The sequence below is a fragment of the candidate division WOR-3 bacterium genome (assembly GCA_039802205.1).
In the GTDB taxonomy this organism is placed as follows: Bacteria; Hydrothermota; Tepidihabitantia; order SM23-42; family JAOAFX01; genus JAOAFX01.
In genome coordinates, this window is the sequence record JBDRWD010000014.1 from 1 (window position 1) to 46,449 (window position 46,449).

A 46,449-nucleotide genomic window follows, 5' to 3' on the forward strand; every position below is an offset into this window, starting at 1 on the left:
TTCATTGCAATGGTAAGCAGTAGTTGACATGAGAAAAGAATTAAATATCATAAGGGGACATCTCGCTTTGAAATTAAGGGGACATTTTACCTTTGGAATAACAGAAAAAAATGCAGGGTACAATTAAGGCACATGGAACGAAGCTTTATCCTTATTTATGTGCACTTTCCCCTGATTGATGATTCAGATTAATTTGCTCAAATTTTTGGATAAATGAGGTTATCACACTAATTCGCACCTAAATAAGTGCGGAAAGTTTATTTTATCCGCCAAGGTATGCTTCCTTTACTCGGGGATTCTCATGTAGTGATTTTCCAGTACCTTCCATTATAACTCTCCCCGTCTCTAAAACATATGCATAGTGACTAATCGATAACGCCTTGTGGGCATTTTGTTCCACGAGTAATATGCTTGTGCCTTGAGCATTTATTTCCTTTATGATGTTAAAAATTTCATTTACTAAAATGGGCGATAAACCCATAGATGGTTCATCAAGCATCAAAAGTTTAGGACGGGACATTAAAGCGCGGGCAATCGCCAGCATCTGAAGTTCTCCTCCCGAAAGCGTCCCGGCAGATTGTGAAAGTCTTTCCTTCAGCCGGGGAAAGGAATTAAATATTCTTTCCATTGTATTTCGGATGATTTGGGAATCATTTATTAAATAGGCGCCCAAGCGTAAATTTTCATAGACAGTCAAATTTGCAAAAGGTTTTCTTCCCTCAGGAACATGAGCAATCCCCAATCTAGCAATCTTGTGTCCGGGGAGATAATGGATGGGTTTATTTTCAAATATGATCACTCCGGATTTGGGCTTTAACAATCCGGAAATCGTTCTTAAGGTAGTACTTTTACCAGCACCGTTGGCACCAATCAATGCTACAATCTCACCCTGGCATACTTTGAAGGAAACATCGTGCAAGGCTTGTATTTCACCATAAAATACATTTAAATTCCTTATTTCTAAAATTGGTTTAGTCCGCTCCATGATTACTCCTTACCAAGATAGGCTTCAATCACCCTCGGATCATGCTGGATTTCTTGCGGTGTTCCTTCAGCAATCTTTTCGCCATAATCCATCACATTCACTCTTTGGCATATTGACATTACGACCCGCATCTGATGTTCAATCAACAGAATAGTCAGGTTGAATCGTTCATGGACGAAATTAATCAGTTCCATAAGTTTTATGGTTTCCTGGGGGTTCATCCCAGCAGCAGGTTCATCAAGAAGAAGCAATTCTGGATTTGTGGCTAAAGCCCGCACTATCTCTAATTTTCTTTGCTCTCCGTAGGGCAAATTTTTTGCCAATTCATGGGCTTTTTTTGTCAAACCAAAGATGTCAAGAATCGCGTAGGCTTTATCTTCAATTTCCTTTTCTTGCTCTTTAAATCTTCGATCCCTTAATAGAGCTGAGAAAAGACCATACCTAACATCTTTATGACAGGCAATTTTAACGTTCTCAATGACCGTCAAATTATTAAATAACCGGATATTCTGGAAAGTCCGGGCAATGCCCAATCGCACGATCTGATAGGGTCTTAAACCATTAATCTTTAAACCCTTGAACCTAATCGTGCCAGCATCAGGAATATAAAGCCCAGTTATAAGGTTGAAGACCGTGGTCTTGCCAGCACCGTTAGGACCAATCAATCCTACAAGTTCATTTCTTCTTACTATTAAGTTCAAATTGGAAACTGCCTTCAAACCTCCAAAGTATTTGGTCAATCCATCAAGGACCAATAATGAGTTATCTTTCTCTTTTATCATTTGAAGTCCTTAAAAATTTAAATTCCATGCCGCTTCCTAATCCCATGGGCCTTAAAACCATAATGATTATCAAAAGAAGCGGATAGATCACCAATCGCCAATCAAGAATCTGCGGTGGAAGGACCACCCTCAATCCCTCAAGAAGAAATGTCCAGATTATCGCCGCAATGACTGTCCCAGAAATGCTTCCTAATCCACCTAAAACAACAATCAAAAGAACATCAATTGATTTCAAAAAATCAAAATTAGAAGGATGCAAAAAAGAGTAGAGATGGGCATAAAGAACACCTGCAACACCAGCGAAGACCGATCCAAAAACAAATCCCAGTGTTTTGTATTTGGTGGTGTTGACTCCGACGCAATCCGCCGCAATATCATCTTCTCTAATTGAAATACATGCCCTACCAACATTAGAAAAAACAAAATTTCGTATCACAATGATTGCGATAACAAAAAATAGATAGGTCAACGGAAAACTCGTAAACTTGGGTATGCCCAACATACCTCGAGAACCGCCGAGGGGTGGAATTAGGGCGTCAGCGTTGTCCAACAAGACCTTCACGATAATCCCAAATCCGAGCGTTGCAATGCCCAAATAATCAGATTTCAACCTCAGAATAGGGAGCCCGATCAAAAATGAAACCACTACCACAAGACTTATCGCAGACAGAAGACCAATAATAAAAGAGAAATATCCCCAATGAAGATTTTTTGTGATAAAAGCGGAGCAATAAGCACCTAATCCATAAAATGCAGCATGTCCCAGGGAAAATTGACCTGTATATCCGTAAATAAGATTCAAACCAAGGGACGAGATTGTAATAATCAAAGCAAATTGTATTATCTGAGTCCAGTAGGGATTGAGAATACCCAATGAGATAAGCACCATTATGACTGCAAAAGGTCCCAATATTAATCCCATAAGATGATAATTTTTTTTATCCATTTATACCTTTTCCACTTCCCTTTTTCCCAATAAACCACTGGGTTTTACCAATAACACCACAATCAAAATTGCAAAAGCAAAGGCATCACGCATTGTGGAAGAAATATATGCCGAACACATCGTCTCTATGATACCCATGATTACCGCACCCAGCATCGCTCCTGGAATTGAACCAATGCCGCCCAAAACTGCAGCAACAAATGCCTTTAAACCAGGCATGATGCCCATGAAGGGATGAATTTGAGGATAGGCGATGCCATAAAGGATACCACCTGCACCCGCCAGTGCCGAGCCGATGCCAAATGTGATAGAAATAATGTAATCTACATTTATCCCCATCAATTTTGCGGTATCCTTGTCATAGGAGACTGCCCTCATCGCCATCCCTGTTTTTGTCTTTTTGACAATAAGCTGCAAAAACAATAACAAAAAGAGTGCAACACCTATGACCAAAATTTGAATATTGGAAATACATACCGATCCCAATTGATAAATGCACACTTCAAAAGGCCGGGGATAGGCAAGATAATTAGGCCCAAAGACAAATTTTAAACTGGAAAAATATTCCAGGAAGAGGGAAACACCAATCGCGGTTATCAAAGCGGAAATGCGAGGTGCATTTCTCAAGGGTCGATAAGCAAGCCTTTCAATTATCACACCCAGTAATGCGCAACCGGCCATGGCGAATAGAATCGCTAAGGGGAAAGGGTAATGATAAACTGCCAGTGCAAAAAAGCCGAGATATGCACCTACCATAAAGACATCGCCATGAGCAAAATTAATTAATCGGACAATTCCATAAACCATCGTATAACCCAGCGCAATCAAAGCATAGACAAAGCCCAATTGCAAACCGTTGAGCAATTGTTGCAGGAAGTAAACCATAGGGATATTATATAGAAAAAAGCATTTTAATCAATATTCTCCTTAACTTGACAATTTTAAAATTTTGGATATATTTAGGTGTGATAATAAAAACTGATTTCAATCACTTTTCCACGATTATCCTTGCCGCCGGCATAAGCAAGAGAATGCATAGTACGATCCCCAAGGTGTTATATAAAATCTTGGGCAAACCTATGATTCAATATGTTGTTGAAATTGCGCAGGGGCTAAATTGCGAAGAAATAATTGTTGTTGCCGGTAAGAATTTAAAAGAGATGAAACAAGTATTAGGCGATAAAATTAAATATGCAATTCAAGAAATTCCCAGAGGGACCGGTGATGCAGCTAAAAAAGGTATCATCTTTGCGCAAAAACCGAATCTACTTATTCTCTATGGTGATGTTCCATTATTAAACAAGACAACGGTGCGTGAAATGATAATAAACCACTACCGTCAAGGGGCGGATTTATCTGTACTTACCTGCGAAGTTAATAATCCTGTTGGATATGGACGAATCGTAAGAAATAAAAGCGGTAAAATATTAAAAATCGTCGAACATATAGATGCCCATGCGGAAGAGTTGAAAATAAAAGAGATAAATAGTGGTATTTATTTTGGAAATCGAGAGCTTATTGACGAAGCGCTTAACCATGTCCGCACCAATAACAAACAAAAAGAGTTTTATTTAACCGATATTGTTCACTATTTGATTAGCAAAAAGAAAAAGGTTGTTAGTTTCAAAATCAAAAACGAAGAGGAAATTTTGGGTGTAAATACCAAATCTGACCTTGCGCGGGTCCGTGAGATAATTAAAAAGCGCTGGTTTGAAGAATTGATGTTAAGGGGTGTCTATATTGAAGACCCCAATTCCACCACCATCGATGTCACGGTTCAGATCGGTTATAATGTGCAGATAAGACCCTATACTCTGATTGAAGGGAATACGATAATTGAGGACAATGCAGTTGTGGGACCATTTGTTTGGATCAAAGATGGTAAGAAAAAAAGCTTGCTCTATGAAGACAGGTAAGGTTGGATTGATAATTCTAATATTGTTATTATTTCTGTTTGGCGTATCAATTATCTACATGTCCACACGGGAGGATCCGGAAGAAATATATAAAAAAAATAGCAATCTCCGGATCGAAGTTCTTAATGGCTGTGGAGTGAATCGTTTGGCTATAAGGGTAAGCGATATCTTGCGCGAAAAAGGGTTTAATGTAGTAAAAATTGGTGACGCAAGAAATTATTATCGTGAAAGCGTGGTTATTGAACGGTCTGACGAAAATATGGCCAATGGGAAATACTTTGCCCGAAGGATTAATTGCAAAAATATTGGCAAGGATGTAGATCCGGACCTCTATGTTGATGTTACATTGATTATTGGAGAGGATTATAAAAAGTTGTTCCCGGATGTCGAAAAAAGATTCTAACTTAACTCCCCTCCGCTTAGCCAAAGAACTTGCCCGCATAATTGAGGATAAGAAGGGCGAAGATATAATTATCTTTGATCTACGCGATATTTCCCCCATCACTGATTTCTTTGTCATCGCAACCGGTCTTTCGGATATACATAACCGGACAATTGCGGAATACTTAAGCGATTTTGCCGCTCCCGATCATATTGAAGGTTTAGAAGGAGGAGGTTGGATTCTTCTTGATTACATTGATGTCATCGTCCATCTTTTTTCCAAAGAAGCCCGTGAATTCTACGGGTTGGAAAGACTCTGGGGAGATGCTCCCCGGATAAAACTCTGAAATGATCCGCACCGAAATTAAAAATCTTCTCCAGGCACTGTATCCCGAAGAAACCATCATTATTGACAATGTCCCACCCGACAAAGAAGGTGATTATTCCACAAATCTCGCAATGCGGATTGGAGCGAAGCGAGCACTCCCTCCATTAAAGATTGCCGAAGAAATTGCCGGCAAAATAAAATCTTCAATTATTAGTAAAACGGTGATTTATCCTCCAGGGTTTGTAAATTTCATACTTGATCCTGCCTATGTGAAAGAAAAATTCAAAAAGACCGAAAAGTATAATATTGGTAATGGGCTTAGAGTAAATGTGGAATTTGTTAGCGTCAACCCTACCGGACCCATTAATATTGTCAATGGTCGAGCCGCGGCTTTCGGCGACGCTTTGGTGCATTTATTGAACTACGCTGGCTACCACGCGGATGCAGAATACTATGTGAATGACTGTGGGCGTCAGATTGACCTTTTGGCAGAAAGCATTATACAGAGGATGAATCAACTTGCAGGAAAGGAATATCATATTCCAGAGGACGGATACCACGGCACATACCTCATCCCGCTTGCTCAAAAGTTTCTTGACGCGAATATCGTTGACCCTGAAACTATCAAGACGGAAGCTGTAAATTACTTTTTACACCAACATCAGGAAATGCTTGCTCAGTTTAGGGTCAAATTCAAGAATTGGATACGGGAATCTGAAGTACGCAAAAAAGGTTATGTGGACAGGGTGATGACGACCTTTAAAGAAAAAAATCTTACTTTTGAACAAGATGGGGCGTTATATCTTAAAACCACCTCCTTCGGCGATACCCGTGACCGGGTCATAATTACCAGTGACGGTCGGTATACCTATTTATTGCCCGATATTGCCTACCACCTTTATAAAATTGAACGTGACTATCAATTTTTAATCACCATCCTTGGTCCCGACCACCTCGGTCAAGTCCGCAGTCTATATGCTGGCTTAAAAGCCCTTGACTATTCAGAAAATATGCTTAAAATTATTATTGTGCAGGAAGTAAAGTTAAAAAAAGATGACCAATATATATCCATGTCAAAACGTGCAGGTACCTTCATTACCCTTGACGACCTACTCTGTGAAATACCGGTAGATGTATGCAGATTTTTCTTCCTGATGCGTTCGAGCTCGCAACACCTTGATTTTGACCTCACTCTCGCCCGTAATGTCTCTGAAGAAAACCCAGTCTACTATGTGCAGTATGCCTATGCCCGAATTATGAGCATAATAAAATTCGCCCGGGAACAAAACATCGTTTTGACACCTGATGCGAATTTGGATTTACTAAACGAGAAAGAAGAACTGGCTTTGATGAAATACGTCTTGCGCTTTGATGAGACTGTGGAAGACGCAGTAAAAAACTTTGAGCCTTTTATACTAACATATTACTTAATTGGTTTAGCCCGAATCTTTCATCATTTTTATCAAAAACATCGTGTAGTCACCGAGAATAAAGATTTGACTAAGGCGCGGCTGTTTTTAATCAACCGGACCGCACAGGTCTTAAGAACCGGTATGGAACTGATTGGTTGTTCCTGCCCTGAGAAGATGTAAAAAATTTAAGGAGGTTAAATGAACCTTGCAAGTCTTTTATCCCGAGAGCGAATAAATTTGGAATTAAAATCGACAAAAAAAGAGGAAGTATTGCGAGATTTGGTATATATGATAAAAAGTAAGACCGATGCTGAATTGATCTACAACACCCTCTTAAAACGGGAAGAACTGGGTTCCACCGGCATCGGGAAGGGCATTGCTATTCCCCATTGTCGCTCGTTAGCGGTAAGTAAGTTAGAAATTGCTGTGGGACGAACTCTGAAGCCCATCAATTTTAATGCGATTGATAAAAAACCCGTTTCATTGTTCTTTCTAATCATTGCCCCACCCCAAGATCCAGGAAATCAATATCTGATTACTTTGGGTAAAATCGTCCAGATTTGCCGTGAATTAAGCAAGGGAAACTTAATAAACAAACCTCAAACACCGGATGAATTTATTGCCCTGATAAATGAAATAGAGAAAAAATTGACAAAAAAGAGGTAATTTATGAAAAAAGAGATAGACATAATGCGATTATTAAAGCGACTTTTTGATCTTGATAATTTAATTGCCGACAAAGAAGCAGATAAAAAGATCGGTTTCAAAATTGATGAAGAAGTGGGGCTATTGAGTCTCAAAAGAGAACGGGCCAACCTTCTAAAAGAAATTCCTAAAGAGTATGCCGATACTTACGAACGGGTGAAAAAACGTTACACTTTAGCCCTTGCTGAAGTAAAAAATGGATTTTGCTTTGGCTGTTTTCAACAGTTACCTACCGAGATGCTTGTGCGGAGCAATGAAATTGTAACCTGCCCTAATTGTGGGAGAATTCTATTTTGGCGTGAAGAATAAAGTTTAATTCCCTATTAAATTTTTTTGTGCCTCAATATGAAAAAATACCATGTACTTATTTATTTGGTCATCACATTCTTTTGGGTTTTAAACTTTGCAAATTTAAAAAAACTACATCTCATTGATTGGGATGAGGGGGTCTTTGCCCTTCAGGCAAAATGGCTGGCAACAATGGGCGCCAATGGTAAACCTTTCAATTTCCAGACGCCGCCACTATTTCAAGGCTTAATTGCGTTATCCTTTTTGCTTGGAGGCAGTAAACCCTGGATTTTACCTATGCTCTCAGTTATCTTTTCGGGCTTGAGTATATATGTGCTTTTTCACCTAGCGCGGAATTTGTATAATGAAAAAGTTGGCTTTATTGCAGTGCTTCTTTTCGCGACTTCAGAATTTTTCCTTTTTTTCTCCAAATCTGGTCTTAGTGATGCAACTTTTGTTTTCTTCTTTTTAAGTGCAATATATTTTTTTCACCAAAGTCTCACTCATGAAAGTAGCATTAATTATTTGGGTTGCAGTTTCTTTACTTTTCTTGCTTGTTATACCAAATACACAGGTCCAATCTTATTTCTGATTTATCTCCTTGTTAGTCTTTGGTATCGAAGAAAAAAAAAGTTCAACTTTTATTTCTTAATAATTGTTCTTCCCCTGCTGTTGCTTATCCCGTATTATTTCATTTTTTTAAAATTTATTTCAATGCAAAATATTTTCCAGCGCCATGGGCACCTTCTGGGTATCAACCACTTAAAATTTCTATATTATCTATTCCGGTTTGCACCAACGATTTTTCTTACTAGTCTCTTTTACCCCCTAAAAGAAAAACACGATTATTTTATTTTGATTATTCTTACAACATTTTTTGTGCCTTTAGGGTTTTATTATCCTTACTTCCGACTTGCCTATCCTTTAATACCAATTCTCACAATAATATCCAGCCGCTTTATCTATCAATTTAAAAAATCACAATTTCTTTTAACGGCGATGGTTGTTATATTTAATCTGTTTTTAGGCTGGAATACAATTCTTTTCCATTCTGACTTCCCAGTTTTTCTTACACACCGCATTGACAAAATCTGCGAATCCTACGGTGTTAATTATGTAATAGCCGCTGTCCCTCCCAACATTCTGTTTTACATTCCCGGCAATATTATTTTAATTGAAGAAAATCTCCCTAAAATAGCACAAAATAGTCAAAAATTTGGTTTGAGCAAAAGAAGGATAATAAAAAGAGAAGAAAATTTCCTTCAAAATGAAGAGTCAGTTCTATTCCTCCATTCTTCGATTTTTGACGAGATAGAAAAAGAACTAAAAAGTCTAAAAAATCCCCCGAAATTAGAAGAGGCATACGAATTTATTGATGCGCCAGTTTACTATAAAGACATTTTCAATAAATTAAAAGAAGTAAAACAAATTTATAAAATCTCTCTATTTACCCTTTCAACCTTGCCACAGGCTGAGCGTAAAATTTTAGAAAAAATAGCTTTTAAGTCCGGCGTTACCGTGATTCAGAGATGAACTATTTCCCGATGCAAAATTCTTCAAATATTCTGTCCAATATATCTGCCCGCAGAACCTTACCGGTCAGTTCACCAATTATCTCCAAAGCATTATGTAACTCATACGCGATTAATTCAGGTGTGGTGTTTTTCTGGACCGCCTCCAGGCAAGAAGAAAATCTCTTTAATGCATCAATTTGTCGTTGTCTGAGGATAAGTTTATCTTCGGATACCGTGTAAGAAAGGAGACGTTTTTTAATAACTTGTTTCAACAATTCGATATTTTCACCATGTTTTGCCGAAATTTTTACGGCGTCTGATAATATATTACTTTCTTTCAAAACCAAGTTAAGGTCAATTTTGTTTATTACATATATCTTATTTAAATTTTGGGTTAATCGAAAAAGTAAAGTATCCTGGGAATTCATCGGTTCTGAACCATCAAAAATTAGCAAAACCAGGTCTGCACTATTTAAAATCTCTCGACTTCTTTGACTGGTAAGGCGTTCAAGTTCACCATTTGAGGAACAAATGCCGGCAGTGTCAACCAATCTGATCAAAATGCCGTCCAGTTCTATTTTCTCTTCAATGAAATCACGTGTTGTCCCTGGTGTTTCATGAACAAGTGCCCGATCGTAACCAAGGAGCCGATTAAAAAGCGTGGACTTGCCTACATTAGGTCGTCCCGCAATAACCACTAAATAACCCTGTTTAATCTTTATTCCTTGCTCAGCGTTTTTTAATATCTCCAAAACTTCCCGATGCATCTCTGCAACCTCATTCACTATTTTTTCATAGTCTACGACACTTTCTTCCTCTTCTGGAAAATCGATTGTCAGTTCTAACTTGGTTAAAAGGTCAATAATCTTTTCCCTTTTTGCCTCAAGATATTTTGAAAGTCTGCCTTCCAGGTGATAGAGAGCAGTGCGGCGTGCCAAATCGCAGGATGCATAGATTGTTTCCAAGACGGCTTCTGCTTGTAGGAGATCATATTTGTTGTTTAAAAAAGCGCGTTTTGTAAACTCGCCTGGTTGAGCCAGACGGGCACCTAAATGTGTTAAGATTTTAATTATTCTGTCAACGATTAAAGGATTTCCATGGCAGGAAATTTCCACCACATCTTCGCCTGTATAAGAATTGGGGGCAAAATAAACCGTCGCCACCACATAGTCAATTGTTTCTTGGGTCTGTGGTTCAATGATTTTGCCGTAATACGCATGACTTGTTTGAAAGATCGATATGTTTTGGGCAGAAATAAATATTTTTCTAAAAAGGTCAATTGCCTCGTCGCCGCTCACACGAATTACGGCAATACTTGAATAACCTACGGGTGTGGCACAGGCAACGATAGTTTCACTCACATTTTTATTCCCCTTTTTCCGAAGTTTCTTCGGTAGCCGGGGCAATTATGACTGTCCGGCTACTACCGCGACCAATGGTATATAATTTAACACCCTTTAATTCGTTTATACGATTGGCAACAATCCTTTCCTCCCGAGGTGTAAGAGGATCAAGTGCCATTTCTCTGCCGGTTTGAATAACAATGCGAGCAATGGCTTCAGCTTTTTTACGTAAAAGGTTAGTCCGTCGCTGGCGGTAACCGTTGACATCAACGAGTAATTTTATATTAGAGTAAAACCGCTTAACAAGGCGGGAAATTAAATATTGGAGAGCCCACAAATTTTCTCCGTTTTTTCCTATAAGGAGTGTATCGCCGTGACGGGTTTTGATGTTGATCGTGTAACCCTGTTCATCCTTATTGACGCTGACATTAACCTTGAAACCCATATTGGTTAAAATATAATTGGTGAGAATCTGGAGATATTGACGAGGCTCTTTAATTGATATTTTGACCTTGGTTTCAGTTTCAGTCTGAGCAAGAATTTCATAGGTTACCTCATCCAGGGTAACCCCTAAAGTTTTTATTCCCTGCGTGAGCGCATCATTCAGGTCTTTTCCTGTAGCCTCAATCATCTTCATTTATGCCTCCTCTTTTTTCATTTTTTTAATTCATCTGACTCCCATCGGATAACCCGAGGGTCTTAATATCTAACCCAAAACTTTTCTCTTTATCAAAAAATTTTCTAACAGTGAAAGAAGGTTATAGCCAAACCAATATAACTGCAATCCAGAAGGAAAATTTAGAAAAATAATTATCATTATCAAGGGCATCATAATCACCATAAACCGTTGTCGGGGATCAACAGTTGTTATTAGTGATTGCAAAAGCATTAAAACCCCCATTGCGATGGGTAGAACATAATAGGGATCCTTAATTGATAGATCACTAATCCAAAGGATAAAAGGTGCCCGGCGAAATTCAATCGCCGTGGTCAAAACTTGATAAAGAGCAATAAAAATTGGAAACTGGATGAGCAAAGGTAGACAACCGGAAAAGGGATTAACCCGATAGACCTTGTAAAGGTGCATCATCTCACGATTCAATGTCTGGGGATCGTTCTTAAACTTCTCCTGGAGCTTTTTCAGTTCCGGTTGGAGCAGCTGCATCTGTCGCTGGGAAATTATCATCTGCCGCGAAAGGGGGAAGAAAATTATCTTAAGAAGGAAAGCAAAGATAACTATTGCCCATCCATAGTTTTTAACGAATGAATAAAAAACATTTAGAATCAAGATAATCAGACGTGCAATCGGTCCCCAAATTCCGCCGTGCTCAATCTGTTCGTACCCCTTTTGATACTTGGCAAGAATGCTAAATTTTATCGGTAACACTAATACTGAAACACAAAAAGAAGAGTTGGCTAAAACTTCAATACCGTAGCGATTAACATTGCCGCCAGCTGCGCAACTCACGAATGCACTATAGATTTCACTATTTAATTTGGTAAGGCGGTAAAAATCAGCTGACCCGGCGTTTGCCAAGTTATTTACAATCAGCACAAAGTATTTGGTGCGCAGAGCAATCCACTTCCAATCGGAAGACAATCGATATTGGTTTTGGATTTCTCCAACAATGCTCCGGAACTTTTTGTCTTGCACATAAACATTAAAATATTTCAGGTCGTCCCGCTGATTTTTTTCTTCGGTTATTTTTAATCCCGCTTTCAAACTAAGAATATGGTGTATGGTATCAGGAAAGTTGACTTTAAGTACAAAACCATCTTCATGGAAGTAATAAACCTTCTCATATTTTTTGCCTCTTACATACGTCCAAAATATAAGGGAATCACCAAGTAGTGAATATTCAAAGAATGTCTTGATATCGCCAATTTTAGTATCAAATAATAAACATCTTTCCGGCACCAACTCCGCCTCGTAACGCTTTATGTAAAGGCTTTTTATACCCCCCCCTTTGGTGGTAAATGTCAAGCGATAATTATCGCGTTCAATAAGAATTGTATCACCTGCTGATAGTTCATCAGTAGTATTAGAAACAGTTTCCTTTAGAGAATCCTTTGCCTTCGCTTTTTGCATTTCAACATTAGAACCTCGCGGGCTGGTAACAAAACTCCAGAACAGAAGAATTATTATTATCAAAATAAAAGCCACAATTAATCGCTGCTGCTCATTCTCCATCTCTTTCTCCCTTTTCAAAAAAGAGAACTGGATCATAACCACCGGGGCAGAAAGGATTACACCTAATTATCCGATAGAGGCTCAATAAACCACCTTTCAAGATTCCAAATCTTTTTATTGCTTCGATCGCATAATGCGAGCAAGAGGGTGTAAATCTGCAAGAAATAGGTAGCAAAATTCCTAGTGTCCTTTGGTAGAGTTTTATTAACCAAATAAAAAGTTCATTAAGGTACTCGCTAAATTTCATGGTCGTGCCGTTCCTTTTTAAAAGCTTTGAATGCATCTAAAATACGCTTGGTGTCAAGCAATCCTTTGGCATAAAAAATAACCGTTAAACCCATAAAAATCTCCTTATTCATTCGATACGCCTCCCTTAGCAGCCTCTTCATCCGATTCCGATTAACCGCGCCTTTGATTTTCCCGGAGGCGAAAAAGCCGATTTTCGACTGCGGACTGGGTTTATATATAATCACTAAATCATCAAACAAAAATCTTTTGCCCGTCAAAAAAAGTTCATCTATTTCTCTCTTATGCCGAATAATCGCATTTTTATTTATTCCAAATTTAGCTTCAATTTTCGGCAATCTTCTAATTTATTTAAACCACCAGACGTTTCCGGCCCTTCTTTCTTCTTCGACTTAAAACCTTTCTGCCGGCTTTGGTTTTCATACGCGCACGGAAACCGTGTGTTTTTTTTCTTTTTCTGCGACTGGGCTGATATGTTCGCTTCATAAGGTTATTATATGCAAATTTATCAAAAAGTCAAGAGAGCCTTAAATCTTTAAATATTGACTTTTCTCACAATTTGATTATAATCCTATTATGCCGATTGATAGTGGTTGGCGAAGATTAATTCCCGAACAACTGAAAAATGCCCCGGATTATCCCGGGGTGTTTGAACTTTCCGATATCCTACAAGATATTGTTTACATAGGCTATACACAAAGTCTGGCACAAACTATCCAGTTAATATATGAGCGACGCGACCCCGATTTTAATGTTGCAGCATTTTTTAGATTTCAGACTACTGATGAACCCGAAATTATGTATCGGAAACTCATTGAAGAATTTAAACAAAAATATAATAAACTGCCTCCAATAAATCAAAAAAAATCTCCCGGGGATGGATAAAGAAAATTATTTCACTTCTAAAAACATTTGTATTAAATCAAAAAAATTCTTACAAAAACTTAAAGCATTTTACCGGTTTCCCAGAATACGATTTAGCCCCGATGCCTCTGCCTTGCTCATTATTGATATGCAGCGTTATTTTCTGGAGAAAGATTCCCATGCATTTTTACCAGCGGCGCTGGCCATAATCCCCAATATTAAAAAACTTATCTCTATTTTTAGTAAAAAAAAAGACCGATTATTTTTACACAGCATATCAATACAAGAAGAAACGCCGGAATGCTTAAAAAATGGTGGAATGATATCATCACCCGGGATAATAAGAATTACCAATTAAGCCCAGCCTTGTATGTTTCCGGGGCACCCGTAATCATAAAAACGCAATACGATGCATTTTATAAAACAAACTTAGCAAAGCTTTTAGAAACACAAAAGATAAAACAACTGGTGATAACCGGGGTGATGACTAACCTCTGTTGTGAGACAACGGCACGGAATGCTTTTGTTCGTGGTTTTGAAATATTTTTTGTTGTTGATGGGACCGCTACGCAGAATGAACTGATGCATTGGGCAACCCTTGTCAACCTTAGCTATGGTTTTGCTATTCCAGTTCTTACTGAAGAAATAATAAATTGTTTCAAAAGAAAATGTTAAAAACCCGCGTCGCTATCATCGGTGCTGGCCCGGCGGGAATTGCCTGTGCAATACAGCTGAAGAGAAGCAAAATTGCCTTTTTGATATTTGAAAGAGAAAAACCAGGAGGACTGTTGCGCAATGCCAATTTCGTTGAAAACTATCCAGGATTTCCAGATGGCATAAAAGGTGAAAAACTCGTCGCTCTTTTCCAACAGCAGTTGCAAAATAATAAAATAAATATCATCAAGGAAAGTGTGGAAAGAGTAAAGTATGAAAAGACTTTTCTAATTGAGACCTCAAAAAATATTTACCAATCAGAATTTTTGGTTGTAGCCTCAGGGACTAAGCCACGCATGTTAGACCTTGAGATCCCCCAGGCAGCAAACTTCCGAATATTCTATGAAATAATCAAGATTAAAAAATTGAAGAATTCCCGTATTGCGATCATTGGGGCTGGGGATGCAGGTTTTGATTATGCCCTCAGCCTTAGCAAAAAAAACAAAGTCTGGATTTTAGACCGTGCAGAGAAACCAAAATGCTTACCATCATTGTTTGATAAATGTATGAAAAACCAAAGAATAGTTTATCTTAAGAATTTTGCAGTGACTGGAGTTCGATTTATTGACAACAATCTTATTTTATCGTCTGATAACAGAACCTTGAGTGTCGATTATATGGTAGTAGCTATCGGCCGCGAGCCGAATCTTGATTTTCTCGAGCAGTATACAATTAAAAGTTTAGAAGGAAATAAAAAGCTTTATATGATCGGCGATGTAAAAAATGGACCATTTCGTCAGACAGCCATCGCTGTTGGAGATGGAATTAAAGCTGCTATGGAAATAAGCAGAATGTCTTTAAATTATGAAGGTAATCAGTAAGATAGGCCGCGAAGATATCGCAATCGTTTACATTGCACAAACCATCAGAGGAATACCAACGGAATTTGTTGAATCAGTCCAACCACCCCTCCCGCGCACCGATAAGTGGGTTTTGATTGTATCCACCCTTTACGGTTGTCCAGTAAGGTGCAAAATTTGCGATGCTGGAGGATTCTATAAAGGTAAATTATCAACTCAGGAAATAATAGACCAGATTGATTTCATGGTAAGAAACCGCTTTCCTGACCGAAAAGTTCCAGTCAAAAAATTCAAGATTCAGTTCGCCCGCATTGGTGAACCGGCTTTTAACGATTCGGTTCTTGAAGTCCTTGAACTACTACCTACACTATATGATGCCCCTGGACTCATGGTCTGTATCTCTACCATCGCTCCGTTGGGCAAAGAAAGATTTTTTAAGGATATGTTGAAAATAAAAAAGGACCAATATTTTGGCAGGTTTCAATTACAATTCTCTATCCACACTACCAATGAACAATTGAGAGATTGGCTTATTCCTACAAAGAAGTGGAATTTCAAGCAAATAGCCGATTATGGTGAAGTATTTTATCAAGATGGTGAAAGAAAGATTGTGTTAAATTTTGCCCTTGCCAAAGGTATGGTAGTGGATGAAAATATCCTTTTGAGATATTTTAATCCTGAGAAATTTATCATAAAAATTACACCGGTAAATCCTACCATTAATGCCCGTAAAAATAATATCTTATCCCAGATTATCACGGAAGACGAAAAAAATGAAACCATTGATCGCCTAAGAACAGCCGGATATGAAGTTGTTTTAAGTATAGGAGAACTAGAGGAAAATAAAATCGGTTCAAATTGTGGGCAGCATATTTTAAAATTCTTAAACGAAAGACCAACGATGATTGAGAGTTATACCTATCCTGTGAGAATCGTGTGATTGCCTTATCCCTATCCCCTTAAAAAAGAAAAGGGTACTTTTAAGCACCCTTTTCTTCAAAATGAACTAATTCACTCTATCTTAAGAGAACGGCCTTCCTGGTGAAGCTACCCTGTTTTGAATCTATCTTTAGGAAGTAAACACCAACAGGTACAGGTTCATTATTCCGATCTTTTCCATTCCAAATCAGCTTGCCATCAGCTGTACTTTCGAGTTCGTTTATCTTCTTGCCGAGAACATCGTATATTTCAAGATGTAATACTTTTTCTAAAACCAGAGGTGCCCTTATTGGATTCTGTATGCGGATGTTAATAAAATTATCCGTTTTGGTCTCTTTCACCGGTACTCCCAGTGTGCTTAAAATCATGACTCCATAATACTCAGGATTATCCCATTGAGAGGAAGGCATGGTCGTAGGCCAGATACCATAATAATTATCACCAGGCTGGTCTAAAACATATACATAAAAGGCAACTGTATCTGCAGTCGGGGATACTGTGTAATACCATTGGAGAGCCCCCTTCTGCACCCAAGCTTCAAATTGCATATGTCCTGATACCGTACTGGAGCGAGAAAAACCGTTACCTGATGCCCATCTCGTCCAATAGCTTGGTATTGCACGATAAATAGTAGAATCGACATTAGAAACCACAGCAAACCAATGATTACCTTCTGATGAATCACCAGCCCATGCCCGATCAAAGTTTTCATCCACATAGAAACCAACCTGGTCATAATCGGTTCTTGCCGACGCCGGAGGTATATCAACTGCATAGTAGACATATTGAGAATCGTGTTTGCAGTAGAGAATTGCACTCCCTGCTGGTCTGGGAACCCCATATTGTCCGAGAACATCCGAAATATCCCAGACTAATGCATCACTCCATTCTGCTGCTTGGATATTACCATCAATCGTTGGTACTGTCTGACGCCAGGGCACGATCAATGTGTCCTTAAGATTAAAGGAAATTGTAGTTTGACTTGTTGTATCATTTGCCCGGTTGTTATCATTTGGTAGATTTGTGAACATCTTTATCCGATAGTTGGTACCTACTGGTCCAACTATCCAGTCTGGACTAAATGTGACCAGTGCTGTATCATTTCCGGGTAACGGACCTTGATAGGTGAATGATTGTTCATAAACACGAACACCAGCAGAGTCAATCCAGCAGTGCACTGGAATATTGGAAATTGGGGTGGTACTGAAATTCCTGATGCGTGCAACAGGTGCCAATGAAGAGCCAGGATTTACTGCGCGGTCGGGTGTGCGAATCGCATCCACACCTACATCGTTAGGAGGAAAGTAAAGTCGGATACAAACAACCTCGTCCGGCGTTCCCTGATTGAGATAAAGTAAGAAAGTATCCCGCCACATTTCACAACCACCGGCTACCCCGGTGATTTCTGGTATCACCTGCTCATCGAGTTTTACCAATCCAGGATAACTGAATTTTGCAATCTTGCCCTGCTGGGCACCTGTTTGAACCGACATCCATACAAATCCATTTGCGTCGTAAGCGAGACCGTATGAGGTATCGATATTTGCTATTGATCTTGCCCCGTAGGGCGTTGTCTTATAAAATTGCCATATTGCACTGGCAAAATTCGCTGAATAAAGTGAATCACCCGGATTCCACGCCAATGCCCGGTGTGGATTCAAACCTGTCCCTGGAGCAAAAGAACGTACTACAGTCCGACTGGGCCAATGAATAACACGGACATTTGCATCATAGGAAGCAAACACCGTATCGCCCCGGGAGGTCATATCACGCCAGCCCCAGTTATTCGCAGGTACCCCGGGTTGATTGAAAGAATCTATAAGTGCAAGAGTTCTCAAGTCATAGACATAAATTTCCGCAGGATCACCAGTGGAAAATCCACCCTCGGAAACCCATAGAAGTGTATCACCTACCGGGGTTAAACCAACATGATAAGTATCAGGTAGCGAAATACGCCATTCAATTGAGTAAGGAATAGAAAGTGTAAACGGAAGCCTCTTTAGATTTCCTTTGGTTTCCAACGGGGTATCAGTTATCTGAAGAATCTGTGAATTCGTGGTTGGTGTTAAGGCTGGACCGGTTTCAGTGCCGAAGAGTGGAAGCAACAATGCTATCACTCCCCCAAGAACTATTTTGTACTTCATATCACACCCCCTTTTGGTTATATTTATAATGATACCTAGACTATGGTTAATTATATATAAAAATAATAAATTGTCCATCAATTATTTTACTCCCGGATTTTCCCCTGCATAGGAACAAATCGCACTGGAATAAGTTCTTGTTTTTCTAATTTATTTTTCTCTTTTCGGTAAAGAACGAGCATCTGCCACTCGTCACCCTCTGGCACGACGAGCCGGCCTCCTGGAGCAAGTTGCTCAATTAAGGGTTCAGGAACCCGAGGAGCAGCACAAGTTATTATTATCGCATCAAATGGTGCTTTTTCAGGCCAGCCTAAAAAACCATCACCGCATTTTACATGGATGTTCTTATAACCGAGCCTTTCCAAACGATTTCTTGCAGAATTCGCCAATTCCGGAATGATTTCGATTGTATAAACCTCTCTCGCAATTAGGGCAAGGACTGCTGCCTGATAACCTGAACCGGTGCCAATTTCGAGTACCCGTTCATTACCCTTTAATTCCAAGACTTCCGTCATTAATGCCACAATATAAGGCTGAGAGATGGTTTGACCTTCACCAATCGGTAATGGACCATCCGAATAGGCATATTTTTCATATTCCTTAGGGACAAATTTATGGCGCTCAACCTTTAGTAAGGCATTTATCACATTGGAATCTTTAATTCCCCGTGCAACTATTTGTTCTTCAACCATTTGGCGTCGTGCCTGCTCATCCCACCCAACACCTTTGTGAGTATTTTGGTGGCAATTAACGACGAAAAGAATTATAAAAAATATCCTCAGAAAATTTGAAATCTTGTTATTCAATTGCTCAATGACCATGAACCTAAAGTTTTAATCCTTAGATTTCATGTGATTGACTGTAATTTTAAATTTTTTCAAACTTTATTTTGATCAATCCTAAATTGGCGTCTTTTTCGGCAATTAGGAAAAGAACACCTTCTTCCTTTGCCCGGAGGAGAAAAACGATGCTGTCGGTATAAAAAATTACTGAAGATTTTTCCGCTTTAAAACTCTTTTTCAGCTGGTTGACAATTTTTGCTGCCATTGCACCAAATTTTTCTGGATCATAGCCATGAATAAATTGGCTGTTAACGATAAATCCATCAAAAGTCGCCAGACCAGCGCCCAGAACTTTAGGAATTTTAGTCAGCTGTCCCAAATCCATAATTACCCCAATATCTTGCGTATTTCTTCAATAATGCGGCGGGCATAAACAAAGATTAATCCTGGTTTTGCTTCTGGTTGGGTGATTATACCTAATAATGATTCACCCGCTGTGACCACACATATCGTCTCATCACTCTTCTCGAGAATAAATCTATCTAAATGTCCAACTTTCAGAAATTGAAAAGCATTTTCAGCTTCATTAAAAATACCTGCAAGGAGTGCTGAGATTTCTTCGATGTCTTCTCTTCCCTCGTAGTAATTTTGAACGAGTAATCCATCGCGGGCGAGGATAAACGCCCCCTTAACTGTTTTTATGCCGAGCAATTTTTTCATTGGTTCGTTAAGAGAGTCAAGCGGGCTTATCTTTTCTACTACCTTCTCTTCCAAAACCGGTTCGAATCCAATTTCCGGAAGAACCGAGGTGGTTTCTAATTCTGTACGCATGACGATTTCTTTAGGCGGGGTTATCTCCTCAGATTTCGCCGGTTCTACAACTTCAAGTTTGGATTCGGGTTGGATTTCGGTCTCTACAACAGTTTGTGGTTCAATTTTCTCTATCAATTCTTCAATAGGGAGCCGTGGCTTAATTTCTTCCTGAGGCACCGCCACCATTTCCGGGATTATTTTACTCGTCTCCTCTAAAACCCCAGGTGTCTCTTTTGTACTTTCCACAAGACTTGGTTTTGGTCGGAGCAATTCCAATTCTTGCTTTGCCTCTTTATTTTCAGGATTTATCTTTAAGGTAGCTTCATAAAATTTGATGGCCTTTTCATAATCACCGAGACGCTTGTAAATATGGCCGAGATAAAGATTTTCGTTTTCGCTTTCCTTCGCTTGTTCGTATATTTCTTCCAAAATTTTTTGTGCCTGTTCAATATCACCTTTTAGATAATATGCCCGGCCCAAGATAATTTTGCCTAAGGTATAATTAGGATTTCGACTCAAACCATCTTTAAGAATGGAGATTGCTTCATCAATCATTCCCGATGTTAGATAGACATCAGCCAGGGTCGCAAATATCAATGCCTTGGAATCCATTGCTAATTCATCGGCCATTGGCTATTCTCCCTTCAAACTTGCGATTTTAAAAATTCCATCATCTCCATAGTTATATTAAGGCAGTGAGTGATCTTGCTCGCCAATTCTTCATCGGGACTTAAAAGCATCGCTTTTTTCCAGTAGCTGCACGCCTCTTCAAATTTACCTTCTTGCACAGCAATAATACCCAAATGGTAATGGGCTAGTGGTTTAGCAGGTTCAAGCTCAATTGCCCGTTCAAAATAGCTGCGGGCTTGCTGCCGCTCATTTTTTTCCAGATGATATATACCGGCGACCTCATAAAAATCATATAGCTCAGGCTTTTCTTGTTCAAGGAGATTCAAATACTTTGCCGCAGCCTCTAGGTCTTTCTTTTTTACCATAATTTTTGCCAAACCTAAGTTTACATTAATATCAGCAGGATTTCGTTGATACAATTCTTGATATATCTTTGCAGCCTCATCAAGTTCATTCAATTCTAAACTTAAGTTAGCAATTTCGCGCAGATAATCCGGATTGTCCTTCTGAATTTGCAAAAGATTTTGGTATTTTCTTTTTGCTTCCTTCAAACGTCCTAAAGATTTGAGCAAATTGGCAAGATATAATGTTGAATCAATATCATCAGGATGGCGTTGTGTGTAATTCTCCAGCTGATTCAAAGCGTCATCGATATTCCCAGCTTGGAAAAGAATGCGTGATTTCAAGACCACTGCCTCGCTCATCTCCGGCACCAATTTCAATGCCTCATCAACCATGTTCAATGCTTTGTCAAATTCATTTTTCTTTAAAAAATTTTCGGCTTCCTGAATGTAATCCTGAGGAGTTGGTATTTCTAATGTCGGAAAGAATTCTTCTACTTCTTCTGCAATTTTTTCCTTCACCTGTTCCTCAATCTTTGCCGGGGTGTAATACAAATTATGTTCATATAATTCCGGAGCCAAGGCAATACGGTATTTTTCTTTCTCGTAATTAGGTTCAATTTCCATCCCCTTACGGATATGTGAAAGACCTTCTTCAAACTGTCCGGTCTTCATCAGCAGAAAACCTAAATTATAATATCCCCCTGCATATCCGGGGGCCGCATTAATTACACTCCGGAACGCATTAACCGCTTCCTCGTCGCGACCCAGTTCGGCATAAACCAAACCCTTAAAGAAGTTGCCATCCACCGATTCATCTTTGAAAAGTTTTAAAACCTGTTCGTAATCACCTTTCTTATATAGATACATCCCTAAATTATACCTTGCCTCTTCACTTCCCTGAGCTATAGCGTCTTTTAGAATATTTACTCCTTCTTCGATTTGATTAGTAAGATAGAGGGCCAAACCAAGATTTGCCCGCGCGGGTAAATATTTATTATCAACAGCGAGTGCCTTCTCAAAATAACTCTTTGCTTGAGAGAAATTGTGTTTCTTGAAATAAACAACACCCAGACCATTGAGTCCTTTAATAGAAAGTGAATCGAGCTCCAGACATTTTGAGAAGTTATTTAATGCCTCATCTATTTTGTTAAGAAAAAGATGCACTTCGCCGAGCGCGGCATGGAGTTCGGCGTCTTCGCTATTCAGTTTCAACGCTTCTTCAAATTCCCGTTTTGCTTCGGTAAATAATCCTTTGTTTCGGTAGGTCATACCTAAATTAAAATGCACCTGATATTCATTAACCGAACTCTTGGGAATTCCTAATTGTTCTTTCAAAAATTCAAGATATCCCCGGTGCTCTTTAAGTTCAATAGGTAAATTGGGTTCAAACTGGGCAAGGGCAGGATTGAGTTGAATTGCTTTTTTGATTTCTTCCCGACCTTCTTTGTGCAAGCCCTTTTCACCCAGCGCAAAGCCCAAAAAGAAATGGGCCTCCGCCGAAGAGGGGTCAAGCGTAATTGCTTCCTGAAAATTCTTTATCGCTAAATCAATAATTCCTTTGTTGAAATATATCTCACCGAGCAGACGATAGCCTTCTGGAGAAATTTTAATCTCCAAACTCTTTTTTATCTCCTCTAAGGCGTCGTCATATTTTCCCAAATTTTTCAGGGTGATACCTAATCCAAAATGTGCCTCATAAGAACCAGGATTGAAATCAAGAATTTTGCGGTAATAAATGATCGCCTGTGAATAACGATTTAATTTTCGATAAGTGTCGGCGAGCTCCAAGGTTTTGCGCTCGTCAAATGGTTCCACTTCAATATGATGGGCAAGTTCTTTGACTTTGCTTTCAAGCTTTCCTGACTTCTTCAAGATTATTTCCAAGTTATTCCGTGCCAGGGTAAAATTGGGGTCAATGCTTAGAGCCTTCTCCAGTTCCTGAATTGCCTCTTCATAAAGCCCTTTATTATAATATACCACCGCAAGATTATTGTGGGCTCCCGGATCGTTGTCCGGGATGCGCTCTGCAAAACTTTTTAAAACTTTATACTCCTCAGGAGATATCATAACCCTATATTAAATTTAGTTTCTTCAACATTATTTCTAAGCTAGAATTATCGGGTAATAAAAGAAAATATGCGGAAAGAGGTTTATTGAAATCACCGAAATCGAATTGTGTTTCAATGCAGAAAATAAAATCTTTTTCGTTGCCAAATTCCACAATAACGCTTGAAAGGACCGCACCTACCATATCAATGATCATCCCGGGTACTGAGGGGAGTATCAAAAGTCCCAACAGTTCACCAAGTGCATTCATATATGAACAAGAAAGAATATTGGATACTTCCTTGAGAAGCGATTCCTGTAATTCAATTGTGCTTTCTTGCCCCTCGGGCATCAATAAACGTGTCAGTTCTTGAGCATCCTCATAGGGATATAAAAGCAGTGTCCTCCCAGTCAAATCGCCAAGAAAATACAAAAGAACCGATGCCACGATATCATTTGGGTCGGCAATTTTTAAAATAACATCTTCCAGTTGTCCGGTATAGAGTTTTGGAACCCTTATCATAACCTTTTTGCCGAGTAGTTGAGAAAGCGAAGTGGCAGCATGCCCACCTCCAATATTGGCTACCTCTGTAAGGGCATCAATCTGTTTTGTCGTGAGATTTTTAGCATCAATCATTTAACCCCCTGGGATCGAGAATCAAAATTGGTTTACCATCCCCATAAATAGCACATCCTGAATACAGCGTTGCCGGAAGCAATTTATCAATTTTTTTAACCACCATCTCTTCCTCCCCTAAGATTTCATCAACAATAAAGCCGCGTCTTTTACCCTCATATTCCACCACAACCACTGATTTCCTCCCTGGTTTTGAAAAACCCCCCAATTTTTCATTCACTCGGACTAAGGGAAGAATACTATTCCTCAATTTGATAAGTTCATGTCCATGGACCGTTTGAATATTGCGGTCATCAATGTAGAAAGTTTCCCGGACATAGCTTAAGGGTAAGGCAAACCGCTGTCCATCTAAGCGCAGGATAAAGGTCCGGAGCACGGCCAGGCTGATGGGAAGTTCCATGATAAACTCTGAACCTTTCCCCTTTTGGGATTTTATCTCAAGTCGACCACCCAGCTCTTTAACGCAAGAATTAACAATGTCAAGCCCCACTCCCCGGCCGGAAACGGCCGAAACTTCTCTTTTTGTGGAGAAATCACTCCTTAGTAAGAATTTATAAACCTCCTCAGTGGTCAACTTTCGAGCGGCATCTTCATCTACTAACCCCTTCTCCACCGCAATTTTTCTTATCTCATCAGGATCAATTCCTCGGCCGGTATCTGCTACAATTATTTTTATTTGCTGCCTCTCCCGGTAAGCCTCTAACATTATCTTACCTTTTTGTTCAATACCGTGGTCAAGGGCATTACGCAGTAAATGGAGTATGGGCTCACGTAAAACATCAATAATTGAGCGGTCCACCTCCAGTTCAGCTCCTTTTACCACGAACTCCACTTCTTTATTCTGTTTTTTAGCCTCGTCCCTTAACCAGCGCGGGAAAAAGTCAAAAACTGTAGATAGCGGGAGCATCCGCAGACGCATGACCTCATCCTGAAGGGCAGTGATAAACCTTCCCATACTTTCGATCAGAAACTGAAGTTCCCTGTTGGCTATTTCCGAACTCAATTTTAAAAGCCTTGATTTTAAAATGAGCAATTCATTGGTGAGATTAAACAAACTATCTATCTTCGCCATTTTTATCTTAATTTCGCCCGTCTCAAACCTCAACATGGAGGGACGTTCAAACTCCACTCTCTTGCCTTCTTTAATATCCTCACAAATTTTACATAATTCATCAGCCGAAGGTAGTTTATCATTATCTTTTAGTGCCCTTAAAAATTTAGTGAAATAATCAACAACGCTGAAAAGAAATTCAATAAGTTGCTTTTCAATTTCCCCCTTTCTTTTCGGTTCGGAGAGCAAATCCTCAGCCAGGTGGCTCAATCGACCCAACTCCTCAAAACCCATCGTCTGCGCCATGCCCTTAATAGTATGTAGAATCCGAAAAACCTCCAAAATTGCATTGCGATTTTGGGGTTCCTTTTCGAGATTTAACAACTCACTCTCCAGTTGCCTTATGAATGACTCGGTTTCACTAATAAAAAGTGGTAAATATTCCTCAAGCATCTTGGTTTACTTCTTCATGATTCTTTCTATAGACTCCAACACCCGAGAAGGTTGGAATGGCTTCACAACATAGTCAATTGCCCCGGCTTGAACTGCCTCCAGGACAAGTGCCTGTTGACCCATAGCTGAAACCATCAAAATCTTTGCCTTGGGATCGATTTTTTTGATTTCTTTAACCGCCTCAATACCACTCATATCCGGCATGATGATATCCATTGTTACCAGGTCTGGTTTTAGTTCCTTATACCTTTCCACTGCTTCCTTACCTGTGGCTGCTTCTCCACAAACTGTATGCCCACCCTTTTCTAAAATATCGGTGAGCATTCGACGCATGAACATTGCGTCGTCAACCACCAGAATTCTCATTTAACCTCCTTTTTCCCTAATCCCCAATGAGCGGAAACGTATTCCATAGTAAATTAATTTTATCTTAATTTTTAAAAAAGTCAATACTCTATTCTTCCCTGGCGATAACCCGGGAGAGGTTTAGAATCAAAATCGGCTTTTCCTCACCTTCATACGCACCAACGAAAAAATCTCTTTCCTTTCGGGTGACAAGCAACTCTGAATTCCGATTAATCAAATGGCTATCTATCTTTTTGGTACCCCACAGTCCATCCACCCTCAGACCGGCAATCCGCTCTCCTTCCTCAATCACCAGAATCATATTCGATTGTTCTTCACCTGTAATTCCTAGACGTTGACGTAGCGAAATAATCGGAACAATTTCCCCCCTGATGTTTGCCAATCCCAGAATAAAGTTAGGAGCATGAGGGACAGGAACAAACGGGGGTAGTTCCGTTACTTCACGGACTTTTCTGATATCTATCCCCACTAATTCATCACCAATCTTAAAAATTATCAATGTTTCCATAGTTATATGCCTACAAGGTTTCTAAAACGGACCAATCCAAAAGGGTCAACGACAAACCCCTTTATATTCTTCTGCACCGCATAACAATCAACACCATGGGATATGAAAACCCAGAGCGCATTATCAACAATAAAATTTTCTATCTTCTGGTAAAGCTCCAGCCGCCGGCGTAAATTCTGTTCTGATCTTGCTGCTTCAATCATTTGGTCGAGTTCCTCGTTGGCATAAAAGGAAGTATTGCCGCTTGCTCCAAAATTTTTGGAATGAAAAAGCGTATAAACGAAGTTATCAGGATCACCGTTATCTGAAACCCATCCCCTCAGACTCATAAGGCTGTTCCCACTGTAAGTCTTATTTAGAAACTCCTCCCATGGTAATGCATTTATCTTTAGCTTGATACCGATTTTCGCGAAAGATTCTTTAATAAACTCGGCTCGTTTGATCGTCTCGGAACCTGCCCTTATATCAAGGATAAATTCCTCGTGGATACCATTAACAAAACCTGCCTCTCGCATCAATTCCCGGGCTTTTTTAAGATCATATGGGTAGCCGGCCAATTTGCTATTGTACCCGGGTAAACCCGGGGGATAAACACCATGGGCGGGTATTGCTTTGCCTCTGAGTAATGAGCGACAATAATATTCCCGATCAAGTGCATAATTCATTGCCTTTCGCACATTTAAATCAAAAAAGGGCGAAATTCGGGAAAAATTAATAGCAAGATAGTGGGTAGATAGTACTGGTCCAGCATAAATTTCCTCCGGAGAAAACTCTTGTAGCATATCAACCGTCAAATTCAAAATTGATAATTCGCCACTTTTAAATAATTCCAGGGCCTCTCTGTCATCGGGAACAATTTTTATGATGCATTCAGAAATTGGTGGTCGACCGTCAAAAAAATCATCAAAGGCTTCAAAAATTATTTCTTTCTGCCGTTCATAATGTACCAGCTTATAAGGTCCACAACCTACCGGCTTATCCGGGTTAAAGTTTGATGGCACTATATCACAGACGCCACAAGCCAGGTTAGCAAGAAAAGGAATATAAGAGAATTTCAACACAAACCGGACATGATATGGGTCTACTATTATCATATCGGAAAGATACTCAATGAAATTGGCGTTAGGACCCTTTTTTACTCGATTCAACGAAAAAATAACATCCTGGGCTTGAACCTCCTGCCCATCATGAAATTTAACTCCCTTTTTTAGATAAAAATCCCAAACCCTACCATCTTCCGATACCGAAAATGAATAAGCCACTGCCGGAATGATATGATTTAGTGAATCAAAAGTGTAAAGGCCGGTAAAAACTTGTTCAATCACCTGATGGCTGGTGGTGTCGGTTTTAATCGCCGGGTCAAAAGTGATGGGATCTTCAGTGGTCCGCAAGACGATACGTTTTTTTTCGGTGGTAATCACCGATACCTCTTTCTTGAAATCTTCAATAAGCCCTCTAATTTCATGTGCGAGTTTCTCTCCAGATTGGATAATCGTATCATAAGAAGAAAAATATTCATTTATCTTCTGGTATTCTTTTTCAAAGTTACGATAATATTCACCCAGCATGCCACATTTGGTAATCATTTCTGAAGTTGTAGAAAACATCTCCTGGGATAAGGTGGCAAGGTTATCAAGAGTGCTGTTACTCTCATTAATTGCTTCGGTCGCAATCCCCAAAGCATTGAAACCAAGTTCCACATCACTTGCAGTTTTTATAAAAAATGTTATAAGATAATTGATATCTTTTTCCAATTGTGCCAAAACACTATCAATACTCTGAACAAATTCAGAGGACTGATGGGAAAGCGTTTTTATTTCCCCAGTCACTACCCCGAGAGTTTCGGCATATTTGCCACTCCGTGCACTCTCAATACTCGCGTATAAACCTAAGAGGCGAGCCCGATCCGTTACATGTTTCAATTCAGTGAGTGGTTTATCGACTTTATTTACAATACTTTTCAGTCGGCTGGACTTATTTGTTAACAAACCAAGTAATTCGCTCACGTCCTGGTAAAAAACTTTGGCTCGCGCTAATGTTTCGTGTGCAAAATTATGAGTCTTACGCCATGACTTCATCTTTTCTCCGATCATGTTAATTGTTTCGTTAAGATGTTTCGCCTCCGAAACAAATTGTAATATCAATCTCTCTGAAAAGTGCAGGTCAAATGTTTTTAGCGTTCTACCCAGCAGGCGTTCCGTGCCCTCCATTCTCGGTTCATACAATAGAATATTTCTTAAGATGAAAAAAAGCGAGGCAAAATTCTGGTCGTTGTCACTGGAAATTAACAAATTTTTTGTGTTATTGAGATGTTGAAAAAATGCACCCAATGACAATTCAGTAACCGAGGCAGTCCGAATAATTTGGTAAATGTCTTCAAGATAACCAGGTAACCTTTCACTCTCTTTCTGTAAACCGATTTGCAGTTCCTTTTGTATTGCGGCACTATTAGAAACATCTCTAATTGCGTTTTCCAGATAAGGAATGAAGGTTAATAATTCATTATTGATATTTAAAAATTTGTCTGCGATTTCTTTCAAGTATAAAATTAAACTTTGAATTTTTTGAATGTCCTGGTTTAATTCACCGATATTCTTTAGTAACTCACTGGAGATCTCTGGAATAAGTTGCATAGGCAGATGAGCATTACGGACTAAATCGGTCATCTCGCGAGCGATAACCTCGAATCCTCTTCCTTCTTGTCCTGCATGAAAAGCAGTTATCCCGGCATTCCTTGAGGTAACCTCAATAGTTTCAGAAATGAGGTTTATGTTTTGAATAATTTCCACCAGGTGACCTATTCGTTCCTGAATTTTATTTAAAGTGAAGATAATATTATTCAGATCAAGATTAATTTTTTCCGATACTGTAACCGATTCCTTAAAATTTTCTATACTCCTTTTTAAAAGGTCATTCATTTTTTTGATTTCGGAGTCAAAAACATCCACTCCCTCGATCACCAATTCAATCGTTGCCGAGAGATTGTTAAACTTCTGTTTTATCTCGGTCAACAACTCGGAATTGGTCTGAAGGCTATTTTCGATCTGCTGCCCAGTAGTGAGAAAATTTTGAAAATAAGTATCATACTGCACGAATAAAGGTTTTAGGCGTTCGATTATTGTATCTCTCAACATGCTCGCCATATCTCATAATATTTTATCAAAATTTTTTCAATTGTCAATTAAAAAACTACTTGATAAAAATTAAACCCACCCCCAAAATAGCAATTAGTGTTCCGATTACATTAGTGCGAGTAATTCTCTCCTTAAATATCCAATAAGAAAGGGGGATTAAAATTATCGGTGGTAAGGCCATCAAAGTTGAAGCAATCCCGATGTAAGCGTGCTGAATAGCAACAAGCGAAAGCCAAACCCCTAAAAATGGACCAAAAAATGCACCAGCCAACATTAAACAGATTGCGTTATTATTTTTTGCTCCCTGAATCGTTTCAATCAATTTGCCTTGAAATAATGCTACCACCCAGATAAAAAGAGTGCCGGCTGTCACCCTGATCAAATTACCCGCGAGCGGTTGCAAATTATTGCATAAAAGTCCTTTTTTTGATAAAAAATATCCTAGGGATTGACATAGTGCAGCTGCTAAACCACATAATATGCCGCGCAAATAACTTTTTATTTTAACATCAGAATTCTTCTTAGCATAAAGAACAATGCCAATGCCCAAAATAGTGACAATAATACCAACCACGTCCTTAAGTGTCAAAACCTCACCCAATGCTAACCAACCCAATAACATTCCAAATACAGGTGCCAGTGACATTAACAACATCGTCAGGCGTGGGCCAATTAAAACATAGCCCTGAAACAAAAATGTATCCCCGATGGCAAAACCAATTATTCCTGAGAGACCAAACCAAACCCAATGACAATGCATAGCATTTTGAGGAATTAAATTTCCCGAAAGTACCCAATGAGTTAACAGCAAAAATAGCATACCTAATAAAAGTCGTATCCGGTTAACAGTATTGGCACCGCTGAGCCGTGAGGCTAAGGTAAAGAATATTGAACCAAATGACCAACAAAAAGATGTACCTATGGCAGCAATTTCCCCGTAATATTTCGACATTTACCCGATAGATTAAAAATGCCAGGGCGCAGAATCGAACTGCGGACACCCGGATTTTCAGTCCGGTGCTCTACCAACTGAGCTACCCTGGCAAATTATGTAAATTATATCCAATTTTTGCTAAAAGTCAACAAAAAATTACAAAACCCTAATAGGTGTGAAATTTGTAGTTGTTGACTAAATTAAAAATTTGGATAATATTTTATATGCCCGCAAATTTACCACCTCAATACTTTGAAGTTGAGAAGAAATATCGGGAGGCAAAAACTCTACAGGAGAAACTTTTTTATCTTCAAGAATTACTAGCCATAATTCCCAAACACAAAGGTACCGAGAAACTCCAAGGGGAATTAAGAGCAAAAATCTCCAAAACTAGGGAGTTGATGGAAAAAAGCAAGAAATCCACAGGTACTACCGCTTGGTACCAAGTAGAAAGACAGGGTGCAGGGCAGGTTTTGCTGGTCGGACTGCCTAATTCTGGTAAATCAGCACTTTTAAACCTTCTTGCCCGGACTAATGTTGAAGTGGCACCCTATCCATTTACCACCACCACCTTTCAGGTAGGCATGATGGAATACGAAGATATCAAAATTCAAATCGTGGATTCTCCCCCAGTTTCCGAAAATGCGCCAGCCTGGTTATACGCTGCATTCCGATTTGCAGATTTGCTTTTGATAATTCTCGATGCTGCTGATGATAATCTTTTAGAGCAGATGGAAATCATAAAAAGAGAACTGGAAGTTAGAAACATTTACATAGAAAAAGAAAATCCAGATGCTAAAAAGTGTTTAATTTTATTAAACAAAATAGATATAAACAAAGCGGAAGGAAATAGCGAAATCTTTCTGGAGTTTTATGGCAATAAATTTAATATTCTCAAGATTTCAACAAAAACGGGGTTAAATATCGAAACCTTAAAACAGCAGATATTTAGAAATTTAAATATCATTCGCGTTTATACCAAGAAAATTGGTCAGCCTCCAGTTAAAAAAGATCCAATTGTTCTAAAAATTGGTGCGACGGTGATTGATGCTGCTGAATACATTCATAAAGATTTCAAAAAAAATTTAAAGTTCACCCGATTATGGAATGACCGTGGTTTTAACGGGCAACGCGTTGAGAAAAATTATATCCTCCAAGATGGTGATATCGTGGAATTTCATGTATAAAATTTTGAATCTCCAAATTTCAATCTTGTTATTCAAGCATACTTTGATTGTTAAAAATCCCTTCGCAAAATCTATTTTTTAATATTCCAGAAGTATCATGGCGGAAATTGAAATAATCAAATATCTACGCAGCAAATTTCCTAAAAAAAATAAGGAGATCCGTGTGGGTATTGGTGATGACGGGATGATAATGAAAAATAATACGGTAATTTCCACCGACTCTTTTGCCCAAGGTATTCATTTTGATTTAAAATACTTTTCAATGTTCGCATTGGGTTGCCGGACCATGGGGGCAAGCCTTTCGGATCTTGCAGCAATGGCGGCGGAACCAATTTGTGCTTTAATTAGTCTCGGACTTCCTCGAAGCACTAAAACTTTACAAATAAAAGAATTATACCGAGGTTTCGCTTATGTCTGTAATCAATTCCACTGCGATATCTCAGGGGGGGATATAATAGAAAGTCCCATTTTGACCATCACAATCACCGTGGTCGGAAAAACTCGAAGTCCCTTGATGCGATCGGGTGCCAAGCCTGGTGATTACCTTTACACCACCGGTTATCTGGGTCTTGCTGAAGTTGGAAGAATAGTTCTTAAAGAAGGATATCGCCGAAATCAATTTCCCGAAGCAGTAAAAAAGCATCTTTACCCTGAACCCCGAATTTATGAAGCACAAAGATTACGAAAATATCTGAGTGCGGGCATCGATACTTCGGATGGTCTATCAACCGATGCCCACCACCTTGCTGAGGAAAGTTGTGTCCGGGTTCTAATTGAAGAGATCCCTATCCACCCCGAAGTGGCATTGTTATGTTCATTTAAAAAAATCTCACCCATAAAATTTGTCCTTTCCGCGGGAGAGGATTTTGAACTATTGGTCGCCGGCAAGATCCTATATAACCTGCGCAATATAAAACTTTTTAAAATCGGAAGAATCCTCGAAGGAAAAGGCGTTTATCTTTTGCGAAATAAAACATTAAAAAGAATTTATCCTACCGGTTATGAACATCTCCGCTAATAAAACAATAATCCAAACAAACCGGAGAAATATTGTGCTGTTTGTAACTACCTTGGGTTCTTTTTTAACCCCTTTTATGGGCTCGGCGCTAAATGTGGCTTTACCGGCGATCGGCAGAGAATTCAATATCAATGCCCTCCTGCTAAGCTGGATCCCTACTTCTTACCTCCTAGCTGCCGCAATGACTCTTGTTCCCATCGGACGAATTGCAGATATGATCGGACGGGTAAAGGTGTTTTTCGGCGGGGTTATTATCTTCAGCATTTTCTCATTGCTATGTGGAGTGACTAATAATATTGCATTCTTCCTCGTCTGGAGAGCAATTCAGGGATTGGGAGGTGCAATGATCTTCGGAACTTCCGTAGCAATATTAACAACCAAGTTTCCGGTTCATGACCGAGGTCGGATTTTGGGGATCAATGTCGCGGGTGTTTATCTGGGACTTTCCTTAGGACCATTTATCGGCGGATTTTTTACCCAACATTTTGGCTGGCGTAGCATATTTTACCTCAATGCCCTTTTCGGCGCTGTGATGTTACTCTTAATGGGTTTATTCATCAGATTTGAAAAATTAGAAAAGCGCGCTGAACCTTTTGATTATCTGGGGATTTTAATCTATAGTCCTGCTCTATTCTTTCTTATGTATGGCTTTTCGCTTCTACCCCAGGTATTGGGATTTATCCTATTATTAATCGGAGTGGTTTTTATTTATTTTTTTGTCAAATGGGAATCGAAAGTTATCATGCCGTTATTAAATATTAATCTCTTTAAAAATAATCCTGTTTTCTTTTTTTCCAACCTGGCTGCGCTCATCAATTATAGTGCAACGAGTGCCGTCGCATTTCTTCTCAGTCTTTATCTTCAATATTTAAAAGATTTTTCCCCGCAAAAAGCCGGCATGATTCTCATTGCCCAGCCTCTTACGATGACCTTCTTCTCCCCGTTTGCCGGTAGACTTTCCGATAGAATCCAGCCTCGAATAATTGCCTCTGCCGGTATGGGGTTAACAAGTGTGGGGTTAATATTATTATCTTTCATAGGTAAAAATACAGGAATTTATTTAATAGTAATCTACTTGTTAATCTTGGGATTGGGTTTCGCCTTTTTTTCTTCGCCCAATACAAATGCTGTGATGAGTTCGGTGATAAGCGAATATTATGGTGTTGCTTCCAGCACCCTCGCAACTATGAGATTACTGGGGCAGATGTCTAGCATGGGCTTTGTAATGCTGATATTTTCAATTACTATAGGAAAGGCAAAGATTACTCCACAGATTTATCCCTCTTTTCTGCAGACCCTTAAAATTGCTTTTTACTTATTTACCGGGCTATGTATCTTTGGCGTCTTTGCTTCATTGAAGAGAGGAAGACTTACAAGAAAATCAGATTAAAATCACTGTCTTGAAAATACAAGGTCTTTAGACTTTTGTCCGCTCTGAGGATTTCATAAAATAGTTACCACCACAATGATAAATCAACCTCACCTTTGCGGTATCCCAGACATCATCTTTGAATAAATCTTCTTCTGCCTCAGCGTATAAAACTTCGCCAAAAAATACAATATGGTCGCCAATTTCTATTGAATCAATTACTGAACATTCTATTGAACCAATACATTCTTTTATCTTTGGTGTATTAATTAACTTTTCTGCCTTTTCCGGCGTTAGTTTGGTCTCTTTGAATTTATCAACATCTCTACCCGAATGTGTACCACAATATAGCATCTGCTCAACCAAGTTCCAATCTGGAATATTAACAATAAACTCACCGGATTTTCTAATCAGTTCTAAAGAAAACCGTTCTTTGCCAATTGATATTGCTAATGCGGGAGGTTTTATTGAGACTGGTGTTTGCCATGCAACCGTGATGATGTTTGATTTGTCTTTGTAATGCGATGTTATAAGAACGACATTACCAGAATTTATCAACCTATTCGCCTTTGAGCGTGGTACTTCTATTTTCATGGGTCTCTCCTTTCACAGAAACACCAAGAAAAAAAGCTGTCTCAACCCAAACAAATAATTTAAAAATTTATTTAGGTATTTAAATATTTTTAAACTCAAGGCAGTTGGTTAGGCTTCTAACTCCACTATCGGCACAAACGCATCAACCTGCTCACCTTCTTTATAATTTATCTTTTTGACTACCCCATCTTTTGGAGCCCTCAATTCATTCTGCATCTTCATTGCCTCAACGATTGCTAATGTTGTACCCGCGCTCACCTTGTCACCAACTTTCACCGGCACTTTCACCAGTAAGCCCGGCATTGGCGAAACAACAGCGTTAGACTTTTCAGCAGCAGTAACTCCGCCCTTCACCTTCTCCTGTTTTTCTATTTCAAACGCATAATATTCACCATCTATTGCAACATATAATCTATCTTTTTCTTCTGCAACGAAAATATTGAAAGATTCATTATTAAGTTTGAACTGGAGAGTATTTGGGAGGGCATTTATATCACTAATTTTATATGCCTTGCCGTTGATAACAAAATTGTAGAAATTATCGCCCTTTTCTAATTCTATAGTATAGACATTATCCAGATATCTTAATCTAATTTCCATAAACAAAAAAAGTCTGCACATGAATTGTGCAACGAATCACCCCGCTACATTTCTGTAATTTAACCAGATAAACTCGGGCTAAAATAGGAATGCTTTTTAAGCATTTTACATTTGACATATCTCCCACCTTCCTATTTCAAGCCAGGGATTGGATTCTGAGACAACCTTTTGGGCGTAATTAAGATGAACCTGTTTCTTGTTCAAGGAATTCAATGCCGCAGCAATTAACGCAATATCAATCTTTTCATGCCTTGGCAAAAGCGATTGTAGATTATCATCAATAAAATGGGTATGCAGTTCACCGTTTATAAATTGCTCCGTCTCAACTATCCTTTTCAAAAATGGAATGTTGGTCTTAATTCCTAATATTATATAATTTTTTAGTGCCTGTATCGTGCGAGCTATTGAATCGCCTCTCGTTTCTCCCCAGACAATGAGTTTTGAAAGAATCGGGTCATAATGGGGTGGGACGACCCAACCTGAATAAATTCCTGAGTCCACCCTTATTCCTGGCCCCTGTGGTTCCTGAACAAATAGAATTTTGCCTGGCGAAGGCATAAAATTGTTATCCGGGTCTTCAGCATAGATTCTTGATTCAATTGCATGCCCGCGCTGTTTTACATCTTCCTGTTTTATATCAAGTTTTTCTCCAGCGGCAATCATTATCTGTCTTTTTACAATATCATAGCCTGTAACCATCTCGGTTATTGGATGCTCAACCTGAACACGGGCATTCACTTCAAGGAAATAGAAATTTCTATTCTGATCAAGCAAAAATTCTACGGTTCCAGCATTAACATATTCAGCAGCGGCTATTATTCTCTTTGCGGTCTCCCCCATCTTTTCCCTTAACTCTGGTGTCAATGCGGGCGAAGGAGTTTCTTCAATGATTTTCTGATGTCTTCTTTGAATTGAACATTCCCTTTCACATAAATGCACAACATTTCCATATTTATCACGCAAAACCTGGAACTCAATATGCCTTGGCTTCTCAATATATTTCTCAATATATACACTCTCATCACCGAATGCACTCTTTGCTTCACGTTTACTAAGTTCAAGATTTTCTTTTAATTCCTTTTCGTTATGGGCTATATGCATTCCCTTTCCACCGCCTCCGAGAGCGGCTTTGACAATCACCGGATAACCAACCTGCTGGGCAATTTTTAGATATTCATCAATATCCGCACCTGAGACTTCCATTCCAGGAATGATCGGTGCATTTATTTTCTTTGCGGTGATTCGAGATGCTACTTTATCACCGACAAGCGCAAGCGCCTTTGAAGATGGTCCGATAAACACAATTCCATTATCTTCACATGCCCTGGCAAAGGCTGGATTTTCTGCCAAAAATCCATAGCCTGGATGGATTGCCTCGGTACCAGTTTTCTTTGCTGATTCAATAATAACCGGTATATTCAAATAACTTGCAAGGGGAGCAGGTTCACCAATACAGATTGTTTCATCACAATATTGTAAATGGAGAGATTGCCTGTCCGCAGTAGAGTATACACCTACAGTCTTTATACCCATCTCTCTACAGGCTCGGGCAACCCTTATCGCAATCTCACCGCGGTTGGCAATTAGAATTTTCTTAAACATTTCTGCTTCACGAAAATATATTCAACATAAATCTTAAACCCATCTGGGTTTTCTCTTTTCTAAAAATGCGGACATCCCCTCCTGTGCCTCATCAGAAATCCGCATTTTTGCAATCACTTCGGCAGTATATCTTTTGAACTCATCCACCGACATCTGTGGAACCGTTCTCAAAAGTTCTTTGCATTTCTTTATTGCCTCGGGTCCACTTGAGAGCAATTGATTTACAAGCCCTTCAACTGCCTTATCAAGACAATCTGGCGGGACTATAATATTTACAAGCCCGGCATTTAAAGCCTTTTCCGCGGACATCCGCTCACCGGTTAAAAAGAACTCTCTACACCTTCCTTCGCCACACTTCTTTACTACATATGGAGATATACAGGCAGGGATCAATCCTAATTTTACTTCGCTAAAACTGAATTTGGCATCGGTAGCTGCAACCGCAATGTCGCAGACTGCGACGAGACCTGTTCCACCACCAATTGCATATCCCTGGACTTTTGCAATTGTTGGTTTTGAACAGGAATAAATTTTGTAAAGCATATCCGCAAGGGCAAGGGATTCTTTTAAATTCTCTTCGTAAGAATAATCCTTTACCCTCCTCATCCAGTTCAAATCTGCGCCAGCACAGAACGATTTTCCTTCACCAGATAAAATAACCACCCTTACTTCATTTGACTTTTCAATCTCATCAAAAACCATACTCAATTCCTCAATCATTTTATCGTTAAATGCGTTATGAACATCAGGCCGATTTAGGATAACATTACCAACATTATTGGAAATTTTCAAGATTAATGTCTCAAATTTTGTCATTCTGATATATTATATCCAGATGCGAGAAAAATTCAAGTCTGATTTAATTCTGACTCGTATCCACATTTAAGATGATTGAACATTCCACAAAATTTTCTTAAGGGTAAAACCCGAGGGTCTACCTCAAATTTGATTAACAATAAAAATGTAGGGCGAGGCTTTAGCCTTGCAATAAGTATTTTTATTTCTACTATTTTAACTTAACGATTTTGCAAATCTGATTATCAACGGTTCGCAAAATATAGATGCCGCTACTGTAACAGGTAAAATCAAAATATCCATTTTTGACATTACCGATGAATTTTCCAGTGGCATCATATATTGCACCGCAAATGGTTTTATCTACTCTAAGTTCATTGCCCACGATGTATGAAGTTAATGTATGATTTTGAAGTTTCTGAACATTTTCTTCAATCCCAACGCTTACATCAAGATTTCCATAAATATCGTAATCCGTTCGGTATTCCTGCCATACGGTAAGGAACTTATTATTTGCTCCTAAATAATGGTCGCAGTTATAACAACTATAGTTTATATTGGAAATATTAAAGTAAGGTCCAAGTGGAGCTCCTGAAGTGCTATAAAAACGTCCACATATCTGGTTATAAGAACCCACTATCTTTGAGAAAGTTACAAGATAGTTAACACCCGAATGTCTAACCGCAAGTGAACTGTAATCAACAGTATCAGCAATAGTAAAAATTGAACCAATCGGAGTCCCACTTGAAGAAAGCATGCAGCCTTTCACTGTATAAGTATAGCCAACTGGTTGATATTCAATCCAGCATAAGAGATAATTTGAACCACTCCAGGCAATCCGTGTTGTATAGGCAGATTGAGACAATGTCAACACATCAAATATATTACTTCCGTATGAACCGTCCGTGTTTATGAACCGTCCCATGATTTTGTAGGACGAAAAGGAAGGGCTCGACCATATTACGAAGTAATTAGTTCCATTATAGACCACTGATGGATAATAGAAATAAGGCTGGGATCCGGTGCCAATCTGGATTCCATTGGGTTCAAGGACCGTTCCGGTTGTTGATACACGGGCACCATATACTTCTTGGTAGCTATTACGTCTATCAATCCAAACTGCGAAATAATATCCACCGCCAAAACAGACATCCGGAGATTCCTGGACGCCAGGGGCATTAGAAATAAAAAATGAATTTATTGAATCACAGGTGGAGGTGACACGCACCCCGACAATATTACCCGCACTTCAACAACTGTCCCTTAGCGCAACCAATAAATTTATTCCGTCATAGGCAACCTTCGGCGGATATGCTGCCTGGCGGTTAAATAATAACTTGCCATTGGGATCAAGAACACTACCGCTGTTGGTCACGCGTGCGCCATACAAGGCATAACTACCCAGAGAACTATAATACCGCAAATCACTCCAGAAAACATAAAACTGATTGTTCCCGTAGATAACGCAAGGCGCCTGCTGGTTGGCAGTATAATTACAAATGACAAAATTCGCACCAAGGATAAGATTAAGATAAAATCCGAGGCTTAAACCCATATTTCTCCTTTCGCCCTATTCTATCCAAAAATAAAGTTTTGTCAATAAAAACTTTATTTCCTTGTTGCAACCCAGGCGTCGGCATCAAAACGATCATATTTTGTTCCTTCAGGATTTTCATAAACGACAACGAAGTAAAGGTCACCTTGAGACGTTAATGTCGGTTCACCAACCCCTGCGGTATTTCCTGCAGAAATAACCAATTCTGCCGTTCCCCAGTCGTCCCAATTGCCGTAAGTTTTCTGTTTTCTTCTAAATATTGCCAGTTTGCCATCGGTATGTTCGGCTGAATAATATAGCCACCAATCTGTACCATCAAAATATAAATGAGGTTGATGTTCTTTTTGAGAAGTATTCACAGTAGTTACCGGGAGTGGCGTTGACCAATTTACTCCATTATCCGTACTGACTGAATACCAGATGTCATGCCCGCCTTCGCCGCCCGGTCGGTCTTCACTATCAAAGAACAAAACCAGTGTGGTATCATCAATCAACTCAATATGGGGATTATCCTCAGTATAAGCCGTATTTATGAATTGTGTCCCAAAACTATCAATCGGTGTAAGTAAACCACCTATTCCCGAAGGATTAGGAGTGGTATTTCTAATACACTTTATGTTCGTATTCGCTGTATAAACATCATTGCTGGTAAAAACACAAATTGAAATAGTTGAAGAATCAGCAAAAATTGAACAGAAGCCGCCTTCGCTATAGATACTCCGTTTCATATTGGAAGTAGTCCAGGCTCCAAATTCTTCGGTAATTGAACTACGCGTCGCAAATATAATATCGCTATGATACCAGAGAAAAGTTCCGACGGGATTACTCTTTAAATCCATATCATAATGGGGACCACGGTCATATTTAACAAGGTTTTCTACTTTATCACCGTTTAAGACAAATGATAAAAAATCGGCAGGCATATAAGTCGCATACAAATGCAATCCATCACGGCTTACATACAATCCGTCTTCCCAACCCATGGTATTATTATTCAACATTTGGGGTGTATTAAATTCATTGGGCAGATGACATTCCACATAAGCATTTTCTTTTATTTGCTGCCAATTGGTAACCTTTTTTTCACAATTTAAAATGCTTAGGATAATGCAACAAAAAATGCTAATTTTAGATATTTTCATTGTGTCCTCCATTTATTTATGACCTTTAATGCCTTTAAGGCACTTCTTTCTTTATCTTTAATCTCCAGCATAATATCAAAATCAAGTTCAAGTGTGGTTTTTATGTAATTTTCAAAATCCTTAAGATTTATATGATGCGTATGGGTTCCTATTCTTGCCCCTCTTTTCTGAGTACTATAATCCGTCATCAACAACCCATCTTTTTTATGCCAGGTCTTTATTGCCAATTTTAGTGCATCCAAATAAGATTCACCGTTATTTAAACAAAAGTGATGGAAATAATCAAATAAAACAGGAATACCTGTTTCTTGAGAGATGAGCAAACAATCACTAAGTGAATATAGCCGTTCATCATTTTCAATCACCAGTCTATCTTTAACCATTATGGGTAATTGCTGATAATTTCTTATAAATCGCTCAATTGATTTTTTCTTATCATCATAAATACCACCGATATGAATTTGCACCTTGGCGGTTTTGTCCAGTCCCATTAAATCAAGTATTTCGCAATGATAAATTAGTTCTCTAACGCTATTTCTTACAATTCCTTTGTCTGGCGAATTAATTAAAACAAACTGGTCTGGATGCATTGAGATTCTGAAGTTGTGTTCTTTTATATACTTCCCAATTTCTGCAAAACGATTTTCAAAATACTTTTGCCATTTGAATTTATTTATGGAGTGGCTTGCAAAAGGAACAATATCAGAACTGATTCTAAAAAATAAAAGATTATGGTGAACATTAAATTCAAGAATTTTTTGGAGACAATCAAGATTATTAGTTATTTTCTCAATGAGATTTTTCTCTGAATAGTTTTTTAATCTGAATGTTGAATTTGTCGTACAACCAATGGATAGATTTATGCACGGATAGCCAATTTTCATATTTCACTGATATGTTTAAATTCTTCTAAAATTTTAAAATCTCTTTCCAAAACTTTTTTCATATTGATATTATAAACTGCCACTGCGGGATGATACAATGGAATTATTTTTATATTCCCATATGAACTATCTGTTTCAAAAATCTTACCGTGAATTCTGCTTATCCCTTGAATTTTATCCTTTAATCCAAATTTCTCAAGGATAAATGCAGTCGCATAATTTCCGAGTGTGCAGATAATCTTCGGCTTAATAATTTCTATCTGTCTTTCTAAAAACGGTGTGCACGCTTTTATTTCATCGGGTTTCGGGTCGCGATTGTCGGGCGGTCTGCATTTCAGAATGTTGCCAATAAAGACTTCTTCGCGCTTGAGATTTGCGATAGCAAGCAATTCATCAAGAATTCTTCCCGCATCTCCACAGAATGGTCTTCCGGTCCTATCTTCATTCGCACCTGGTGCCTCACCGATGAACATAATCTTTGCCGAAGGATTCCCCTCACCATGCACAGGATTTGTCCTTGTTCTGTGTAATGGGCATTTATTACATACAACAATTTCGGCTATGATTTTTTCAAGACTATCCATTGTTTACCAAGATACATCAGGGGAGTTCCCCTGAAACCCCCAGATTCTTCGGGCACTCCAAGCCCTCAGAATAGCGGATTGTTCTGTCATTCTGACCTTGACCCTGAGCAAAGCGAAGAGGAAGGTGAAAAACCAAATCTATTTGTTGGGGTAATGTATTTTTGCCGAAATCAGTAATTCGGCTGAGCGCGCGAGTATCTCTTTATTTCACAATTAATAATTTTTCTGCCTCTGCTTCTTTTTTACCCTCAAGGATTAAGAAATAGACACGAGAACTGAAGTCGGATGAATTCAATCGGTAAGAGTAAAAACCAGACTTAACAATTCCTTGAGCAATCGTCTTAACCTTCCTGCCAAGAATATCGTAGAGGTCTAAACTGATTCGCTGCCTTTCAGGAATGGTGTATTGAATTTTAGCATTATCCCTGACCACACTCGGCAAAACCACCAGTTTCAACCCTTCACCTTCCACCTTCAACCTTTCACCCTCTTCAATCCCTACTATTGTGCCATAGATGTAATGGATTTCACGATAGGTATAATCGTCATTGGTAGCAAGCCTTGCAATATGAATCGTACCATCTTTTCCAATCCGCAGTGAACCTTCAAAGCCTTTTGTAACTGATGGTGGAAGAGGCAATCTCTCTTTATGCCATCCTGTAGTATTTCTGTAGGCAAACCAAGATTTTTCATCACTTCGCGAATAGATAAAACAGGGCTCTCCAAGTGAATCTATATCTATAGATTTCTGTGTACCAATCCAGCCTGAAAAGTCAACGATATCAATCCACCAAACTAAACCATCATAGTAAGCATATTTTAGTTGATAAGTGGTAGGATCTGTGTAAGCAATGCCTGGCAAATCATTTGGGCCAATAGCAATTGATGTTGTTGTTTGACTGATATTATGTGCGCTATCTATTTCTTCAATACACCAAATACCACTTTCCTTATATGCATATGAAAGATTATCGTGTGGTCCTCCAGTATCCCAAAGACAATGAAAATAGCTAATATGGGGTGTATTTTGGGAATCCAGGCAAATTGAGCAATGATAACAACCAACAGGAACTGTGTCAATCATTTCTTTTTGCCAGATTGTATCTTCTAATAAATAGGCATAAAATCCGTATCTCCATCCATCTATCATATGCTCATAGGCAATGTGAGGAACACCCATAGCATCCGTAGCTATTGATTGTTCATTAAAATCGTAAGTGTTATTTGGAATTGCAACTTCGACCGTATCTTTTTTCCAGTCTGACGAATCTTTTCGGGAAACGATTAGATAGTCAGTATTATTAAGGTCATCAAAAGCAGAATAGACGCACCAGATACGATTAAACCGGTCAATTGCTAAATCGTAATGGTGTGTAAAAGGGACTTGGTCGGCATTTAACTCAAGAGTATCGACAGCCCATATACCAGCAGTCTTTGAATATAAAAAAAGATAGTATAATGAACGATTGGCCCCTACAATTCTCTTTTTGGAGACAAGGAGGTAAGGATTTCCAGAAGAATCTAAGGCAATAATAGGCAGACTAAAGGATGCGGTGTCAGCAGCTACAACCTCTATAGTCCAGGCTGATAATGAAAAGAACATCAGCATAAGCATTTCAACCTCCCTTGTGGGATGCACAGACATTGAGAAAATCTACATCCCAATTCGTTATTTCACAATCAACATTTTCTCGCATTTGATTTCTTTTTCACCAGTTAGCATGAGGAAGTAGATACCGGCACTAAGATGGTTTACATTCAAGCTAGTTATATAGACTCCGGGTTCAGTTATTTCTTCAAGAATGATTGCGACCTTGCGACCAATAACATCGTAGAGATTGAGCGTTATATGTTGCTTTGTGGGAATAGAATATTGCAATTGGGCATTACAGCTAAGAATATTGGGCAGAATTTTGAGACCGAATTCACGATTTAGTGGCGTACTCGTAACCGCTTGTGGACCCCCACCTTCTTCTTCAAATTCATAGAGATTCCCTTTGTGGCACATCGCAAATTCACCACGGATTTTTGTTATTCTCATAACAATTTCACCATCGTTCATATAACTCGCTGGAGGAACAGGAAGTTCAACAGTCTTTGGAACACCAGCGTCATATTTTATCAGATGCTGGGCAGTATTGTCAATCTTCACCCATTGCCGCCATTCACCTTCGCTTTCATGATAGGCGGTAATATCAAGCCGATACTTTAAATCAGGATTTAAGCCAGTGAATTTGTAGATAAGTTCTGTCGTATCATAATCAACTGGATAATTCTCATAGGAAATGTAGCCATCGCGCTGAACTAAATAAGGTGACGGCGTTTCTGAACCCGCATAGATTGTGTAAAGAGGAATTGGAATATACTGTAAACTCTTCTGTAGTGTTTTAATCCCGAAGATATAAGGATTATCTTCGGATTCGTATTCTTCGGTGAATGCACTGTAAAGATAGATACCCGTAAGTATCTATCTCCAATCACAGGATGCCCACACCGATTGAGTATAGGGTGTATTGCTCAGATTACCATCACCATAAAGGTCAGAATGATAAAGCACTTCCCAATTCTGCTTGCCGTCAATAAATTGATGCTCATTCCAGACCAGAATATTATTATTCGCGGTAATCACTGGCCAATCAGAGCATTGATTTGGTGTCTCTATCTCTTTCCATTTTGTCCAATTTTGTGGTGGTTGATTCAAAAACCGTTCAGCTTTGTAGATTTCCCGGCTCTGGGTATTACCAGGTGTTTCTTCTTCACTCCAGACAACAATTGCCTTTTCATTGGTGAGATAAATGAACGGATGCAAGGATGGTTTGTTATAAGAATTTGAAATATTTATCGGGTCAGTCCAACCGGTCTCGGTTAAGCATTTATACCAGATTTCAGCAGCAGGCTCACCGGCTTCAGGCGGAAAGTCATAGACAATGTGGGGATAGCCATATTGCAAATCAATACTCGGTGAAGAAGGCTCCCAATCTTCAGGCACAGTAGCAGAATCTATAATTATTGTTTCGGTTCCGGGATTGAAGACATCAAATCGTTTGTAAACCACATAGGCCTTGCCTGGAGCATAGAGGACACCACTATATACCATATGACAGATATTATTTGCATCAATGCGAATTGCAGGTGGGGATACCCTTGGCTGGAATGGCGGGGGACCATAAGGATAAGAATCAACCATTACGACTGTCCAGTTTGGTTCATCATAACGGGCAAAGTAAATGACTGCAGGCGGATGGATTTGCCATACTTCATATGAATTGCGAAAGGCAAGGCAGGGGCGGGGATTCGGTTCGGTTGTCAATCCAATGCTTGGATTATAGGTAAATTGGGCAACATTTTGAGTCTGTGCCCAGGATGAACCACCGTCCGTAGATAATGAATAAGCACTCCAGGCATCGGGACCATTAACCCCCGGAAATTCAAGGGTTGTAAAGGATAAATTCAGATTTTCGGTATTTGGCTGTCGCACTAACTTTCTGCCTTCAGTATATTGGGTATGCGAAGTTGGAATATCAACATCAAACTCAAAGATCTGGACATCACCCTGATAGGGGATATAGTTATGTTTGGTAACGGTCACTTTCATTACACCGGTAGAAGGCACATTAAGGCTAAAATACGCTATTCCATCAGCATTTGTCATTTCTGATTCATAGACTTCAGGAAGGGTTGCACCTGGTTTGTAAAGAGTCACCAAGGCATTGGGCAATGGTGGATATGGGTCAGGCTGAGGACCATATTCACAGACCTTTACTACAAAATTAACCTGCGTATTTGCTGGTATTGCATCAGGATGCTCAACAATCATATCCTTTGGATTTTCGGTCCAGACCGGCATTTCGGGAGAGCCGAAGAGATTGTTAATAAAAGTTTGGTACCAGCCTATCCATCCATAGGAATATTTGGATTTAGCCTCTGCAATTCCAATTATATATCCTACAGGATTCTGAAACAAATTCTTAATAAAACCTTCATGCGTAAATTGTGATTCACTCCAATATGCATCTCTCGTATTTCCTATGTAAGCAACAGCACCGATAGCCGGTCTCTCGTCTGGTGGCATACTTAAACGGTAGAAAGAAGTAAACGCCTCCGCAAAACATGGCAATGGATCTGTAGGATCCCAGCAACTCCATCCATGAGGCCCAAGATTATCGAAATCTGCGGTCGCACAACCAGCAGAATAGAAAACATAGTATTTATTGACATTATCTAACTCATCAAGTGATGGCCAATTGTCATGTTCAAAACTCTCAACGAGATACTTTTGAGCATTGTAACCCACCGTTCTCGTCCTTATACCATCGGGTGCACCATGACCATAATGCGAACCTATACCATAGCCTTTACTAAGCGTATCTATCAATCCATGGTCTTGCGGAGTGCTTGGAAAATCCACTATTTGGTGTTGAACAAAATAATTTGGAAAATATTGCTTGACTTCTTCCATTCGCTCTTCGAAATCATATCCACCATAGCTCGCCTAACAAATCCATAGCGAATGGACCATAAGATTTTTGTTTACTGGAGATTTTTCATAGGTTAATCGCTTTTCAACCCAGGAAAGTACTTGGTCATAATTCCACGCTGGAACACGCCCAATCCAAATTTCTTCATGATAGTCGGGATTATTCATCCATTCACCAGTGAAATCCTGAAAATAAAGATCGCCCGGAGCTCCTCCCCAGTCATATCTACAAGGAAAGTAATTTTCTGGAAAAATAAATTGAGGGGCGCCACCTAAAATAGCAAAAGCAGTTCCACATTCAAGATACATCTTTCTTAAATATTCTTTTATTTTTGCCGCATCATCACCAATATACTCTCCAGGATAACCAGGTATGGGGTCCCATATTCCGTCGTAATTGAGATATATCCAATCCGTAGCAACTATAGCGGTGAACATTCCTTTTT

General features: G+C 39.1%; 46 protein-coding genes, 1 tRNA gene and 1 pseudogene. 14 read left to right on the plus strand and 34 right to left on the minus strand.

From position 1 onward, the window contains the following. Positions 1-262: 262 nt before the first annotated feature. From ABIL39_04565 to ABIL39_04580, 4 genes are read right to left on the minus strand one after another with little or no spacing between them, the layout of a single operon-like run. Complete coding sequence (locus tag ABIL39_04565) at positions 263-985, minus strand: ABC transporter ATP-binding protein (GenBank protein MEO0165393.1); 723 nt, start codon at positions 983-985, stop codon at positions 263-265. Between the two features lie 2 nt (positions 986-987). After that, positions 988-1,767, minus strand: a complete 780-nt coding sequence (locus tag ABIL39_04570; protein ID MEO0165394.1) for an ABC transporter ATP-binding protein — start codon at positions 1,765-1,767, stop codon at positions 988-990. Next, on the minus strand, positions 1,748-2,689 hold the full coding sequence (locus tag ABIL39_04575; protein ID MEO0165395.1) for a branched-chain amino acid ABC transporter permease: 942 nt from the start codon (positions 2,687-2,689) through the stop codon (positions 1,748-1,750). The genes ABIL39_04570 and ABIL39_04575 overlap by 20 nt, the downstream gene beginning before the upstream one ends. Before the next feature lie 24 nt (positions 2,690-2,713). Beyond that, positions 2,714-3,598 (minus strand): branched-chain amino acid ABC transporter permease, encoded by an 885-nt coding sequence (locus ABIL39_04580; GenBank protein MEO0165396.1) that lies wholly within the window; start codon positions 3,596-3,598, stop codon positions 2,714-2,716. Positions 3,599-3,678: 80 nt separating this feature from the next. Here ABIL39_04580 and ABIL39_04585 point away from each other — a divergent pair, with 80 nt between their 5' ends. The 7 genes from ABIL39_04585 (at position 3,679) to ABIL39_04615 (ending at position 9,276) form a co-directional block, all read left to right on the plus strand. Next, positions 3,679-4,629 carry an NTP transferase domain-containing protein gene (locus ABIL39_04585; GenBank protein MEO0165397.1) on the plus strand — a complete coding sequence of 317 codons (951 nt, stop codon included), beginning with the start codon at positions 3,679-3,681 and terminating at the stop codon, positions 4,627-4,629. Beyond that, complete coding sequence (locus ABIL39_04590) at positions 4,616-5,032, plus strand: LytR C-terminal domain-containing protein (protein MEO0165398.1); 417 nt, start codon at positions 4,616-4,618, stop codon at positions 5,030-5,032. Before ABIL39_04585 ends, ABIL39_04590 begins: the two co-directional genes overlap by 14 nt. Further along, positions 5,013-5,357, plus strand: a complete 345-nt coding sequence (gene rsfS / locus ABIL39_04595) for a ribosome silencing factor (GenBank protein MEO0165399.1) — start codon at positions 5,013-5,015, stop codon at positions 5,355-5,357. The genes ABIL39_04590 and rsfS overlap by 20 nt, the downstream gene beginning before the upstream one ends. A 1-nt stretch (position 5,358) precedes the next feature. Then, positions 5,359-6,930, plus strand: a complete 1,572-nt coding sequence (gene argS / locus ABIL39_04600; protein MEO0165400.1) for an arginine--tRNA ligase — start codon at positions 5,359-5,361, stop codon at positions 6,928-6,930. Between the two features lie 18 nt (positions 6,931-6,948). Continuing rightward, positions 6,949-7,416, plus strand: coding sequence for a PTS sugar transporter subunit IIA (locus tag ABIL39_04605; protein ID MEO0165401.1), 468 nt, complete (start codon positions 6,949-6,951; stop codon positions 7,414-7,416). A gap of 3 nt (positions 7,417-7,419) precedes the next feature. Beyond that, a complete protein-coding gene (locus ABIL39_04610; protein ID MEO0165402.1) occupies positions 7,420-7,764 on the plus strand; it encodes a hypothetical protein in 345 nt (114 codons plus the stop codon). 693 nt (positions 7,765-8,457) lie between these two features. Continuing rightward, a complete protein-coding gene (locus tag ABIL39_04615) occupies positions 8,458-9,276 on the plus strand; it encodes a hypothetical protein (protein MEO0165403.1) in 819 nt (272 codons plus the stop codon). A gap of 1 nt (position 9,277) precedes the next feature. On the opposite strand, the gene mnmE is transcribed toward ABIL39_04615, so the two are convergent. The 6 genes from mnmE to rpmH all read right to left on the minus strand — a co-directional run bounded on the left by mnmE (position 9,278) and on the right by rpmH (position 13,523). Beyond that, positions 9,278-10,618: a tRNA uridine-5-carboxymethylaminomethyl(34) synthesis GTPase MnmE gene (mnmE, locus tag ABIL39_04620; protein ID MEO0165404.1), complete on the minus strand. Its 1,341-nt coding sequence runs from the start codon at positions 10,616-10,618 to the stop codon at positions 9,278-9,280. Between the two features lie 4 nt (positions 10,619-10,622). Then, positions 10,623-11,237, minus strand: a complete 615-nt coding sequence (locus ABIL39_04625) for a Jag N-terminal domain-containing protein (protein MEO0165405.1) — start codon at positions 11,235-11,237, stop codon at positions 10,623-10,625. A gap of 69 nt (positions 11,238-11,306) precedes the next feature. Beyond that, on the minus strand, positions 11,307-12,791 hold the full coding sequence (gene yidC, locus ABIL39_04630; protein ID MEO0165406.1) for a membrane protein insertase YidC: 1,485 nt from the start codon (positions 12,789-12,791) through the stop codon (positions 11,307-11,309). Then, positions 12,781-13,074, minus strand: a complete 294-nt coding sequence (yidD, locus tag ABIL39_04635; protein ID MEO0165407.1) for a membrane protein insertion efficiency factor YidD — start codon at positions 13,072-13,074, stop codon at positions 12,781-12,783. The genes yidC and yidD overlap by 11 nt, the downstream gene beginning before the upstream one ends. Next, positions 13,028-13,375: a ribonuclease P protein component gene (rnpA, locus tag ABIL39_04640; protein MEO0165408.1), complete on the minus strand. Its 348-nt coding sequence runs from the start codon at positions 13,373-13,375 to the stop codon at positions 13,028-13,030. The genes yidD and rnpA overlap by 47 nt, the downstream gene beginning before the upstream one ends. A gap of 13 nt (positions 13,376-13,388) precedes the next feature. Next, entirely contained in the window at positions 13,389-13,523 is a 135-nt protein-coding gene (gene rpmH, locus ABIL39_04645; GenBank protein MEO0165409.1) for a 50S ribosomal protein L34, read from the minus strand. A 90-nt stretch (positions 13,524-13,613) separates the two neighbouring features. On the opposite strand from rpmH, the gene ABIL39_04650 reads away from it, so the two are divergent. The 4 genes from ABIL39_04650 to ABIL39_04665 all read left to right on the plus strand — a co-directional run bounded on the left by ABIL39_04650 (position 13,614) and on the right by ABIL39_04665 (position 16,355). Next, a complete protein-coding gene (locus tag ABIL39_04650; GenBank protein ID MEO0165410.1) occupies positions 13,614-13,922 on the plus strand; it encodes a hypothetical protein in 309 nt (102 codons plus the stop codon). Between the two features lie 240 nt (positions 13,923-14,162). Then, positions 14,163-14,576, plus strand: coding sequence for an isochorismatase family protein (locus tag ABIL39_04655; GenBank protein ID MEO0165411.1), 414 nt, complete (start codon positions 14,163-14,165; stop codon positions 14,574-14,576). Further along, on the plus strand, positions 14,570-15,436 hold the full coding sequence (locus tag ABIL39_04660; protein ID MEO0165412.1) for an NAD(P)/FAD-dependent oxidoreductase: 867 nt from the start codon (positions 14,570-14,572) through the stop codon (positions 15,434-15,436). The genes ABIL39_04655 and ABIL39_04660 overlap by 7 nt, the downstream gene beginning before the upstream one ends. After that, positions 15,420-16,355: a radical SAM protein gene (locus ABIL39_04665; protein ID MEO0165413.1), complete on the plus strand. Its 936-nt coding sequence runs from the start codon at positions 15,420-15,422 to the stop codon at positions 16,353-16,355. Before ABIL39_04660 ends, ABIL39_04665 begins: the two co-directional genes overlap by 17 nt. 76 nt (positions 16,356-16,431) lie before the next feature. Here ABIL39_04665 and ABIL39_04670 read toward each other — a convergent pair whose 3' ends face one another. The 12 genes from ABIL39_04670 to ABIL39_04725 all read right to left on the minus strand — a co-directional run bounded on the left by ABIL39_04670 (position 16,432) and on the right by ABIL39_04725 (position 30,306). Next, positions 16,432-18,498, minus strand: a complete 2,067-nt coding sequence (locus ABIL39_04670; protein MEO0165414.1) for a T9SS type A sorting domain-containing protein — start codon at positions 18,496-18,498, stop codon at positions 16,432-16,434. A gap of 86 nt (positions 18,499-18,584) precedes the next feature. Next, positions 18,585-19,319, minus strand: a complete 735-nt coding sequence (locus tag ABIL39_04675; GenBank protein MEO0165415.1) for a protein-L-isoaspartate(D-aspartate) O-methyltransferase — start codon at positions 19,317-19,319, stop codon at positions 18,585-18,587. Between the two features lie 46 nt (positions 19,320-19,365). Beyond that, positions 19,366-19,665, minus strand: a complete 300-nt coding sequence (locus ABIL39_04680) for a hypothetical protein (protein MEO0165416.1) — start codon at positions 19,663-19,665, stop codon at positions 19,366-19,368. A 2-nt stretch (positions 19,666-19,667) separates the two neighbouring features. Next, positions 19,668-20,723 carry a tetratricopeptide repeat protein gene (locus ABIL39_04685; protein MEO0165417.1) on the minus strand — a complete coding sequence of 352 codons (1,056 nt, stop codon included), beginning with the start codon at positions 20,721-20,723 and terminating at the stop codon, positions 19,668-19,670. Positions 20,724-20,737: 14 nt separating this feature from the next. Continuing rightward, positions 20,738-23,134: a tetratricopeptide repeat protein gene (locus ABIL39_04690; GenBank protein MEO0165418.1), complete on the minus strand. Its 2,397-nt coding sequence runs from the start codon at positions 23,132-23,134 to the stop codon at positions 20,738-20,740. Positions 23,135-23,138: 4 nt separating this feature from the next. Then, positions 23,139-23,750, minus strand: coding sequence for a chemotaxis protein CheC (locus ABIL39_04695; protein ID MEO0165419.1), 612 nt, complete (start codon positions 23,748-23,750; stop codon positions 23,139-23,141). Then, a complete protein-coding gene (locus tag ABIL39_04700; protein ID MEO0165420.1) occupies positions 23,743-25,254 on the minus strand; it encodes a chemotaxis protein CheA in 1,512 nt (503 codons plus the stop codon). Before ABIL39_04700 ends, ABIL39_04695 begins: the two co-directional genes overlap by 8 nt. Before the next feature lie 6 nt (positions 25,255-25,260). After that, entirely contained in the window at positions 25,261-25,620 is a 360-nt protein-coding gene (locus ABIL39_04705; GenBank protein ID MEO0165421.1) for a response regulator, read from the minus strand. An 88-nt stretch (positions 25,621-25,708) separates the two neighbouring features. Then, positions 25,709-26,128 carry a chemotaxis protein CheW gene (locus ABIL39_04710; protein ID MEO0165422.1) on the minus strand — a complete coding sequence of 140 codons (420 nt, stop codon included), beginning with the start codon at positions 26,126-26,128 and terminating at the stop codon, positions 25,709-25,711. A gap of 2 nt (positions 26,129-26,130) precedes the next feature. After that, complete coding sequence (locus ABIL39_04715; GenBank protein ID MEO0165423.1) at positions 26,131-29,271, minus strand: ABC transporter substrate-binding protein; 3,141 nt, start codon at positions 29,269-29,271, stop codon at positions 26,131-26,133. A gap of 46 nt (positions 29,272-29,317) precedes the next feature. Next, a complete protein-coding gene (locus tag ABIL39_04720; GenBank protein ID MEO0165424.1) occupies positions 29,318-30,214 on the minus strand; it encodes a DMT family transporter in 897 nt (298 codons plus the stop codon). 19 nt (positions 30,215-30,233) lie between these two features. Then, positions 30,234-30,306 (minus strand) — tRNA-Phe (locus ABIL39_04725). A gap of 114 nt (positions 30,307-30,420) precedes the next feature. Here ABIL39_04725 and ABIL39_04730 point away from each other — a divergent pair. The 3 genes from ABIL39_04730 (at position 30,421) to ABIL39_04740 (ending at position 33,791) form a co-directional block, all read left to right on the plus strand. Beyond that, positions 30,421-31,383, plus strand: a complete 963-nt coding sequence (locus ABIL39_04730) for a GTPase (protein MEO0165425.1) — start codon at positions 30,421-30,423, stop codon at positions 31,381-31,383. 97 nt (positions 31,384-31,480) lie between these two features. Continuing rightward, positions 31,481-32,401, plus strand: coding sequence for a thiamine-phosphate kinase (thiL, locus tag ABIL39_04735; GenBank protein MEO0165426.1), 921 nt, complete (start codon positions 31,481-31,483; stop codon positions 32,399-32,401). Further along, on the plus strand, positions 32,385-33,791 hold the full coding sequence (locus tag ABIL39_04740) for an MFS transporter (GenBank protein ID MEO0165427.1): 1,407 nt from the start codon (positions 32,385-32,387) through the stop codon (positions 33,789-33,791). Before thiL ends, ABIL39_04740 begins: the two co-directional genes overlap by 17 nt. 27 nt (positions 33,792-33,818) lie before the next feature. Here the strand turns inward: ABIL39_04740 and ABIL39_04745 are convergent, their stop codons facing one another. The 12 genes and pseudogenes from ABIL39_04745 to ABIL39_04800 all read right to left on the minus strand — a co-directional run bounded on the left by ABIL39_04745 (position 33,819) and on the right by ABIL39_04800 (position 46,441). After that, positions 33,819-34,364 (minus strand): flavin reductase family protein, encoded by a 546-nt coding sequence (locus ABIL39_04745; GenBank protein ID MEO0165428.1) that lies wholly within the window; start codon positions 34,362-34,364, stop codon positions 33,819-33,821. A gap of 108 nt (positions 34,365-34,472) precedes the next feature. Further along, entirely contained in the window at positions 34,473-34,964 is a 492-nt protein-coding gene (locus ABIL39_04750) for a biotin/lipoyl-containing protein (GenBank protein ID MEO0165429.1), read from the minus strand. Between the two features lie 105 nt (positions 34,965-35,069). Continuing rightward, the gene (gene accC / locus ABIL39_04755; GenBank protein ID MEO0165430.1) at positions 35,070-36,566 is read right to left on the minus strand and encodes an acetyl-CoA carboxylase biotin carboxylase subunit; all 1,497 of its coding nucleotides are present in this window, start codon (positions 36,564-36,566) and stop codon (positions 35,070-35,072) included. 33 nt (positions 36,567-36,599) lie between these two features. Continuing rightward, positions 36,600-37,382: an enoyl-CoA hydratase/isomerase family protein gene (locus tag ABIL39_04760; GenBank protein MEO0165431.1), complete on the minus strand. Its 783-nt coding sequence runs from the start codon at positions 37,380-37,382 to the stop codon at positions 36,600-36,602. 190 nt (positions 37,383-37,572) lie between these two features. After that, positions 37,573-38,589 (minus strand): hypothetical protein, encoded by a 1,017-nt coding sequence (locus tag ABIL39_04765; protein MEO0165432.1) that lies wholly within the window; start codon positions 38,587-38,589, stop codon positions 37,573-37,575. A 21-nt stretch (positions 38,590-38,610) separates the two neighbouring features. Beyond that, entirely contained in the window at positions 38,611-38,916 is a 306-nt protein-coding gene (locus ABIL39_04770; protein ID MEO0165433.1) for a hypothetical protein, read from the minus strand. A gap of 53 nt (positions 38,917-38,969) precedes the next feature. Continuing rightward, the gene (locus ABIL39_04775; GenBank protein MEO0165434.1) at positions 38,970-40,058 is read right to left on the minus strand and encodes a sialidase family protein; all 1,089 of its coding nucleotides are present in this window, start codon (positions 40,056-40,058) and stop codon (positions 38,970-38,972) included. Further along, positions 40,055-40,942: a UV DNA damage repair endonuclease UvsE gene (gene uvsE / locus ABIL39_04780; protein ID MEO0165435.1), complete on the minus strand. Its 888-nt coding sequence runs from the start codon at positions 40,940-40,942 to the stop codon at positions 40,055-40,057. The genes ABIL39_04775 and uvsE overlap by 4 nt, the downstream gene beginning before the upstream one ends. Next, positions 40,939-41,526: a type-4 uracil-DNA glycosylase gene (udg, locus tag ABIL39_04785; GenBank protein ID MEO0165436.1), complete on the minus strand. Its 588-nt coding sequence runs from the start codon at positions 41,524-41,526 to the stop codon at positions 40,939-40,941. Before udg ends, uvsE begins: the two co-directional genes overlap by 4 nt. Before the next feature lie 202 nt (positions 41,527-41,728). Beyond that, entirely contained in the window at positions 41,729-43,141 is a 1,413-nt protein-coding gene (locus tag ABIL39_04790; protein ID MEO0165437.1) for a hypothetical protein, read from the minus strand. A gap of 54 nt (positions 43,142-43,195) precedes the next feature. Then, complete coding sequence (locus ABIL39_04795; GenBank protein ID MEO0165438.1) at positions 43,196-43,678, minus strand: T9SS type A sorting domain-containing protein; 483 nt, start codon at positions 43,676-43,678, stop codon at positions 43,196-43,198. Between the two features lie 315 nt (positions 43,679-43,993). Continuing rightward, a pseudogene (locus tag ABIL39_04800) lies at positions 43,994-46,441 on the minus strand (C25 family cysteine peptidase). Positions 46,442-46,449: the final 8 nt, after the last annotated feature.

Coding starts and splice junctions, on each gene's coding strand:
- ABIL39_04675 (MEO0165415.1), bottom strand. CDS start 19,319: ATGGTCATTGAGCAATTGAATAACAAGATTTCAAATTTTCTGAGGATA.
- ABIL39_04610 (MEO0165402.1), top strand. CDS start 7,420: ATGAAAAAAGAGATAGACATAATGCGATTATTAAAGCGACTTTTTGAT.
- ABIL39_04740 (MEO0165427.1), top strand. CDS start 32,385: ATGAACATCTCCGCTAATAAAACAATAATCCAAACAAACCGGAGAAAT.
- ABIL39_04670 (MEO0165414.1), bottom strand. CDS start 18,498: ATGAAGTACAAAATAGTTCTTGGGGGAGTGATAGCATTGTTGCTTCCA.
- ABIL39_04660 (MEO0165412.1), top strand. CDS start 14,570: ATGTTAAAAACCCGCGTCGCTATCATCGGTGCTGGCCCGGCGGGAATT.
- ABIL39_04705 (MEO0165421.1), bottom strand. CDS start 25,620: ATGAGAATTCTGGTGGTTGACGACGCAATGTTCATGCGTCGAATGCTC.
- ABIL39_04750 (MEO0165429.1), bottom strand. CDS start 34,964: ATGGAAATTAGATTAAGATATCTGGATAATGTCTATACTATAGAATTA.
- ABIL39_04730 (MEO0165425.1), top strand. CDS start 30,421: ATGCCCGCAAATTTACCACCTCAATACTTTGAAGTTGAGAAGAAATAT.
- ABIL39_04715 (MEO0165423.1), bottom strand. CDS start 29,271: ATGGCGAGCATGTTGAGAGATACAATAATCGAACGCCTAAAACCTTTA.
- ABIL39_04775 (MEO0165434.1), bottom strand. CDS start 40,058: ATGAAAATATCTAAAATTAGCATTTTTTGTTGCATTATCCTAAGCATT.
- ABIL39_04680 (MEO0165416.1), bottom strand. CDS start 19,665: ATGGATTTGGGACAGCTGACTAAAATTCCTAAAGTTCTGGGCGCTGGT.
- rpmH (MEO0165409.1), bottom strand. CDS start 13,523: ATGAAGCGAACATATCAGCCCAGTCGCAGAAAAAGAAAAAAAACACAC.
- udg (MEO0165436.1), bottom strand. CDS start 41,526: ATGGATAGTCTTGAAAAAATCATAGCCGAAATTGTTGTATGTAATAAA.
- ABIL39_04770 (MEO0165433.1), bottom strand. CDS start 38,916: ATGGGTTTAAGCCTCGGATTTTATCTTAATCTTATCCTTGGTGCGAAT.
- ABIL39_04690 (MEO0165418.1), bottom strand. CDS start 23,134: ATGATATCTCCTGAGGAGTATAAAGTTTTAAAAAGTTTTGCAGAGCGC.
- accC (MEO0165430.1), bottom strand. CDS start 36,566: ATGTTTAAGAAAATTCTAATTGCCAACCGCGGTGAGATTGCGATAAGG.
- argS (MEO0165400.1), top strand. CDS start 5,359: ATGATCCGCACCGAAATTAAAAATCTTCTCCAGGCACTGTATCCCGAA.
- ABIL39_04700 (MEO0165420.1), bottom strand. CDS start 25,254: ATGCTTGAGGAATATTTACCACTTTTTATTAGTGAAACCGAGTCATTC.
- ABIL39_04790 (MEO0165437.1), bottom strand. CDS start 43,141: ATGCTTATGCTGATGTTCTTTTCATTATCAGCCTGGACTATAGAGGTT.
- ABIL39_04625 (MEO0165405.1), bottom strand. CDS start 11,237: ATGAAGATGATTGAGGCTACAGGAAAAGACCTGAATGATGCGCTCACG.
- yidC (MEO0165406.1), bottom strand. CDS start 12,791: ATGGAGAATGAGCAGCAGCGATTAATTGTGGCTTTTATTTTGATAATA.
- ABIL39_04580 (MEO0165396.1), bottom strand. CDS start 3,598: ATGGTTTACTTCCTGCAACAATTGCTCAACGGTTTGCAATTGGGCTTT.
- ABIL39_04665 (MEO0165413.1), top strand. CDS start 15,420: ATGAAGGTAATCAGTAAGATAGGCCGCGAAGATATCGCAATCGTTTAC.
- ABIL39_04565 (MEO0165393.1), bottom strand. CDS start 985: ATGGAGCGGACTAAACCAATTTTAGAAATAAGGAATTTAAATGTATTT.
- ABIL39_04570 (MEO0165394.1), bottom strand. CDS start 1,767: ATGATAAAAGAGAAAGATAACTCATTATTGGTCCTTGATGGATTGACC.
- ABIL39_04745 (MEO0165428.1), bottom strand. CDS start 34,364: ATGAAAATAGAAGTACCACGCTCAAAGGCGAATAGGTTGATAAATTCT.
- ABIL39_04590 (MEO0165398.1), top strand. CDS start 4,616: ATGAAGACAGGTAAGGTTGGATTGATAATTCTAATATTGTTATTATTT.
- ABIL39_04760 (MEO0165431.1), bottom strand. CDS start 37,382: ATGACAAAATTTGAGACATTAATCTTGAAAATTTCCAATAATGTTGGT.
- yidD (MEO0165407.1), bottom strand. CDS start 13,074: ATGCATTCAAAGCTTTTAAAAAGGAACGGCACGACCATGAAATTTAGC.
- ABIL39_04720 (MEO0165424.1), bottom strand. CDS start 30,214: ATGTCGAAATATTACGGGGAAATTGCTGCCATAGGTACATCTTTTTGT.
- rsfS (MEO0165399.1), top strand. CDS start 5,013: ATGTCGAAAAAAGATTCTAACTTAACTCCCCTCCGCTTAGCCAAAGAA.
- uvsE (MEO0165435.1), bottom strand. CDS start 40,942: ATGAAAATTGGCTATCCGTGCATAAATCTATCCATTGGTTGTACGACA.
- ABIL39_04685 (MEO0165417.1), bottom strand. CDS start 20,723: ATGGCCGATGAATTAGCAATGGATTCCAAGGCATTGATATTTGCGACC.
- ABIL39_04650 (MEO0165410.1), top strand. CDS start 13,614: ATGCCGATTGATAGTGGTTGGCGAAGATTAATTCCCGAACAACTGAAA.
- thiL (MEO0165426.1), top strand. CDS start 31,481: ATGGCGGAAATTGAAATAATCAAATATCTACGCAGCAAATTTCCTAAA.
- ABIL39_04575 (MEO0165395.1), bottom strand. CDS start 2,689: ATGGGATTAATATTGGGACCTTTTGCAGTCATAATGGTGCTTATCTCA.
- ABIL39_04695 (MEO0165419.1), bottom strand. CDS start 23,750: ATGATTGATGCTAAAAATCTCACGACAAAACAGATTGATGCCCTTACA.
- ABIL39_04615 (MEO0165403.1), top strand. CDS start 8,458: ATGCAAAATATTTTCCAGCGCCATGGGCACCTTCTGGGTATCAACCAC.
- ABIL39_04605 (MEO0165401.1), top strand. CDS start 6,949: ATGAACCTTGCAAGTCTTTTATCCCGAGAGCGAATAAATTTGGAATTA.
- ABIL39_04710 (MEO0165422.1), bottom strand. CDS start 26,128: ATGGAAACATTGATAATTTTTAAGATTGGTGATGAATTAGTGGGGATA.